Origin of the sequence: Vibrio sp. 10N.261.55.F4 (genome assembly GCF_041470465.1) — a bacterium.
Taxonomy (GTDB): Bacteria; Pseudomonadota; Gammaproteobacteria; order Enterobacterales; family Vibrionaceae; genus Vibrio; species Vibrio crassostreae_C.
On record NZ_JBFRMM010000001.1, the window covers coordinates 104,366 to 151,658 of the forward strand.

At 46.0% G+C, this 47,293-nt stretch carries 43 protein-coding genes and 1 pseudogene; 23 read left to right on the forward strand and 21 right to left on the reverse strand.

All coding sequences use genetic code 11. The features are described 5' to 3' along the window. Positions 1-45: 45 nt before the first annotated feature. Positions 46-1,374 (reverse strand): anaerobic C4-dicarboxylate transporter, encoded by a 1,329-nt coding sequence (locus AB4249_RS00490; RefSeq protein WP_010432780.1) that lies wholly within the window; start codon positions 1,372-1,374, stop codon positions 46-48. Between the two features lie 411 nt (positions 1,375-1,785). Between AB4249_RS00490 and AB4249_RS00495 the strand changes: the two genes are divergently transcribed. The 10 genes from AB4249_RS00495 (at position 1,786) to AB4249_RS00540 (ending at position 13,292) form a co-directional block, all read left to right on the forward strand. Continuing rightward, positions 1,786-2,445, forward strand: a complete 660-nt coding sequence (locus tag AB4249_RS00495) for an HAD family phosphatase (RefSeq protein ID WP_010432777.1) — start codon at positions 1,786-1,788, stop codon at positions 2,443-2,445. Between the two features lie 196 nt (positions 2,446-2,641). Beyond that, complete coding sequence (locus AB4249_RS00500) at positions 2,642-3,268, forward strand: HD domain-containing protein (RefSeq protein ID WP_372102140.1); 627 nt, start codon at positions 2,642-2,644, stop codon at positions 3,266-3,268. Positions 3,269-3,310: 42 nt separating this feature from the next. Continuing rightward, positions 3,311-3,826, forward strand: a complete 516-nt coding sequence (locus AB4249_RS00505) for an N-acetyltransferase (RefSeq protein ID WP_102320853.1) — start codon at positions 3,311-3,313, stop codon at positions 3,824-3,826. A gap of 83 nt (positions 3,827-3,909) precedes the next feature. Next, on the forward strand, positions 3,910-4,596 hold the full coding sequence (locus AB4249_RS00510) for a DNA-3-methyladenine glycosylase I (protein WP_102464223.1): 687 nt from the start codon (positions 3,910-3,912) through the stop codon (positions 4,594-4,596). Between the two features lie 194 nt (positions 4,597-4,790). Next, positions 4,791-5,525, forward strand: coding sequence for a GntR family transcriptional regulator (locus AB4249_RS00515; RefSeq protein WP_065106896.1), 735 nt, complete (start codon positions 4,791-4,793; stop codon positions 5,523-5,525). Positions 5,526-5,949: 424 nt separating this feature from the next. Next, entirely contained in the window at positions 5,950-7,395 is a 1,446-nt protein-coding gene (xdhA, locus tag AB4249_RS00520; RefSeq protein WP_032544988.1) for a xanthine dehydrogenase small subunit, read from the forward strand. Beyond that, a complete protein-coding gene (gene xdhB / locus AB4249_RS00525) occupies positions 7,388-9,793 on the forward strand; it encodes a xanthine dehydrogenase molybdopterin binding subunit (protein WP_372102141.1) in 2,406 nt (801 codons plus the stop codon). The genes xdhA and xdhB overlap by 8 nt, the downstream gene beginning before the upstream one ends. 54 nt (positions 9,794-9,847) lie before the next feature. Then, the gene (gene xdhC, locus AB4249_RS00530) at positions 9,848-10,729 is read left to right on the forward strand and encodes a xanthine dehydrogenase accessory protein XdhC (RefSeq protein ID WP_372102142.1); all 882 of its coding nucleotides are present in this window, start codon (positions 9,848-9,850) and stop codon (positions 10,727-10,729) included. 59 nt (positions 10,730-10,788) lie between these two features. Beyond that, the gene (guaD, locus tag AB4249_RS00535) at positions 10,789-12,123 is read left to right on the forward strand and encodes a guanine deaminase (protein WP_004732870.1); all 1,335 of its coding nucleotides are present in this window, start codon (positions 10,789-10,791) and stop codon (positions 12,121-12,123) included. A 287-nt stretch (positions 12,124-12,410) separates the two neighbouring features. After that, the gene (locus tag AB4249_RS00540) at positions 12,411-13,292 is read left to right on the forward strand and encodes an AEC family transporter (RefSeq protein WP_004732869.1); all 882 of its coding nucleotides are present in this window, start codon (positions 12,411-12,413) and stop codon (positions 13,290-13,292) included. Here AB4249_RS00540 and AB4249_RS00545 read toward each other — a convergent pair. After that, entirely contained in the window at positions 13,289-13,813 is a 525-nt protein-coding gene (locus AB4249_RS00545; RefSeq protein ID WP_017069072.1) for a hypothetical protein, read from the reverse strand. The two genes, AB4249_RS00540 and AB4249_RS00545, sit on opposite strands and share 4 nt — an antisense overlap. Positions 13,814-14,251: 438 nt before the next feature. Between AB4249_RS00545 and AB4249_RS00550 the strand changes: the two genes are divergently transcribed. Next, positions 14,252-14,530 carry a hypothetical protein gene (locus AB4249_RS00550; protein WP_102351827.1) on the forward strand — a complete coding sequence of 93 codons (279 nt, stop codon included), beginning with the start codon at positions 14,252-14,254 and terminating at the stop codon, positions 14,528-14,530. A 109-nt stretch (positions 14,531-14,639) separates the two neighbouring features. Here the strand turns inward: AB4249_RS00550 and AB4249_RS00555 are convergent. The 9 genes and pseudogenes from AB4249_RS00555 to puuE all read right to left on the reverse strand — a co-directional run. Next, positions 14,640-14,822 (reverse strand): annotated as a pseudogene (locus tag AB4249_RS00555) (GrpB family protein); the annotation flags it as partial. 16 nt (positions 14,823-14,838) lie between these two features. Continuing rightward, the gene (locus tag AB4249_RS00560; protein WP_372052116.1) at positions 14,839-15,078 is read right to left on the reverse strand and encodes a hypothetical protein; all 240 of its coding nucleotides are present in this window, start codon (positions 15,076-15,078) and stop codon (positions 14,839-14,841) included. 96 nt (positions 15,079-15,174) lie between these two features. Then, positions 15,175-15,771, reverse strand: coding sequence for a DJ-1/PfpI family protein (locus AB4249_RS00565; RefSeq protein WP_372102143.1), 597 nt, complete (start codon positions 15,769-15,771; stop codon positions 15,175-15,177). A gap of 47 nt (positions 15,772-15,818) precedes the next feature. Then, the gene (locus AB4249_RS00570) at positions 15,819-16,199 is read right to left on the reverse strand and encodes a hypothetical protein (protein WP_102431652.1); all 381 of its coding nucleotides are present in this window, start codon (positions 16,197-16,199) and stop codon (positions 15,819-15,821) included. Between the two features lie 227 nt (positions 16,200-16,426). Further along, positions 16,427-17,743 carry a urate hydroxylase PuuD gene (locus AB4249_RS00575; protein ID WP_372102144.1) on the reverse strand — a complete coding sequence of 439 codons (1,317 nt, stop codon included), beginning with the start codon at positions 17,741-17,743 and terminating at the stop codon, positions 16,427-16,429. A 14-nt stretch (positions 17,744-17,757) separates the two neighbouring features. After that, the gene (locus AB4249_RS00580; protein WP_372102145.1) at positions 17,758-18,318 is read right to left on the reverse strand and encodes an ureidoglycolate lyase; all 561 of its coding nucleotides are present in this window, start codon (positions 18,316-18,318) and stop codon (positions 17,758-17,760) included. Between the two features lie 14 nt (positions 18,319-18,332). Further along, positions 18,333-19,319: an allantoicase gene (gene alc / locus AB4249_RS00585; RefSeq protein WP_017069066.1), complete on the reverse strand. Its 987-nt coding sequence runs from the start codon at positions 19,317-19,319 to the stop codon at positions 18,333-18,335. 123 nt (positions 19,320-19,442) lie between these two features. Continuing rightward, positions 19,443-19,958, reverse strand: a complete 516-nt coding sequence (gene uraD, locus AB4249_RS00590; protein WP_372102146.1) for a 2-oxo-4-hydroxy-4-carboxy-5-ureidoimidazoline decarboxylase — start codon at positions 19,956-19,958, stop codon at positions 19,443-19,445. A 23-nt stretch (positions 19,959-19,981) separates the two neighbouring features. Then, positions 19,982-20,902: an allantoinase PuuE gene (gene puuE / locus AB4249_RS00595; RefSeq protein WP_136974058.1), complete on the reverse strand. Its 921-nt coding sequence runs from the start codon at positions 20,900-20,902 to the stop codon at positions 19,982-19,984. A 426-nt stretch (positions 20,903-21,328) separates the two neighbouring features. Here puuE and uraH point away from each other — a divergent pair, with 426 nt between their 5' ends. The 4 genes from uraH (at position 21,329) to AB4249_RS00615 (ending at position 26,737) form a co-directional block, all read left to right on the forward strand. Beyond that, on the forward strand, positions 21,329-21,682 hold the full coding sequence (uraH, locus tag AB4249_RS00600) for a hydroxyisourate hydrolase (protein WP_017071967.1): 354 nt from the start codon (positions 21,329-21,331) through the stop codon (positions 21,680-21,682). A gap of 512 nt (positions 21,683-22,194) precedes the next feature. Continuing rightward, positions 22,195-23,538 (forward strand): NCS2 family permease, encoded by a 1,344-nt coding sequence (locus tag AB4249_RS00605; protein ID WP_372102147.1) that lies wholly within the window; start codon positions 22,195-22,197, stop codon positions 23,536-23,538. A 224-nt stretch (positions 23,539-23,762) separates the two neighbouring features. After that, positions 23,763-25,214, forward strand: a complete 1,452-nt coding sequence (locus AB4249_RS00610; RefSeq protein ID WP_065584815.1) for a nucleobase:cation symporter-2 family protein — start codon at positions 23,763-23,765, stop codon at positions 25,212-25,214. A 161-nt stretch (positions 25,215-25,375) separates the two neighbouring features. Further along, positions 25,376-26,737: an 8-oxoguanine deaminase gene (locus tag AB4249_RS00615; protein ID WP_372098098.1), complete on the forward strand. Its 1,362-nt coding sequence runs from the start codon at positions 25,376-25,378 to the stop codon at positions 26,735-26,737. 86 nt (positions 26,738-26,823) lie between these two features. On the opposite strand, the gene AB4249_RS00620 is transcribed toward AB4249_RS00615, so the two are convergent. The 6 genes from AB4249_RS00620 to gcl form a co-directional block, all read right to left on the reverse strand. After that, a complete protein-coding gene (locus AB4249_RS00620) occupies positions 26,824-28,260 on the reverse strand; it encodes an amidohydrolase (protein ID WP_372102148.1) in 1,437 nt (478 codons plus the stop codon). Between the two features lie 303 nt (positions 28,261-28,563). Next, complete coding sequence (locus AB4249_RS00625) at positions 28,564-29,172, reverse strand: TetR/AcrR family transcriptional regulator (protein WP_372102149.1); 609 nt, start codon at positions 29,170-29,172, stop codon at positions 28,564-28,566. 163 nt (positions 29,173-29,335) lie between these two features. Beyond that, a complete protein-coding gene (locus tag AB4249_RS00630; RefSeq protein ID WP_102452583.1) occupies positions 29,336-30,646 on the reverse strand; it encodes a glycerate kinase in 1,311 nt (436 codons plus the stop codon). Positions 30,647-30,833: 187 nt separating this feature from the next. Continuing rightward, positions 30,834-31,730 carry a 2-hydroxy-3-oxopropionate reductase gene (locus tag AB4249_RS00635; RefSeq protein ID WP_372102150.1) on the reverse strand — a complete coding sequence of 299 codons (897 nt, stop codon included), beginning with the start codon at positions 31,728-31,730 and terminating at the stop codon, positions 30,834-30,836. A gap of 37 nt (positions 31,731-31,767) precedes the next feature. After that, a complete protein-coding gene (gene hyi / locus AB4249_RS00640; protein ID WP_372102151.1) occupies positions 31,768-32,544 on the reverse strand; it encodes a hydroxypyruvate isomerase in 777 nt (258 codons plus the stop codon). A gap of 117 nt (positions 32,545-32,661) precedes the next feature. Further along, positions 32,662-34,434, reverse strand: coding sequence for a glyoxylate carboligase (gene gcl, locus AB4249_RS00645; protein ID WP_372102152.1), 1,773 nt, complete (start codon positions 34,432-34,434; stop codon positions 32,662-32,664). 313 nt (positions 34,435-34,747) lie between these two features. On the opposite strand from gcl, the gene aceB reads away from it, so the two are divergent. Beyond that, positions 34,748-36,373, forward strand: a complete 1,626-nt coding sequence (aceB, locus tag AB4249_RS00650) for a malate synthase A (RefSeq protein ID WP_017067102.1) — start codon at positions 34,748-34,750, stop codon at positions 36,371-36,373. A 104-nt stretch (positions 36,374-36,477) separates the two neighbouring features. Next, a complete protein-coding gene (locus AB4249_RS00655) occupies positions 36,478-36,918 on the forward strand; it encodes a heme-binding protein (RefSeq protein WP_008220964.1) in 441 nt (146 codons plus the stop codon). Between the two features lie 99 nt (positions 36,919-37,017). Here the strand turns inward: AB4249_RS00655 and AB4249_RS00660 are convergent, their stop codons facing one another. After that, positions 37,018-37,500, reverse strand: coding sequence for a MarR family winged helix-turn-helix transcriptional regulator (locus tag AB4249_RS00660; RefSeq protein WP_010432677.1), 483 nt, complete (start codon positions 37,498-37,500; stop codon positions 37,018-37,020). 123 nt (positions 37,501-37,623) lie between these two features. On the opposite strand from AB4249_RS00660, the gene AB4249_RS00665 reads away from it, so the two are divergent. The 5 genes from AB4249_RS00665 to AB4249_RS00685 all read left to right on the forward strand — a co-directional run bounded on the left by AB4249_RS00665 (position 37,624) and on the right by AB4249_RS00685 (position 43,447). Beyond that, on the forward strand, positions 37,624-38,517 hold the full coding sequence (locus AB4249_RS00665; RefSeq protein ID WP_372102153.1) for a DMT family transporter: 894 nt from the start codon (positions 37,624-37,626) through the stop codon (positions 38,515-38,517). A 143-nt stretch (positions 38,518-38,660) separates the two neighbouring features. Continuing rightward, a complete protein-coding gene (locus AB4249_RS00670) occupies positions 38,661-39,584 on the forward strand; it encodes a LysR family transcriptional regulator (RefSeq protein WP_372102154.1) in 924 nt (307 codons plus the stop codon). A gap of 171 nt (positions 39,585-39,755) precedes the next feature. Beyond that, the gene (locus AB4249_RS00675) at positions 39,756-41,438 is read left to right on the forward strand and encodes a hypothetical protein (protein WP_372102155.1); all 1,683 of its coding nucleotides are present in this window, start codon (positions 39,756-39,758) and stop codon (positions 41,436-41,438) included. Between the two features lie 73 nt (positions 41,439-41,511). After that, the gene (locus AB4249_RS00680; protein ID WP_372056015.1) at positions 41,512-42,165 is read left to right on the forward strand and encodes a hypothetical protein; all 654 of its coding nucleotides are present in this window, start codon (positions 41,512-41,514) and stop codon (positions 42,163-42,165) included. Between the two features lie 367 nt (positions 42,166-42,532). Beyond that, positions 42,533-43,447, forward strand: a complete 915-nt coding sequence (locus tag AB4249_RS00685; protein WP_017061581.1) for a DMT family transporter — start codon at positions 42,533-42,535, stop codon at positions 43,445-43,447. A gap of 108 nt (positions 43,448-43,555) precedes the next feature. Here AB4249_RS00685 and AB4249_RS00690 read toward each other — a convergent pair whose 3' ends face one another. Genes AB4249_RS00690 through AB4249_RS00700 form a run of 3 tightly spaced genes read right to left on the reverse strand, consistent with a single transcriptional unit; the run spans position 43,556 to position 46,171 of the window. Further along, a complete protein-coding gene (locus tag AB4249_RS00690) occupies positions 43,556-44,737 on the reverse strand; it encodes an MFS transporter (protein ID WP_050620146.1) in 1,182 nt (393 codons plus the stop codon). Continuing rightward, positions 44,727-45,875, reverse strand: a complete 1,149-nt coding sequence (locus tag AB4249_RS00695; protein WP_372102156.1) for a phosphotransferase — start codon at positions 45,873-45,875, stop codon at positions 44,727-44,729. The genes AB4249_RS00690 and AB4249_RS00695 overlap by 11 nt, the downstream gene beginning before the upstream one ends. An 11-nt stretch (positions 45,876-45,886) precedes the next feature. Continuing rightward, on the reverse strand, positions 45,887-46,171 hold the full coding sequence (locus AB4249_RS00700; protein ID WP_265119679.1) for a GNAT family N-acetyltransferase: 285 nt from the start codon (positions 46,169-46,171) through the stop codon (positions 45,887-45,889). 272 nt (positions 46,172-46,443) lie between these two features. On the opposite strand from AB4249_RS00700, the gene AB4249_RS00705 reads away from it, so the two are divergent. After that, the gene (locus tag AB4249_RS00705; RefSeq protein WP_017067648.1) at positions 46,444-47,190 is read left to right on the forward strand and encodes a flagellar brake protein; all 747 of its coding nucleotides are present in this window, start codon (positions 46,444-46,446) and stop codon (positions 47,188-47,190) included. The last annotated feature ends 103 nt before the right edge of the window (positions 47,191-47,293 follow it).

Sequence of the window (47,293 nt, forward strand, 5' to 3'; positions counted from 1 at the left end):
GTTTTTGTTTAATCTGTCTTAGCTATCTCAAAGAAAGCTAATACATTAAGCGATAAAAATCTGTGCCAGAGCGTAGCCTAAACAACATGCGCCCACGACACCGATTAAACCCACCGACATGAATGAGTGGTTGAAGTACCACTTACCAATCTTGGTGGTGCCAGAAACATCGAAGTTTACTGTTGCGATATCTGATGGGTAGTTCGGGATGAAGAAGTAGCCGTAAACCGCTGGCATCAAGCCGATAAGCAGGGCTGGGTCTAGTCCTAATCCAAGCCCAACAGGCAGCATCATACGTGCAGTTGCTGCTTGAGAGTTCACCACAACCGATACGATGAATAGCGCTAGTGCGAACGTCCATGGGTAGTTAGTCACCATTTCCACGATGCCAGACTTGAACTGAGGCATTGCGTATTGGAAGTAGGTATCCGACATCCAAGCGATACCGAAGATCGCAATCGCCGCCACCATTCCCGATTTGAATACCACACCGTTTGGCACATCTCGCGGGTCAGTTTTAGTCGCCAGCAAAATGATACCGCCGAAGCAGAGCATCATCATTTGGATGATCACCGACATCTTGATTGGCTTGTCGCCGTCAACGATGGTTCTGATCTCAGGCACCATCGCCACGATAACAATCACCACAATCGACAATAGGAAAATCAAAACCGCATTACGAGCCGAGGTTGGCAGCACTTCATCCAAAGACGTCGCAGTAGTGCTTTCGATACGCTTTTTCCACTCAGGATCTTTTAGACGAGCTTGGTATTCAGGATCGTCGTTCAGTTCTTTGCCGCGTTTCAGGCTGTACAAAGAAAGCAAAAACGTACCAAACAGCGTTGCAGGCACCGTCACCATCAAAATGGAAAGCAGTGTAATAGAGTGTTGAATATCAGAAAGCTGCGCGAGGTAGTACACCACAGCGGCTGAAATTGGTGATGCCGTAATCGCCAACTGAGATGCCACCGACGCAGCTGCCATTGGACGCTCAGGACGAATACCGTTCTTCAATGCCACATCGCCGATGATTGGCATGATTGAGTAAACCGCGTGGCCAGTACCCAATAAGAAAGTCATCGAGTAAGTCACGAACGGTGCTATCAAGGTGACGCGTTTCGGGTTCTTTCTCAGTACCCTTTCCGCAACTTGCAGCATGTATTTCAAGCCTCCCGCCGCTTCTAAAATCGAAGCACAAGTCACAACAGCGAGGATGATCAACATGACAGTGACAGGTGGAGACGTTGGTGGCATCTTGAAGACAAACACCTCGATAACCAAACCAATACCAGAAACAACACCTAAGCCAATACCACCATACCGAGACCCGATATAAAGTACGACTAATAAAAATAGAAACTCAAAATACAACATAAGCAACCCTGCTAAAAATATGGACTAATGATATTTTGTCTCTAAGCTCAGCCATTTACTTATTGCTTGGTCACACTATCATTAAAGGCTACCGCAAATTGTTTTTTATAAGATTATGGTCACGCTAACAAGCCTGTAAGTTTATGAAATGTAATAGTAAAACAAACACCCGACCTCGATTTGTTATGTATAACAGTCATAATTGTATCTGTTAGATCTCGATGACCTATAAAAGATTAGGCTCATAACTGAACGATATTATTTCAGCTTGAATTAATGAGATTTCAAGTCATTCAGAAGCATATTGCACACCCAATACTTCCGATTCTAACTCAACGCTGACTCGCCTATCCTTAGACACTATGTCAAAATACTCATTCTCACGACGACAATAGATAAAGAACCACGGATATGAATTTTCAAGCTGCTATTTTTGATATGGATGGACTGCTGCTCGACACCGAGCGACTTTGTATGCAGGTATTTGAAGAAGCATGTCACGCGCAAGGTGTTCCGTTTTTGCAGGATGTTTACCTAGGCATCATTGGCTGTAACGCAAAAACCATCGAACAGATTTTTCGAAATGGTTACGGTGAAGGGTTAGATTACCCAGCGCTGAATAATGAATGGCGCACGCGCTACAGTGCAATTGTTAAAAACCAAGCAATCCCAGTAAAAGATGGCGTGATTGAGCTGCTTGAATGGCTAAAATCGAATGACATTCCAATCGCGGTGGCGACCTCCACTCAGCTTGATATCGCAAAGAAGAAGCTTGAGCTGGCTGGCCTAGATTCGTACTTCACCTCATTAAGCACAGGCTGCGAAGTGACTCACGGCAAGCCTCACCCAGAGATCTACTTACTCGCGGCAGAACGCTTAGGTGTTGCACCTGAAACCTGCCTAGCGTTTGAAGACTCAAACAACGGTATTCGTGCATCAATGGCAGCGAACATGATCAGCTTCCAAATTCCAGATTTGGTTGAGCCTTGCGAAGAAGTTAAAGCGCTTGGACACACCATCAGCCCGTCACTGCATCATGTATTGGCGCAGCTGCAACAAGCTGCAGCTTAAGCTCTGACTGCCGTTGATAATGCTTTTATCAACGTAGACAAGCCCCTCTATTAAGCCGACTCATAGAGTCGGTTTTTTTGTTGATATACTTTTTATAAAAGATAAAAACTCGCGCTTGAAACTGTTAAAGTCGATTTGGGATAAATGCTAAGTAATCAGCAAGATTGCTAACGTCTAAATATGGAGACAGAGACGCGTGAAGGAAAAGTTTGAAGACCAACTGCTTGAGTTTGCACAGCAAGAAATGACACAAGATGCAGCACACGACATCAGCCATATTAAGCGTGTCGTCAAAACCGCAAAAGCTTTGTGCGATCAAGAACAAGCTAAGCTTGAAGTCGTGTTACCCGCCGCGTATCTTCATGATTGCTTCACCTTTCCTAAGAACCACCCAGACAGAGCCCAAAGCTCGCAAATGGCAGCAGATAAGGCGATCTCTTTCCTCAAATCTATCGACTACCCCGCGTCCTATCTTGATGAGATCCATCATGCCATTGTCACGCACAGCTACAGTGCCAACATCACACCTGAAACCTTAGAAGCTCAGATAGTCCAAGATGCCGATCGCCTTGATTCGCTCGGAGCAATTGGCATCGCTCGCTGCTTGTATGTGGGTCAGAGCTTTAATGCCGAGCTGTATAACCACGAAGACCCGTTCGCTGAACATCGTGACTTAGATGACAAGCATTACAGCGTCGACCACTTCTACGTGAAGCTGTTTAAGCTAGCAGAAACCATGAATACAGAATCAGCCAAGTTAGAAGCCAACAAGCGCACCGATTACATGCGTGGCTTTCTTGAGCAGTTGGGCACGGAAGTTTAGCGGTTTAGAAAAAGAGACACGCGATAAGGAAGAGACAAGGATATGGAAATAAACCGCTTTAAAGCCTCCGATGCCAATGAGATCGTCACTTGGTTCACATCACTCGAAGACTATGTACTGTGGGGCGGACGAACCTTTGGTTGGCCGTTAGAAGCCGCCTCCATCATCGAACGCTCTCAAGAGCCTCAAGTTGAGCTATATACCTTCTCTGAGTCTAGTGCTCTCTCTGAACTGAATTCGAACGGCAATAACTCAGAACTGATCGGGTTTATGGAGTTTCAACGTATGTCAGACAGTGAACTTCGATTCTGCCGAGTGGCCATTCACCCAAACCAACGAGGCAAAGGGTTTGGGCAATCCATGATAGAAAGTGCATTAGACGCTGCGAAACAAATCCCTGATGTCACCACCATCAGCTTGGCGGTCTTTCAACAGAATATCGGAGCAAAACGTTGCTACGACAAAGCTGGCTTTCAGGTGGTCGACAAAGAACCCAAGTTCAAAGAATTCAATGGCAAAACCTGGCCTCTATATCAAATGGAATTAAAGCTTAGCTAGTTCGTTTTAATTACTAGATTTGACCCCATATCATTAAGCATTGGCTACATACTCAAGATACACAGATGTAATTTGGAACCTTCATGACCCAAGAAAAATTCGATACTATTTACCAACGTGCCGCTCACCGTAAAGGTGGCGCAGCAGAGCTCGAAAAGATTGTTCGTGCGCCTCTTTCACAGACCGAGTTATCACAAATTACCGACGACCGTTGGCTAGCCGCTTTTACCGAGAAGGTATTCCAGTGTGGTATTTCGTGGAATGTGGTGAGAAAGAAATGGCCGCAATTTGAAGAAGTGTTCTTTGAATTCAATATCGAAAAAATGCTGATGCTGCCGAATGAGATGTGGGAACAAAAAGCGCAAGACCCGCGCATTATTCGCCACCTCACTAAGGTGATGACCATCCCTGCCAATGCCACCATGATCCACAATGCTAAGCGTGAAGCGGATTCCTTCTCACAAATGGTTGCCGACTGGCCATCAGAACGAATTACAGAACTTTGGGATTATCTGAAGAAACACGGTAAGCGATTAGGTGGTAACACAGGTGCTTACACCTTGCGCCAAATGGGTAAAGATACCTTCATCTTGTCATCAGATGTTGAAGCACACCTACGCAGCACAGACGTGGTTGATAGCGGTCGTAACACCAAGCGAGCACAACTGGCAGCGGGTAAAGCCTTCAACGAATGGCAGCAACAGTCAGGTCGTAGCCTGAGCGAAATCAGCCAGATCGTGGCGTACAGCTGCGGCGATAATCGCGTCTAGTTTTAGGGCGAATGACTTAAAGCTCAAGATTGCACACAGTTCCCTGCAAACTAAATGTTATAAGTCATTAACAAATAAGCGTACATCGCACTTTCAGCCAGTGGCATTGTATAGATAAGTGTATACAATGTAAGGTAACACTCACGAATCATGCTCAACCCACCCTACTCGACTAAACAAGGGCCCTTATCTCTATGACAGCTCTCAAAAACTCTGTCTCCAAAGGTATAAATACAAAAGTATCAGGCCAGACTCAAGACGATGTTGTTTACTGCCATATCTTCGACGCGATACTAGAACAAAGGCTGCCACCAGCCACCAAATTAAGCGAAGAAGCCCTCGCAGAAATCTTTGGCGTTAGCCGTACTATTATCCGTCGTGCCTTACTACGACTCTCTTTGGAGCAAGTTGTGGTGATCCGCCCTAACCGAGGAGCTGTGATTGCGGCTCCAACAGTAGACGAAGCCAAACAGATATTTAAAGCACGTGAAGTAATGGAAATTGCTATCACCGAGCTAGCCGTTAAAAACGCGACCAAAGCTCAAATCGAAGAGTGCAGAAAATTGGTCGCGAAAGAGAACAGTGCTTTCGACCAAGGTGATTACGGCTCTGGCTTACGTTTGTCTGGAGAGTTCCACATCAAACTGGCTGAAATGGCCGAAAACGCTCCACTGCTGGCTTTCCAACGCAGTTTAGTATCGCAAACCTCACTGCTGATCGCTCAATACGAAACGGGCAACCACTCAAACTGTTCTTTAGACGAACACTCCGGCTTACTGGATGCAATAGAGTCAGGCAACGAACAACAAGCCGTCGAGTTGATGCAAGAACATCTAAGCCATATTCGTTCTAAACTCAACCTAGACAGCAGCACAGCTTCTAGTGATCTACATGTGGTATTCTCCGATCTGCTTAAGAAGAAATCATAGTCCTTTAAACAACAATTTTTATAAATCGACAGAAGTGAACCAATTGTGTTCACTTCTCTTCTTTATACCTGAATCCCTCTTTTTACCTTATAAAATCAACGCAGCTTTGCCCGGAAATTTTGCTCTCTATTACCTCAACACTTGAGAAAAGTTGAATAGTAACGATACTTCACATCACAAAAACTCCTCTTAATTTGTATACATAGTCAAAATTCAACCTTCACCAAAAAACTTCTAAATAACCAGTCAAGTCCATATAAAACAAGTCACTACAATAGAAACTAAATTGTACACAATCCACCAAAGCGCCATATTGTTGCGTTTTTGTAAATAAATAGTTGACCCTTAGGTCAGGATGGATAATTATTGACCTAGAAGTCAAAAAGAATACACATGGAAATATGTCGATTTACAAGGAGGTCTCTTGATTACTTTTTTGCTCAATCAGGAAATAAGACGTGAAGATAATCTGTCGCCAAATATGACAGTGCTCAACTACCTTCGTACCAAAGTTAATAAAACGGGTACAAAAGAAGGTTGTGGGTCGGGTGACTGTGGTGCATGTACGGTAGTTCTGGGTGAAGTGGTTAATGGACAGCTGCAATACCGCTCGGTGAACTCTTGCCTAACTTTCGTTTCAGCGCTGCATGGCAAGCAACTGATCACAGTAGAAGATCTACAAAACCGAGATCGCTCTTTGCACCCAGTACAGAAGGCGGTGGTAGATTTTCACGGTTCACAGTGTGGTTACTGCACACCGGGCTTCATCATGTCGATGTTTGCACTAGGCAAGAACAAACCCGATGCAAGTAAAGAAGACGTCATGGAATCACTGGCGGGTAACTTATGTCGCTGTACTGGCTACCGACCAATTGTTGATGCTGCGATGTCACTTTCAACAGACCAGCCTTTGATCGACCAATTTGCTGAGCTTGAACGCAACACCATCAAGAAGCTAGAAAGTATTCAAGACACCGAAGCCAACTTACGCCTTGGTCACCTCACCGCTTTTTCCCCGAAAAGCACCGATGAACTGGCCAAGCTTTTTCAAGCGCATCCGAACGCTAAGCTGGTTGCTGGCGGTACGGATTTAGCACTGGAAGTGACGCAATTCCATCGCGAGATTGAAACACTGATCAGCGTGAACCTTGTTGAAGACATGAAGGTATGTGAAGAGACCGACACCGATTTAATCATTGGTGCCAACCTGCCTATCAGTGATTCTTACTCACTACTGAAAAAGCACTACCCAGATTTTGGTGAACTGTTGCATCGCTTTGCTTCACTGCAAGTACGCAACCAAGGCACCATCGGCGGCAATGTAGCCAATGCTTCACCTATCGGTGACACCCCTCCTCTGCTGATTGCCCTGAACGCGAAGATCAAACTTCGTTGCGGTGACGAGTCTCGCACAATGCCGATTGAAGATTACTTCATCAGCTACAAAGTGACAGCGCAGAAAGAGAGTGAGTTCATTGAACAGATCATCATTCCTAAAACAAGCAACGACAGCTTTCGAGCTTACAAACTGTCTAAACGTTTAGACGATGACATCTCTGCGGTGTGTGGTGCGTTTGATATTCAAATCGAAGATGGCAAGGTTTCTTACGCTCGTATCGCCTTCGGTGGTATGGCTGCAACACCTAAGCGCGCGGCGCGTTGTGAAAATACGTTATTAGGTAAACCGTGGACAGACGCTAATATTAAGTTAGCGATGCAGGAACTGTATAACGACTTTGAGCCGCTATCTGATTTCCGTGCCAGCCAAGAATACCGTTCATTGTCGGCGGCCAATATGTTGCGCCGTTACTTCATTGAACGACAGAACAAAAACAACCAAATCGAAACAAGGGTAACGTCTTATGTCTAAATCAAATTCCTCTGGTCACAAGAGCAATGCGATGACCCACGAAGAGATGGTTACCATTGCAAAACAAGACCTAAAAACTGGCGTAGGTAAAAGCGTTAAACACGACAGTGCAGCCAAGCAAGTCACAGGCGAAGCGGTGTACATTGATGATCGCCTAGAGTTCCCGAATCAGCTGCACGTATACGCACGCCTAAGCACGCAAGCGCACGCCAACATCACCAAAATAGACCTATCTCCGTGTTACGAATTCGAAGGCGTGGCGATTGCCATTCAAGCCAAGGACGTACCGGGTGAACTGGATATCGGTGCCATCCTACCGGGTGACCCACTGCTCGCTGATGGCAAAGTAGAATACTACGGCCAACCTGTGATTGCCGTGGCAGCCAACGATTTAGAGACGGCACGCAAAGCCGCACATGCAGCCATTATTGAATACGAAGAGCTACCCGCCATTCTTGATGTAAAAGAAGCGCTAGAGAAAGAGCACTTCGTAACAGAAAGCCACACTCAACAACGTGGTGACTCGAAAGCCGCGCTGGCAAAAGCGAAACATGTGATCTCAGGTGATCTAGAGATCGGCGGCCAAGAGCACTTCTACCTAGAAACTCAAATCAGTAGCGTGATGCCAACCGAAGATGGCGGCATGATCGTCTACACCTCGACCCAAAACCCGACAGAAGTTCAAAAACTGGTTGCGGAAGTGATTGGTGTACCAATGCACAAAGTCGTGATTGATATGCGTCGTATGGGTGGTGGTTTCGGTGGTAAAGAGACTCAAGCAGCCTCTCCAGCGTGTATGGCTGCGGTTATTGCTCACCTTACAGGCCGACCTACAAAAATGCGTTTGCTGCGCAGTGAAGACATGCAGCAAACCGGTAAACGCCACCCGTTCTACAATCAATATACGGTCGGTTTTGACGACAACGGTGTGATTCAAGGTGCCGACATTACCGTTGCAGGTAACTGTGGTTACTCACCAGACTTATCAAGTTCTATTGTCGACCGCGCGATGTTCCACTCAGACAACGCTTATTATCTAGGCGATGCAACTGTGGTCGGTCATCGATGCAAAACCAATACCGCATCGAACACCGCTTACCGTGGCTTTGGTGGCCCGCAAGGCATGATGACGATTGAACACATCATGGACGAGATTGCGCGTTACCTGAAAAAAGATCCTTTGGAAGTACGTAAAGCGAACTACTACGGCGAAGAAGGCCGTAATGTGACCCATTACTACCAAACCGTTGAAGACAACTTTTTACCTGAGATAACCGAACAGCTTGAACGCAGCAGTGACTATCACGCACGTCGTAAAGAAATCGCTGAGTTCAACAGGCAAAGCCCTATCTTGAAGAAAGGCCTTGCTATCACACCAGTGAAATTCGGCATCTCGTTTACTGCGACTTTCTTGAACCAAGCAGGTGCGCTCATCCATATCTACACCGATGGCAGTATTCATTTGAATCACGGTGGTACGGAAATGGGGCAAGGCTTGAACATCAAAGTGGCGCAAATCGTTGCACAGGAGTTCCAAGTCGATGTCGAACGTATCCAGATCACCGCTACAAACACAGACAAAGTTCCGAACACATCACCAACCGCAGCCTCATCGGGCGCCGACCTCAACGGTAAGGCCGCGCAAAACGCCGCAATAACCATTAAGCAGCGCCTGATCGACTTCGCTTCTTCGCACTTCAAAGTGTGGCCTGAAGAAGTGGTGTTTAAAAACGGCATGGTGCAGATCCGCGATGAGATCATCACCTTCAACTCATTTGTTGAACTGGCTTGGTTCAACCAAATCTCGCTATCAAGCACTGGCTTCTATCGCACTCCGAAGATCTATTACGATCACGAGAAGGCGCGTGGTCGTCCGTTCTACTACTACGCCTATGGTGCTTCTTGTTCAGAAGTCATCATCGATACCCTGACTGGCGAGAACAAGATTCTGCGTGTCGATATTCTGCATGACGTAGGCGCTTCATTGAACCCGGCGATTGATATCGGCCAAGTCGAAGGTGGCTTTGTACAAGGTGTCGGTTGGTTAACAACGGAAGAGTTGGTGTGGAACCAGCAAGGCCGCTTGATGACCAACGGCCCTGCAAGTTACAAGATCCCTGCGATTGCTGATATGCCAATTGATTTCAGAACGCACCTTTTAGAAAACCGTAACAACCCAGAAGACACCGTCTTCAACTCGAAAGCCGTGGGTGAACCGCCTTTCATGTTGGGTATGTCGGTATGGAGCGCACTGAAAGACGCCATCAGCTATGTCGCCGTCGATGGCGCGATTCCTAAGCTCAACACACCTGCAACGCCAGAACGTATTCTGATGGCGATTCAGGAAGTCACTGAAACGGCTCCGACTTCGGTCGATGCTCAATCAGAAACGGCTTAGGGCTCATATCGATCGTTTAGCTTAAGAAGCATAAAAAGGGATTTAGGAGGACATATGTTTAAGGATAGTTGGATTCACGAACTGGCAAAACTGGAAGAGAACTACGAACCGTGTGTGATGGTGACGGTTCTTGAAGACAGAGGCTCCGTTCCACGCGATGCGGGCACAAAAATGCTTGTCACTCGTGACCGAATCATCGCTACGATTGGTGGTGGTCACCTTGAACATGTGGCCACTAAAATGGCTCGAGAGATGCTGATTGCCAGTGAAAAGTCGCTCAAAGTGGAACGTTTTAACCTAGGCGCTCGTTTGGGCCAGTGTTGTGGCGGAATGGCAACATTAAGCTTTGAACCGATTGGCACTCAGCAGAATCACCTTGTGCTGTTTGGCGCTGGGCACGTTGCCAAAGCGCTGCTGCACATTGTCGCGACTCTGCCCTTCCGTGTGACCTGGATTGATGAACGTGAAGAAGTGTTCCCTGAAACGCTGCCACACGGTGTTAAAAAGCTTGTCTCAGACGATCCGGTTGGCGAAGTGAAACACATGCCACCGAACAGCTACTACCTAGTGATGACGCACAACCACCAGCTCGATTTCGATTTAACCAAAGCGATTATCGACCGTGAAGACAGCCGTTACTTCGGCATGATTGGCTCGCTTACTAAGCGCAAGAAGTTCGACTTCCGCTTAGAGCAACGCGGCTATAGCCAAGAACAAATTGAAACCATGCTTTGCCCGATTGGTATAAGTGCGGTGAATGGCAAACACCCTGCCGAAATTGCGGTGTCGGTTGCTGGTGAACTGATCGCACACTATCAAGGCCAAGCACTTGAACAAAAGCGCCCAACCAAACAATATCGAAATCAGGATTTGACCGATCAACACAGTCAACCAAGCGACGTAGGCGAACCACCATTGGAAGAGAAGATCGCCTAACACAAGTCGCAAAGCTTCAGTGGCCATAACGTCGCTGAAGTCATTAAAAGGAAGTAAACATGACAACGCAACGCAAAGCTTATCGCGCCAGCATTTTACACAGCGTCGCCGACCCAAAAGATGTCGGTATCGATGAGTCTTACGACTATTTTGAAGACGGTGTTTTAGTGGTTGAGAACGGCCATGTCGTCGACTTAGGCCATGCCGATGAGGTATTGGCTCGCCAACCAAAAACACTCGAAGTAAAAGAATACAAAGATAAGCTGATTACCTCTGGCTTTATTGATACGCACATCCACTACCCTCAAACAGGGATGATCGCGTCTTACGGTGAGCAGCTACTTGATTGGTTAGAGAACTACACCTTCCCAGAAGAAAAACGCTTCAAAAACCCAGTTTATGCACACAAAGTCGCGAAGCTATTCCTAGATGAATTAGCAAGCAACGGCACCACTACGGCACTGGTATTTGGCACAGTACACAAAGAGTCCGTCAACGTATTCTTTGAAGAAGCTGAGAAGCGTAATCTACGCATGATCGCCGGTAAGGTCTTGATGGATCGCAACGCGCCTGATTACCTCACAGACACACCGGAATCTGGCTATGCAGACTCCAAGGAACTGATTGAAAAATGGCATAACCGTAGCCGTTTGCTTTACGCCGTGACACCTCGTTTTGCGCCAACCAGCACACCAGAGCAACTTGCTACTGTAGGTAAACTGCTAGAAGAATATCCAGACGTGTACATGCACACGCACCTTTCTGAAAACGAGAAAGAGATCGAGTGGGTGAAATCGCTGTTCCCAGAGCGTGACAGTTACCTAGATGTCTATGACCATTACGGACTCCTTCACAAGCGTTCGGTATTCGCCCATGGTATTCACTTGTCTGACTGCGAATGTAAGCGCCTTGCCGATACTGAATCTGCCATCGCCTTTTGCCCTACTTCGAACTTGTTCTTAGGCTCCGGTTTGTTCCGATTACCAGAGATGGAAGATCACGGTATTCGTGTCGGCGTGGGTACTGATGTAGGCGCAGGCACCAGTTTCTCAATCCTGCAAACAATGAGTGAAGCGTACAAGATCATGCAGTTACAGCATAAGAAGCTGCACCCAGCTAAGTCGCTGTTCTTGGCAACACTAGGCGGCGCACGTTCGCTGCATTTAGAAGACAAGATTGGTAACTTGGAAGTCGGCAAAGAAGCGGATTTCGTGGTGTTGGACTTACACGCAACTCAGCTGATGCGCTTTAGAATGGAACAAACCACCAAGCTTGAAGAGAAGTTGTTTGTGCTAATGAGTTTGGGTGACGACAGAACCGTTAGCGAGACTTACATCTACGGCGAAAAGGCCTACGATGTGAACTTCAAAGATTACAAGAAGCTCGTTAGTTAGGCTTAAAACCGAGTAACAATCGCTAGACAGCGGCAGCCGTCGTTAATTAAAAATCCGTCCAGATTTATCTAGCCTTTAAAGACCAGTAGCTGATGCCACTGGTCTTTTTTGTGCTTCATTCAAAGAAATATAAATTAACCGCTTTCAGACGACGATCTTCGGTGACGCCAAGTCATTATATTGATAGGTTAATGTTTATACATCTCGACTTCATACTTCACTTTAGCGTCTCTCTCGAACATTCGTTTCTCAGCTAAATGGAAGCACTCAATCTAGAAAGGAATTCTATGTTCGAACAGGTCGTCAGCATTCTGTTTCCCGTTTTTGCTTTAGCCAGTGCTGGCTTTGCGGTAGGTCGTTGGCTCAAGCCCGATTTCAAACCGATCAATCGCATCAACATGGATGTGTGCATTCCTGCGCTAGTGTTTGCATCGCTGACCACCATGCCTCTCGACACCGAACAACTGCCACTCATCACCGCTTCTTTGGTCGCGGTGTTGGTGCCCGCTTTATTGATGATACCAATCTGTAAGATCTTTAAGCTCAACTTCAAAGCTTGGGCTCCGCCACACATGTTCCGCAACAGTGGCAACCTCGCGATTCCTCTGTTCACGTATACCTTTGGTGAGAGCGCATTAGCCCCTGCAGTACTGCTGTTTGTGGTGTCGGCTTGCGTGCACATTAGTGTTGGCTTGGCGCTGTTGAGTGAAGGTAATCCGATCAAACAGATCCTCAAGATGCCGATATTCTTAGCCGCAGCATTAGCGATGACGCTCAACCTGTCTGGAATTGCAGTATGGAATCCAATCTACGAAGCCACCTCACTACTCGGCCAAGCAGCCGTGCCTATCATGCTGTTGTCGTTGGGTTCGCAAATGGTGAACTTGAAGCTAAGTGGATTAAAAGTTGGCTTGCTGTGTACGGCTCAATCGCTGTTTACTGGTGCCATCGCCTTTGCCATCATCTACTTCTTTATTCCGCTGCCTACGTTGCACCTACAGATGATGGTGCTGTTCACCATGCTGCCACCCGCCGTGATGAACTACCTGTTCGCAGAAAGGTTCAATGTCGAGCCTCCCAAGGTCGCGTCTATGGTGTTGTTCGGTAACTTCCTGAGTGTGGTGACTTTACCTATCTTGCTGTCATTCGCGCTGTCTATGTCGAGTTAATTGTTTACGCACTTATCCAGTTTAAGCTCTGCCGTCACTTTAGTAAGGCGCAGAGCAATAGCGAAACAGACTAAGTAAGGACTCACATACCAGAAGAGGCTTTCTAATGGCTGCTTCACCTGCGCTTCTCTGGTTTTAATGTATTGGTTTTTCTGCTTCTCATACTGGCTCAACATACCATCCACCCACACGGCATCGCTTTCAACCAGCGACACGCTCGGCGCAGGAACCGTAAAATCCGATGCGTTGGGTAACAAGGTGAAATCGACATCTTTGAACGTGATTGCCGTATTCAAATACCACAAACACGCTTCGTGGTGCTGAGCGTGACTATCTAAAGATGGCTGACCGGTGCAGGTATCACTTCGCAGCTTATCCAAAGAAAACTGCTGAACCGACTCTAAAATCGCCACCGCTCTGGTTTGTTCTGTTTCAACCCAATCACCCGCTACTTTCGCACGAATCTCAGACACTGCGCCCAGCATCCCGATACCCGCCAAGAACGGCCATAAATAATCCATAAGCTTCCATTTGCGTCGGCTCAAGTTGAACCCACACCAAATCGGAAGATGAAAAAGGAGCGTTAGCCCAAGCGATAGCAAAACGAAATTCAAAGAGCTAGAGAGCATGAGTTCGCTATCAAAGAAGTTCTTCATAATGAGAGACTTGCCTGTATAACAAAGAGAAATTTGATACTAGGTTCGATATTTGAAAAGAGTGTAAGGGGAAAGTAAAAACAGCACAAAAAGTAGTGTAATAAACAATAGAGCGATATTCCTCCCTATATATCTCAGATCAAACCATAAACCAAACACAATAAAACCGGAAGACTCATTAACCCAGCAAATATCAGATCACAAAACAATCAATCAAATCAAATATTTAACTAAATTCTTGACTAAAAATAAGATAGATGTAGAGTGCGCGAATAACAACTAAATGCATAAGGAAGCATAATTATGAATGACGCAATTCAACAAGCTCGCATACAAAACAAAATGAAAAACCCTATGATAGCGCTACTGTTAGGTTTTGTAATACCAGGAGGCGCTCAGATGTATGCAGGGAGCGTCATGTGGGGAGTTGTTAACTTAATTCTCATCGTAGTTTGCGCGATCACCGTTATTGCTTCTCCAGTATCATTTATTTTATGGATAGTTTCGCTTTTCCTAGGTTACAAGGGCACCAAAGCTTATAACGATTCAGTTCTTGATAAAGCAGAATCTGCAGAATCATAATCAATAAATGTTGATAGTCTAACTTCACTAGGCTATCAACATTTAAGTTCCACTCATAGTCAATAACACTGACCACTTGCAAGGCCACATCATCAGCAGATGTGGATTACAACATACCAAGTTCAATACCTACGAAAATATCTAGATCGCCCTTAGACACGGCAAAAGGAATAGAAGATGCGCCTACGTGCTCAACTCTCGCGTTAGGGATTAGCTTTTTGATGTCACGTTCGTATCGGATAAACAGCTCGTTGCAAGCCGCTTGGTATTGTTCCGCGGGGTAAAATTTCATATATCCTCACTCCGAATCACAAACTATTGAACACACCAATTGCTAACAGAAGCAACACGATGCTAATAGCTCCGATATAAGAGATTCTGGTTCGCTCTTTTTCAGTTGGAATCAATGGGGGGAAGCGCCCTAGTGTGAATGCTTTACAGACTATCCAGCCAGCTCCGTAACCAATGAACTCAATCAAGATCGACTGAAACAGATACCTAAAGAATGAGCTCAATGCCCTAAAATACGCGACTATCAAGTCTTCCATTTTTTGTCCTAACTAAAGTCAATTTGGACTAAAAATGCCATGTGTAGAGATTCATATCAAGAACCTTATACAGGACTGCGCACGCAATGAATCAGTTTAAACGTAAGTACTTACTATCGACATGCAATGATTCACAGAGTCTTCTTTCTCACCAACAGGCGCAACATAGTGAATTGCAGCTTCGGCATGTTCTTGGTCTGCGAGTTTACTGATAACCCATGCAGCTAAGTATTTAGACGACAAACAGCCACCCGCTGTAGCAATGTTACCTTCCGCATAAAACGGCTGGTCCAACACGTTCACACCGGATTCAATTACCCATGGCTTCGTTGTTAAATCAGTACAGGCTGGGACTTGATTCAGTAGCCCCAATACCGACATTAACAAAGTCCCAGAGCATTGACCGCCAATTAATTGTACTTGTGGGTTAAGGCTTAACCTTGAAAGTAATTTAGCGTCTTGGGCGATATCGCGGGTCAACATGCCACTACCAAACAACACCGCATCAGCAGTATTCGCGAACTCTAAAGGCTGTTGAGATTTAATTGTGACTCCATTCATTGAAGTCACAAATTCTGTAGGGCTAGTAATTTGCACATTCCAGCCAAACTCTTTCATTCGGTTCAAAATACCCGATGCGATGAAAGAGTCCAGCTCGTTAAATCCATCAAATGTTAGTACAGCAATATCCATATTTATCCTTTCCTAAATCACTACACTTACGACTATTTTTCAAATAGTTAGTCGCAACGCCCTTTGATATTACCAACAAACATGTTTGCGCCGTTAAAGCCACCAAAACCATTTATCGATTTAGTGTAAACCACTTTTTCTTTCTCAGGGTAAACAGCCCAAGTCTCAACAGTTGATTTGCCGTCAGTACCAACATCTGCGCAAATTAGAGTGGATGAACCAACCTGAAAGCAATTCATATTATTTGGAGATACGCTACTTTCCTCACCTTTAAACTCAACGATGAACTTTTGAGATGAAATACCATCTTTATCAATTTCAAAGCTTTCAAATTGACGAGTAGAAAAACCTTTGAGATCACCTACAACAAAGCAACTAGCTTGTACTGTAAATGACAATAGGGCCCAAACAACAACGATATATTTCATCTCTTCTCCAGAGCGCTAACAGAAGTTAATTCGGCTCACTTTAATCCACATATGCACCTAGAGTCACCAACTGAATGATAAATCTGCATTCCCTTTGTCCAAAAAAAAAAAGCCCCGGTTATAGGAACCGGGGAAACAGGGTGGGATGAGTTTGGCGCGTGCCCGTAAACCAAACTCTCCCCAAGCCTCACCTAAGACTCATGCTCTTAGGTAAAGGATTTACATCATTATTGAAGCGTAGCGCCTTGCTCTACCCAAGTACCGATGAGTGCGCGCTCTGCGTCGGTCATTTGAGTCATGTTACCAAGCGGCATCACCTTGGTTGTTACCGTTTGAGCAACAATCCTTGGGACGTTGGCTTTAATCTCTTCTGGGGTATCAAACATCACGCCGGCTGGCGCAGCAGCAAAAGCGGCGTGGCTCGGGGTTGATGAGTGACACACAGAACAGCGCTCTTGAATGACTTTGTTGATGGTTTCAAAGCTTACACCTGCGCTAGCAGGTTGCGTTGCATGCGCTGGAGTCTCTTGAGCGTCAAGCACTGCCGAAGCCGTGCTGTTCGCAGCAAGATCTTCTGGAGTCGATTCTGTCGCACTAACTTGCACTTCTTGAACCACTGGCACTTGCACAACCGGAGTCATCTGCTTTTTCGCGTAAGGTGAGGTAACAAACGCAAGCGTGATCATACCCAATGCTGCTACTGGTATTGTCCATGCAAACTTCTGGCTACCATGACGGGTGTTGAAGTAGTGACGCACCAAGATACTGAAGATCGCTAAACCAGCAAGGATCAACCAGTTGTATTCCGAGCCGTAAGTGCTTGGGAAGTGGTTACTGATCATGATGAACAGCACTGGCAGTGTCATGTAGTTGTTGTGACGAGAACGCAGTAAACCCTTTGCTGGCAATGCCGGATCCGGTTCGCGTTTCTCTTCAATCGCTTTCACCAAATTGCGCTGCGCAGGCATGATGACGCGGAATACGTTACCCACCATGATGGTACCGATAATGGCACCCACGTGGATGTAAGCACCACGACCACTGAACACTTGGGTTAGACCATAGGTCGCAGCGACGAGCAGCACGAACAGCACAACGCCAAGCAACACGGGTGTTTTGCCTAATGGTGAGTCACACAATAAGTCGTAGATAAACCAACCTGCAACGAACGAACCAATACCAATCGCGATTGCGGTTGTTGAATCAAGGCCAGAGCCCGGTGCAATCAGGTAGATTTCAGCGTTGAGGTAGTAGACCACACCCAGTAGACACACACCTGTGATCCACGTGAAGTAAGCTTCCCATTTAAACCAGTGCAGGTGCTCTGGCATCTCTGGTGGCGCAAGTTTGTACTTTTCTAGGTGATAAATACCACCGCCGTGAATTGCCCATAAGTCGCCTGAAAGGCCCGTTTTTGGGTTTACTCGGTTAAGGTTGTTCTCTAACCAAACAAAGTAAAATGATGCGCCTATCCACGCAACACCAACAATCATGTGAGCCCAGCGTATTGCTAGATTCAACCATTCTGTAATATGCGGATCCATAATAAACTCCTGTATCACAACGCTTTAGCTAAGCGTTGATCTTCCTTATTGTCGTCCGTTGGCAGATCGTCCAAATGCAACGCCACTCGGTCGCTGTCGAAATAAACTTCGTCACAGTTGTGTCCTTCGCCGCCTCTATCGACGATCAAGAACTGGTCTTGCTCGGTGAGGGCGAGAACTGGGTGATGCCACACCCCTTTGTGATAGTTCACTCCTTGACGACCGTTGCTCAAGAAAGCTCGGCTATTGGCTAATATAGGATCGTCGCCTTTTGGCGCAACAACAATTAAATAGGGTTGACCAAGTAATGGAATGAATGCCTGAGAGCCAAGTGGATGACGCTCTAACATTTTGATGGTCAGTGGGTAGCTCAACGGTGTGGCTTGGAAGATGCTGATGATGGCTTCTCCATCTTGGTCTTGCACATCCGTTGTCGCTAGCTTGTGGTAGCGACGTGTTGATCCACTATTGATCATGAAGAAATCACTATTATCGGACTCGATAACATCGCCAAACTCTGCAAAAGCCTGCTTGGTTAACGGTTCGATAGATAAACGACGTATTCCATTACTCATACTCATTTCCTTACCTATTTCGCTTTCGTACCAAACAGACGCAAACGGCTGATACCACCATCTGGGAATATGTTTGCACGTACGTGGGTAATCGCACCAAGGTCGTTTACCTCAGAAATGAATTCGTGAATCTCATGCGCTTGCAGCTTTTGTGCTGGCAAGAGTTCACGCCAAAATAGGCTTTGTGTTTCCACTTGGTCGTCGGTGCCACCTTTCACGTAAGCCGCTTGGATTGAGCAGCTGTCTGGGTAGTTACCTTTGAAGTGTGCCGTATCCACAACGATACGTTCGATATTACCTGGGTGGCCTAATGCCACGATTACCCAATCGTTACCCGGTGTGCGACGACGTGCTGTTTCCCAGCCATCACCCATGTTTTCACCACGGCCTGGGCCTAAGATGTTGGCTTTGTTACCGTAGTGCTCATCGCTACATGCGAGTGCTCGGCCACCGTGTTCAACGGCTGCTAGGTCAACTTGTTGCTGAGAATCTATTGCGTCCCAATCCACGCTTGGTCGGCCATAAACACGTAGACGTGCGACACCGCCGTCTGGGTAGATGTTCAAACGTAGGTGCGTAAATACTTGGTCACTTTCGATGTCTTCAAGATGATGATGATCACCCTGTAGTGCCATTGAAGGCAGAATTTCTTGCCACTCTGTTGAATCTGTTGGCTCACCTTGTGGTGAATAACACGCGTCGATTGATGCCGAAGGTGGGAAGTTACCTGTGAAGAATGAGGTATCAATATCAACGCCAGCAATGGTGCCAGCTAGGCCAAGGCGAACGACACAGTAGTCGTAACCTTCGCCGCGTTTGCGTCTGCTTTCCCAGCCGTCCATCCACTTGCCGTTGTCGTCATATAAGTCGTCTTTCCACTCTGGCGCTGCGTGGCTGAGTAGACGGCTTTTATCTGCGAAAAAATCGTCGGTTGCGAAGATAGCTTCTGCGCCGAGTTTTTCGTCTGCAAGGTTTATGTACTGTTCAAATTTATGGGTCATGTCCGTGTAATCCTATGAAATTAATCAAGTAATAATAAAATGAGAACTTAGTGGCTTATGTTTTTACAAATCAAACCTTTAACGCACTAAGACTGGGCTGAGATAGCTGTTAACTCCGTTAACTTACATATCCCAGAGACGAAACATCGCGATCTTGTTGATCTCTTGAATCGCCGTAGCAAACTCAGTTTCACTATCATTTCCTAATCGCATCTCGAACGACTCAAGAATTTGGTAACGATTGGCTCCCTTCACCGCCATGATAAAAGGGAAATTGAAGCGACTTTTGTAGCTGTTGTTGTAAGAAGTGAATTTTTCAAATTCTTCGGCGCTGCACTGGTCGATGCCCGCCCCCGCTTGTTCTTTGGTCGACGACTCGGTGAGTTCGCCGTTTACTGCTGCTCTGCCCGCTAAATCTGGGTGAGCATTGATCAAAGCCAACTGTTTGCCTTGGTCGGCATTTAACAAGGTTGATGCCATTTTTAGATGAAGATTCTCGATATGATCATCTTCGGCACTCAAACCTTGGTCATAAACCGCTTCAGCAACCCATGGGCTGTGTTCGTACACATCAGCAAAGTGCGCGACAAAGGTATCGCGGTTCATGGTTGTTGGTTGGCAAGATCGAAATTCAGTCACGTTAAGCCTCCTTGCTGTTCGTTCTAATTTTGTTGTTCGTTGTATGGGTGATGTTGGTGCCAGTGGTTGGCGATATCGATTCGACGACATAGCCACACGCTGTCATGCTGTTTTACGTAATCTAAGAAACGTCTTAATGCAGCAATACGACCGGGACGACCAATAAGACGACAATGCAGTCCTACCGACATCATTTTCGGTGCGGTTTCGCCTTCCATATAAAGGGTGTCAAAAGTGTCTTTTAAATACTGGAAGAACTGCTCACCAGAGTTGAAGCCTTGCGCTGTTGAAAAGCGCATATCGTTTACATCGAGTGTGTAAGGGATCACCAGTTGTGGATCACCGGTTTCGGTGTGCCAATAAGGCAGGTCATCATCGTAGGCATCGGAGTCGTAAAGGAAGCCGCCCTCTTCTGCTACCAAGCGACGCGTATTTGGCCCCGTTCGACCGGTATACCAACCTTGTGGTCGTTGACCCGTCACTTGTTGGATAATCTCAATCGCCTTGGTCATATGATCACGCTCTTCTGACTCATCAATGTATTGATAGTCTATCCAGCGATAACCGTGGCTACAGATTTCGTGACCTGCTTCTACCATGGCTTTCGCTACGTCTGGGTGACGCTCAATGGCCATGGCAACCGCAAACACAGTCAGTGGGATTTCATATTCATCGAACAAGCGAAGAACACGCCACACACCTACACGGCTACCATACTCATAGATGGATTCCATGCTGATGTGACGTTCGCCTTTGATCGGCTGTGCTGACGGGATCTCTGAAAGAAAAGCTTCAGACTCGTCGTCTCCATGTAACAAACAACGCTCACCGCCCTCTTCATAGTTCAATACAAAAGAAACCGCGACGCGCGCATTACCTGGCCATTGAGGGTTGGGAGGGTTAGCTCCGTAACCGATCAAATTTCTTGAATAATCCTTATTCATCCAAGTACTCCTAACATAAGTGGTTGGCTTAGCCGCTCTTTAGCTGGTTCATCAATATGATTCTTCTATTGGTGATTCCGCTATTGGTTATTTCAAAACCGAGTAACCTTACCCCTGTACATTTATTGTATACAATTATTTATCTCAATGTAAAGATTTTGTTATTCAAGTTAAATTTTGTTACTTTTGTGATTTAAAAACAATAACTTAACAAATAACAACCTCACCAAAAAACGATAATCAGGATCTATAAAGCCAGAAAAAAAGACACAATAGTTTACATTTTTCCAACAATTCGCTTTACTAATTGTGTACAGTTCGTACATAGTTAGTGATAACAAAGTGACCAGTTGCACTCTTTTGCAAGGTCGAAACAGACAGATAAACCACGGAACAGAGGAGCGCCAAAAGCGCTATTAAAGGACTATGGGAAGATTAACAACACACGTATTAGACACCACACACGGCTTGCCGGGTGCAGAGATCAAGGTAGAGCTTTATAAGGTAAACGAAGACTCAACAGAAAAGCTGGCGACCGTGCTCACCAACTCCGATGGCCGAACCGATGCGCCGATTCTGGCTGGGAATGAATTCCGACCGGGAAAATATCAATTGGTATTCTATGTAGCCGACTACTACAAAAACAAAGGTGTGGAATTGGATGGCGTGCCTTTCCTAGACGATGTGGTTATTCGCTTCGGCTTGGATGATCCCGATGCGCACTACCACGTTCCGCTTTTAGTCTCACCATACAGTTTCTCGACTTATCGGGGCAGTTAGTCCCGATGCTTAGAATCCCGATCTAGGCTCTATCACCCAATAATAAACAGATTCATGCGTGCATCTAAAAAGATGCGCGCTCAGTAGGGTCTGTTGACCTTTCGAGCTGATTTTTGCAGCGCTTTGTGGAAAATTTCTACAAGGCAGAGGCTTTGATGTGTAGCTAGCCTACATGAGAAGCCGATAACGCAGTAGAAATGAACCACAAAGGCTGCCCGAAGGGTTCGGCTAGAATCGTTTTATGCTTTGTTAAGAAGTATTTACTTAGAGTGGCTAGGCTACATACTCCTTGCCGCGCCTAAAACGATTCTATCTCGAACAAAATTTAACCGCGAAAGGTCAACAGACCCTCAACACGCTCATATAAAAATACTAATAACGTTATTAGTTAGAGAGTTGATGACTAATCTACTGATAGCTTAAGAAATAGCGGCTAGGAAAAACCTTAAAACTTAATATTGAAATCTCGCTGTATTCAATAAATGGATCACAACATAAAAGGACTTGCTGACATGAGTGAGAGTAAAACAGAAATACTCAACCAAGATGCGAACAACGGAATTTTAGAGAAACTCTTTAAGATTAAGGCACACGGAAGCAGCGTAAAAAATGAGTTAGTCGGCGGTGTCACCACCTTCGCAACCATGGCTTATATCATCTTCGTTAACCCACAAATCATGGCCGCTTCAGGTATGGATGCAGGGGCTGTATTTGTCGCTACCTGTATTGGTGCCGCGATTGGTTGTTTGTTAATGGGCTTATTCGCGAACTGGCCTGTCGGCCTTGCACCGGGCATGGGCTTGAACGCCTTCTTCTCTTTCACGGTTGTGAGCGAAATGGGTTACAGCTGGGAGGTGGCACTGGGTGCGGTGTTTATCTCCGGTATCTTGTTTGTCGGGATGAGCTTTTACAAAGTCCGCCAATGGATCATCGAGAGTATTCCAGAGAGCTTGCGCTATTCAATGACTGCAGGTGTTGGTTTGTTCTTAGGTCTAATTGGCTTAAAAACAGCGGGTATCGTCGTCGAAAACCCAGCAACTTTGGTTTCATTGGGTGACTTCACGAAACCAGAAGCTCTGCTTGCTGCGATTGCATTCTTGATCATTGCGGTTCTGAGTGAGCGTAAAGTGTTTGGCGCGGTGCTTATCGGTATTTTGAGTGTAACGCTAGTCGGCATGATGCTTGGCCTAGTTCACTACGATGGCTTCTTCGCTGCACCACCAAGCTTAGCGCCTACCTTTATGGCAATGGATATCGCCGGTGCACTAAACGTATCGATGATCAGCGTTATCTTGGCTTTCCTTTTTGTAAACATGTTTGATACAGCTGGTACCTTGATGGGCGTAGCTGAGCGTGCAAACCTGACCAACCCTGAAACGGGCAAGATTGAAGGCCTAAGCAAAGCACTGAAAGCCGACAGTATTTCAAGCGTGGCAGGTGCGTGTGTAGGCTGTCCGCCAGTAACCAGTTATGTAGAGAGTGCAGCCGGTGTTGCAGCAGGCGCACGTACAGGTCTTTCAGCAATCGTGGTTGGTGTGTTGTTCTTAGCGGCAATTTTCCTATCACCGCTTGCAGGCATGATCCCCGCTTACGCAACGTCTGGTGCTCTTATTTACGTCGCATTCGTGATGATGAGCAGCATGCAGCACGTCGATTGGAAAGACTTCACTAACTGTGCTCCAGCCGCGATTACCGCACTAATGATGCCACTGACCTTCTCTATCGCGAACGGTATCGCATTGGGTTTCATTACCTACACAGTGCTTAAGTTGGCGACAGGTAAAACCAAAGATGTGTCTATCTCGATGTACTTCCTAGCGGCTATCTTCATCGCCAAGCTAGTGTTCATCGGTTAACCCTAAAGCTCCTGAGCAGTCATTTCTTGATTGCTCACAACGTTGCTTGGCTGGTTCGCAAGCCAAGCAACAACATGATTTTTAAGAAAGCTAATTGCATTGATGACGAGAGAGCAGAAACCCTACCGATTCAGTGCACTTTTTTATGACCCTACGCAGTTTGTAGAAGTCATTATTTGACCGCCAATCGCCTGTAAACGGAAACGCAGGCAGAGGAATATCAAATGAAACTTCTGTACACCCTTAATGAAAGACCGCCCCATGGGCTAACCCTTCTACTTGCTTTACAACACATGCTCGCCTCGATTGGTGGCATCGTCGCTGTCCCGCTTATTGTCGGTGCTTCTATCGGCCTACCTAACACAGAGATCGTTTCACTGATCAATGCGGCGCTATTGGCTTCTGGTATTGTGACTGTCGCGCAATGTCTCGGTTTTGGCCCTGTTGGTATTCGACTGCCTGTTGTAATGGGCTCAAGCTTTGCCTTTTTAGGTGTGGCTATTTCCATCGGTAACGAAGGTGGTGTCGCCGCTATCATGGGCTCAGCACTTATCGGCTCATTCGTGGTAATTGGTGCCAGCTTCTACATGGACAAGGTTCGCAAGCTGTTCCCGACCGTGGTAAGTGGTGTGGTGGTTACCCTAATCGGCTTAACCATTTTACCGGTTGCCATGAACTGGGTTGGCGATTCTCCTGCCAACACGGAACAATTCGCCACTCTACCTAAACTGTTTCTCGCACTGGTCTCTTTGGGGATAGTGATTGGCGTATCGGTTTACTGTAAAGGCGCGGTTGCGGCCTCCGCTATCGTGATTGGCCTAGCAGGCGGTTACATTGTGGCGCTGTCACTCGGCATGGTCGACCTTGAACAAATTAGCTCTGCAGCTTGGGTCGGTGGTCCAGAACCTTTCAAATACGGCTTTACCTTTTCTGCCAGTGCCATCATCAGCATGAGCTTGGTGTACATCGTAGTTATCGCCGAAGCAACCGGTGACTTCATGGCGCTTGGCAATAACTGTCAAACCCAAGTCAGCGGTAAAGATCTAAAACGTGGACTGCTAGGCGATGGCCTTGGCAGCACGCTTTCTTCCATACTCACAGCGATGCCACTAGCATCATTTAGCCAAAACGTTGGTATTGTTGGCATCACTGGTGTAGCAAGTCGCTATGTAGTGGCTGCAACAGGTGGCTTGCTGATTTTAGGTGGATTATTCCCGAAATTGGCCGCTATTGCCGTCACGATTCCGAAACCCGTATTAGGCGGCGTCGGCTTTGTGATGTTCGGAATGATTGCTTACGCGGGTATCCGCATGTTGATCAAGGCCGCAGACACCAAGCGAAATGCCTTGGTAATCTGTGTGGGTTTGGCATCTGGTTTGGCCGTTACCTTCGAACCAAGACTGCTACAACACTTGCCACATGATTTGGCGAACTTCCTTCACTCGGGCATTACCACAGGCACCATCATGACGGTTGTTCTTAACCTTGTATTGCCTAAATCTTCACGCGCAGAAGAACAAGAAGCCTTAGCCGAAAGCCAAGCGCAAGTAGAGCTAGAAATGAAAGAACAAGCAGAAGAAGAGCTACACTCAAACGAACAGCTAGAGATTCAACAAGCAACAACAGAAACTGACGTTCAAACGGCATCAGATAACCCTGAGCCAAAAACGAACTAACTGATTCTCAAACTAGCGTAAAACCGATTTCCGTAGAATCACGGGCGTAATGAGAACACTGAATGTTTCATCGCCCTTGATTCGAATTTATCTTTTAACAACAAATACCAAATAAAGACCCTCTTCCCTGAAAAGGCTGAGATGGCTAAGGACTACTATGAATGGAAACCATCTGGATTAAGAATCCTCTCGCAATCTACACTGGCTCACTGGCTGATGCAGAAGGCGGCATTGTCATTAAAGGTAATAAAATCATTGAACTGGTTGGCAAACACAAAGAGCCGACCTCCCCCGTAGATTACAGCGTCGACGCCTCTCGTCATGTTGTGACTCCTGGGCTTATCAATGCGCACCACCACTTCTATCAAACCCTAACGCGAGCCTACCCTGGCGCACTCAATAAAGAACTCTTCCATTGGCTGCAAAGCCTCTACCCGGTTTGGGCCAACCTCGATTCTGAGATGATGAGCCTTGCTACAGAGCTGGCGCTGGTCGAGTTAATGATGTCGGGCTGTACTACAGCGTCGGACCATCATTACTTGCTGCCAAACGGGCTTGAACACGCCATTGATTTACAAGTCGAGGCGGCAGAGAAGTTGGGCGTAAGGGCGATATTCACTCGCGGTTCCATGAGCCTTGGGGAAGATGAAGGTGGACTACCTCCACGACACACCATTCAAACCGAACAAACCATCATTGATGACAGCCAACGCTTGATTCGTGATTACCACCAGCGTGATGAAGGGGCGATGATTCAAATCGCACTCGCGCCTTGTTCGCCATTCTCGGTCACCACAGATCTGATGAAAGAGACCGCCAAGATCAGTGAGCGTGAGAACGTAATGATGCACACCCACCTGTGCGAAACCTTAGACGAAGAAGACTTCTGTATTGAGAAGTTTGGCCTGCGCCCTGTCGATTACCTAGAAGATGTCGGCTGGCTCAATGAACGCACTTGGCTTGCTCATGGTATTCACTTCAACCCAGAAGAGATTAAGCGTTTGGGTAAAGCAGGAATAGGTATCAGCCACTGCCCAACTTCCAACATGATGTTGGCTTCCGGTATTTGTAAGAATAATGACCTCGAGGCCGCGGGTGTAAAGGTCGGGCTGGGTGTGGACGGTTCTGCTTCAAACGACGGCTCCAATATGATTGCCGAAGTTCGCATGGCGATGTATCTACAGCGCCTGCAATATGGCTCTGCAAATGTTTCACACTTTGATGCATTGCGCTGGGCAACATCCGGTTCTGCCGCGGCAATGGGCAGAACCGACATTGGTACACTAGAGGTTGGCAAACAAGCCGATATCGCGATGTTCAAGCTCGATGATATTCGTTTTTCTGGCAGCCACGACCCACTGGCCGCATTACTACTTTGTGGTGCTCAACAAGCGGATAAAGTGATGGTTGCAGGTAAGTGGCGAGTGAACGATGGCGCTGTGATTGGCGTAGACATGGAACAACTAATGCACCGCCACCATGCAGCTGCAATGAAGCTAGGTAAACTGGCGATGAATAATTAAATACTCTCTAACTAGAAAAGCGAAAAAAGGCCGACGTGATGTCGGCCTTGTTCATTCAGTTCGATTTTTAGAAACCGATTTACATCTTAATCCATCAAGCTCTTAGACTTAATCGCCTTCTTAGAAAGCTCTTCGGCAAACGCTTTGATATCTGTTTCAAACTCATCGACGCTTTGGCGGATTTCATCCAATTGAACCGTCTGCACCACTCGGTTTTCCATCACGATTTGGCCGTTAACGATAGTGGTGTCGATGTTGCTTGGGTTCGCTTGGTAAACCAAAGTCGCATATGGGTCGTAACTTGGCATCATGTTTGCCGATTGTGTTTCTACAATCACGATGTCTGCTTTCTTACCCACTTCAAGAGAACCGATTTTATCTTCCATGTGCAGGGCTTTTGCGCCTCCTAAGGTTGCCATCTCAATAACCTGTTCAGGAATCATGATCGTGCGATCTGAATGCTTTAAGCGCTGCATATTAGCTGCGTAGCTTAGGGTGCGCATGATATCAACTTGGTTTGAGCTCATCGGGCCGTCGGTTCCTAAGCCAATGCGCATATCGGCACGATACATCTCCCAAGCAGGCGCAATGCCTGTCGCCCCTTTGGCGTTCGCCATTGGGTTGTATGAGATACCCGCGTCAGCTTGCTTGAGAAGCTTTTGGTCATTTTCTGAAAGGTGGATGCCGTGAGCAATCACTACACGCTCATCAAGCACACCGATTTCATCCATGTATTCAACTGGCGATGTCGCTTTGGTTTCGTCTTTGATGCGCTTTTCTTCATTCGGGAATTCAGCAACGTGAATCAGCACGGGCACATCGTATTGAGCCGACAGCTTATTGATTTCTTGCAGCTTATCTTTACTCACGGTGTACACCGCGTGTGGCGCATACGCAGGCGTGATTAGCTCATCGTTTTTGTACTGCTCAATAAAGCCTTTGGCATACTCAATCCCACCGTAAGGTTCTTTAGCATCGACCACTGGAAACTTAATCACGGTTTCGCCCAACACGGCACGTAAGCCAACTTCTTTGGTCGCTTTTGCCATTTCATCCATGTGGTAATACATATCGGCATAAGTGGTCACACCGCTTTGTGCCAATTCGATAGAGCCAAGCTTGGTTGCGTTGTAAATCAGTTCACGGCTTAGCTTTTCAGCTTCTAGAGGGAAAAAGTAAGCGAACAAGCGGTTCGAGATGCCCTCTTCGCCTAAGCCACGAAACGCAATCATAGGTAAATGGTTGTGCGCGTTGACCATGCCTGGCATGACGATTCCATCTTGAGCATCAATCACCTTTTCAGCGCGATATTGAGTGATCAAATCCTCGTTACCAACTGCGATAATCTGGTCGTTTTTCACTACCACAACACCATCTTCAATCACATCCATTTCTGAATTGATGGTGAGAACCTGTCCGTTGGTGATGATCAAGTCGGCGTTGTATGTTTGCGTCGTGACTGTTGAACCGCAACCTGCAAGCAGAACTGCGCTGATGGTGCATGCCAAGCTTTTAAGCGTCATTGCTAAACCTTAATGTTGTGCGTGTAATATTGTTAGCGGCTTCATCTATAAGTTTCCAGCTTTTCGCTTTTCGCTTTTCGCTTTTCGCTTTTCGCTTTTCGCTTTTCAGAAGAGTATGTGCCGCCAATTTTCGCGATACTATAACCTGTCATTTAAATAAAATGGCATACCTAATCGAACCAAATTCAAGATAAATGAGTTATTGCACAACGGGTCACAAAAGTAGCTTTGCACATATGCTCACTCACATGCACAAACAAAAAAGGCCTGCAATCGCAGACCCAAAAAAACATTCAAATAACGTTAGCTTTTCACACCACACCCTTTAATCACCAACTGCGTGATGAATTCAGCGGCATCTTCATAGTCTTTATCATCGAGCTGATCTTTCTGCATCACGCTGCAAATCTGCCAGCCAAAATCGGCGTAGGTTTGGGTTGCCGCCCAGATGGTGAACATTAAATGATGTGCAGGAACATCGTCCATTAGACCTTGTGCCGACCATGTTGAGAACTTATCGAGGATCATCTGTGATTGCTTATACAGCTCGTCACCAATCTCTTTCGGCAGCACTTTCGCGCCAGACATCACTTCATTGGCAAACACTTTAGAGGCATGTGGATGGTCGCGAGAAATGAGCAGTTTGGTTTGAATATATTGGGACAAGGCTTCAACAGGATCGCTGAGCTCTTCAATCGGACGAGACGCTTCCAGTAATGGCTGAGTAACGGTTTCTAAAACGGCATTATAGAGCTTATCTTTAGAACTGAAGTAATAAAACACGTTGGGCTTGGGAATGTCGGCCGCTTTTGCGATATCAGCCATTTTTGTTGCGGCATAACCATGAGTGGCGAATTGTTCACACGCGACCTCGATGATTAAATCTTGATTCTTTTGTCTGATCCTAGACATATTGCATCCTTTACAGCTCGTTACTAAAATCATAGTAATCAACGTGCTTCATTAGTCCAGAAGATAATCTCAGAACTCAAGGTCACCGCATTGATAACAATAAAATGGCCGCTCTATTTGTTAAGAAGCGACCATTCCATACCGTGTTTTTGAACTGTTCAAGTTAAAGAATCAATATTGCGCGAAAGTCATTCACATTGGTCAGCGTCGGCCCCGTGGTAAGAAGCACATCGACTTGCTTGAAGAAATCGTAGCTGTTGTTGGCATCGAGATAGTCTTGCGCTTTAAGCGACAGGCTCGAACCTTGTTGCCATGTTTGAGGCGTGATCCATGCGCCCGCATTGTCTTCCACGCCATCAATCCCGTCGGTATCGGCAGCTAATGCAAATATGTTGTCTTGTCCCTTAAGCTCGTTATACAAGCTCAACAAGAACTCACAGTTACGCCCACCGCGACCATTGCCTTTAACGGTTACTGTGGTTTCCCCGCCGGAAAGTATCACGCAAGGCGTCTCGAATGGGTGCTTGTTATTAGCCACTTGCTTAGCCAGCGCTGCATGAACCTTCGCCACTTCTCGCGCTTCTCCCTCTATGCAATCACTCAACACATAAGCCGGAATACCTAAGCCTTCAGCTTCTGCTGCAGCGGATTCCAATGCCGACATCGGGGTGGCGATAATATGGTGCTCCGCGTTCTTCCAACAGGCATCATCTGGCTTAATGGTCTCTGACTCTGGATTATTTAGCCATTCAAATGCCGAGCGTGGTGTTTCTATTTGATAACGTTCTAAAATGGCCATCGCATCAAAACGCGTGGTGGTGTCGGGTACGGTTGGGCCCGATGCAATCACACTGATGTCATCACCCGGCACGTCCGAAATCGCCAGTGACACAACTCTTGCTGGATACGCAGCTTTGGCGAGTCGACCACCTTTTATCGAAGATAGATGTTTGCGCACACAGTTCATCTCATCAATGGCGGCGCCTGATTTAAGCAGCGCCTTATTGATTTGTTGCTTCTCTGCTAGGCTGATGTCACCACCGGGTAAGCTTAATAGTGCAGAGCCGCCACCCGACAATAGACAAATAACCGTGTCGTCAGCGCTCAAGCCACTCACCAATTGCAGCATACGTTGGCTCACTTCTAAGCCCATCGCATCTGGCACGGGGTGCGCAGCTTCAATCACTTCGATATGTTCGCAAGGGGCGGTGTGTTCGTAGCGGGTCACGACTAAGCCTTCAAGATCACGCAGTGCGAGATCTTGCTGTTGTTTAACTTGCCAGACGGCTTCGAGCTCAGCGGCCATCGACGCGGCTGCTTTACCTGCTCCTATAACGACAGTTCGCCCAGCTTGGTTAGCAGAGCGATAAAAAATGTCTTTAGGAAGAAAAGGTTCGATGTGATTTTTAGGTAGCGCCTGATTAACAGCACTTGAGAAAAGGGTTTGCAGAAACTGCTTAGCATCAATGTCCATCAGCCACTCCTTAGTTGACGGAGAAAAAAAGAACCCCGATACAAGGCCAAAGGGTGCCTGCTAAGATCAAGTTGGAAAGGAACAACTTCAACCTCTGCCTCGTATCAGGAACGCGTATAAAAGGAGACGAAACTACGCGATTTATAAACAAACTGTTGGGCTACGCATCGATAGCAGCCCTAATTAATTAACGAATCGAGTGGTCAGAACGTTTCTCAATCGCTTGGATAAGCGCAGAGTGGTCCCAACCTTCACCGCCCATTTCGGCACACTCGCCAAACAACTCTTGAGCGTTAGCCGTATTCGGTAGTGCAACCCCTAGCTCTTGTGCGCCCGTTAGCGCTAAGTTGAGGTCTTTTTGGTGAAGTGAGATTCTAAAGCCAGGGTCGAATGTGCCTTCGACCATACGCTCACCGTGCACTTCCAATATCTTAGAGTTAGCAAAGCCACCTAGTAGCGCCTGACGCACGCGTGCTGGATCAGCGCCTGCTTTCGAAGCAAAGACTAACGCCTCAGACACGGCTTCGATATTCAGAGCAACAATGATTTGGTTTGCGACCTTACAGGTTTGACCCGCACCGTTGTCGCCTACTAGCGTGATGTTCTTACCCATGATTTCGAACAGAGGACGAGCTTTATCAAACGCGTCTTGCTCACCGCCCACCATGATAGTCAGCGCTGCATTAATCGCGCCTACTTCACCGCCCGAAACCGGAGCATCAAGGTATGACGCGCCGCCTTCGTTGATTCGCGCTGCAATCGCTTTGGTTGCGATTGGTGAGATTGAACTCATATCGATAACCAGTTTTCCAGCAGCGCCACCGGCGGTAAGGCCTTGCTCGACGCCGTTGTCACCAAACAGGACATCTTCAACTTGTGGTGTATTCGGCACCATTAAGATAACGATATCTGCTGCTTCAGCCGCTTCCGCTGGTGAATGACAGACCGTTGCGCCCGCTGCCACAAGGTCGGCAGGTGCTGCATTAAAGTGATCCGACAGAATCAAATCGTGACCTGCTTTTTGAAGGTTACTCGCCATAGGTTTACCCATGATGCCAGTTCCGATAAATGCAATTTTAGACATGTTGTTCTCCTTAACGTTTGAGGGTTACCAGACTCAATTAACGGTACTGGTGCAGCCAACCAAGGCCTTCTGTCGTTGTTGTTTTTGGCTTGTATTCGCAGCCAACCCAGCCTTGATAGCCAAGCTCATCAAGATAATTGAGCACGAATGGGTAGTTGATTTCGCCAGTACCCGGTTCGTGTCGGCCTGGATTATCCGCCAGTTGCACGTGTGCGATTTGGCCAATATTTTGTTGCATGGTCGGCGTAAGATCGCCTTCCATAATTTGCATGTGATAAATATCGTATTGGATAGAAAGGTTATCGCTCCCTACCTCTTTGATGATCGCTTTAGCTTGCTCTGTGGTGTTTAAGAAGAAGCCCGGAATATCGCGTGTATTGATCGCTTCTATCACTAAGCTGATGCCTTCTGCTGCTAGCGCGTTCGCCGCGTAATGCAGGTTAATCACAAACGCCGATTGCGCGTCTTGTTGGGTCACACCTTGCGGAACAATCCCCGCCAAGCAATTCACTTGAGTACAACCGAGCGCTTTTGCGTAAGCGATGGCTTTAGGTACACCCGCTTGAAATTCTTCAACTCGTGCTGGGTCGACCGCGATACCACGATCGCCAGCATCCCAATCACCCGCAGGCAGGTTGAATAGCACTTGCTCTAAGTTGTTAGCATCGAGCTTTGCTTTGATTGCCTGAGCATCAAAGGCGTAAGGGAAAAGGTATTCCACACCTTGAAAGCTCGCTTCTGCGGCAGCTTCAAAGCGGTCCATAAAATCAACTTCCGTGAATAACATTGACAAGTTTGCTGCAAATTTTGCCATGACTCTGTCCTTATTCTTTATTTTTGAAAATCTGGTTATTTGTAGTAGAGCCTCGCTCTATTGGAGGCTTTTCCGTAGATCTAAGCCTCAGCTCTACGGATACACATGACTTAATGATTACTTGTACGCCAGCGCCGTTGGGGCATCGCCGCGGCTTTCGGCAAGTGGCTCAAATTCATTAATAGCATTGATCTCAACGCCCATCGCAATGTTGGTTACTCGCTCAAGAATTAGCTCAACAACAACCGGTACTTTATGCTTATTCATCAACTCTTTGGCTTGTTCAAACGCAGCGGCAATTTGCTCTGGTTCACGAACTCGAATTGCCTTACAGCCTAGGCCTTCAACAACGGCAACATGGTCAACACCGTAGCCTTCAAGCTCTGGCGCATTCTGGTTATCAAACGCCAGTTGTACACAATAGTCGATATCAAATTGGCGCTGTGCTTGGCGAATCAATCCTAAGTACGAGTTGTTCACTAACACATGAATGTATGGCAGATTGAATTGCGCGCCGACGGCCAGTTCTTCAATCATGAATTGGAAATCATAGTCACCAGAGATAGCGACAATGTCGCGATTTGGATCGGCCGCTCGTACACCCAATGCGGCTGGTGTTGTCCAACCCAATGGGCCAGCTTGACCACAGTTGATCCAATTACGCGGCTTATAAACATGTAGGAACTGAGCGGCAGCAATTTGCGACAAACCAATGGTGCTCACATAACAAGTGTCACGACCAAATGCCTTGTTCATCTCTTCATAAACACGCATCGGTTTCATTGGCGCTTCATCGAAATTGGTTTTACGCAGCATGGTCGACTTGCGTTCCTGACACTCACTTGCCCATGCATTTCGGTTCAGCAGTTTGCCAGCGTCACGCCACTCTTGTGCCACTTCAACCATTAGCTCTAGCGCTGCCTTGGCATCAGAGACTATGCCTAAATCTGGGCAGAACACGCGGCCGATTTGGGTTGGTTCAATATCAACGTGAACAAACTTTCGGCCTTCAGTGTAAACATCGACAGAGCCGGTATGACGGTTTGCCCATCGGTTACCAACACCAAACACAAAATCAGAGTTCAGCATGGTTTCGTTACCGTAACGGTGAGAAGTTTGTAGCCCCACCATACCCGCCATTAACTCATGATCATCCGGGATCGATCCCCAACCCATTAAGGTTGGAATAACAGGAACACCAGTGATCTCGGCAAACCGTTGCAACAATTCAGACGCGCCAGCGTTAATCACGCCACCACCCGATACGATCAGCGGTTTTTCCGATTGAGACATCATGGTTAATGCTTTCTCAACCTGAGCGCGTGTTGCTTGTGGCTTATAAGGCTCTAGCGGTTCATAGGTATCGATATCAAATTCAATCTCAGCCAACTGCACGTCTAAAGGCAAGTCGATCAAAACAGGGCCAGGGCGTCCAGAACGCATCAAATGAAAGGCTTTTTGAAATGCGCGTGGTACTTGAGCAGGTTCCAGCACCGTAGTCGCCCACTTAGTCACTGGTTTAGCGATAGATTCAATATCGACCGCTTGAAAATCTTCTTTGTGAAGACGAGCACGTGGCGCTTGGCCGGTGATGCATAGAATTGGAATCGAATCTGCAGTCGCAGAATAAAGACCCGTGATCATGTCCGTTCCCGCAGGACCAGAAGTACCAATACACACACCTATATTGCCTTGATTAGTACGCGTGTACCCTTCAGCCATATGGGATGCACCCTCTACGTGACGAGCTAAGACGTGGTCGATTCCTCCGAGCTTTTTCATAGCCGCATACATAGGGTTAATTGCTGCGCCGGGAACACCAAATGCGATGTCTACACCTTCACGTTTAAGCACCTCTACCGCTGCTTCAATCGCTTTCATAATTGCCATTCGAACCTCCAGTTCAGATTGTATACAATTAAACTAACTTTTGTGTACTATGAACCATCCTCGCTATTTATCAACCCCAGAATGAAACAATTTTGTTACATCAACCCATCACATTAAGTACGCACTCATCCTGAAAAGCTTACAATTCATTGCTTTACATAAAATATCTTTACGTAAAAATAAATTACAAAAAGACCAAATGATAAATAAATGTTAAATACCGTTTGCTTGTTTACAATTTCTACAATATAAATATCCTTAAAAAGAGCATTTTGTATACAAAGTTACATCGTATTGTTCAAAGGAGACAACAATGATGAATGACGTAAAAGAGAGAGAAGAAGTACAGTGTATGCAGGTACTCGGGAATATGGACAACTCCGAGTACAAAGAGATCTTGTCTAAAGATGCATTAAAGTTCTTAGAAGCCCTTGTTAATAAGTTTGGAGATCGCCGTCATACCCTGCTAAATGACCGCGACATAAAACAAGCTCAATATGACAACGGCGAGTTACCCAATTTCAGAAAGGACACCATCTCCATTCGTCAGAATAAAGAGTGGAAGGTAGCAACACCGCCACCAGAGCTACTGGATCGCCGCGTAGAGATCACCGGCCCTATCGAAAGAAAAATGGTGATCAACGCACTAAACTCAGGCGCGAAAGTCTTCATGTGTTGTTTTGAAGATGCGTCTTCCCCGACTTGGGCCAATATGGTCGAAGGGCAAATCAACCTAAGAGACGCCAACCTTGGCACCATTAGCTACTTCGATGAGAAGAAGCAGAAGCGTTACCAATTAAACGACGATCCTGCACTGCTGATCGCACGCCCACGAGGGATCCACCTTCCTGAGCAATCCATCCAATTCAACAATCAGCCTATCGGCGGTTGCTTGATGGACTTCGCCTTGTACTTTTTCCATAACTATCAATCACGAGCACAACAAGGTTTAGGGGTTTACTACTACATTCCCAAGCTTGAGAGCATGGAAGAAGCACAGTGGTGGGACGATATTTTCAGCTTCACCGAAAACTATTTCCACGTACCCAAAGGCACCATTCGTGCGACGGTTTTGATTGAGACGCTTCCAGCCGTATTCCAAATGGAAGAGATCTTGTACGCAATGCGTGATCATATCGTGGCAATGAACTGTGGCCGTTGGGATTACATCTTCAGCTACATCAAAACGCTGAAAAACCATAAAGACCGCATCCTGCCTGACCGCCACGGGATCGGCATGGATCAAGAGTTTCTAAATGCCTATAGCCAACTGTTGGTGCGTACTTGTCATGCTCGCGGCGCACTGGCGATGGGTGGTATGTCGGCCTTTATTCCAGCGAAAGATCCGCAAGAAATGGCGCGTGTAACCGCCAAGGTTATCGAAGATAAGCAAAGAGAATCTCAGAACGGACACGACGGCACATGGGTCGCGCACCCTGCACTGGTTGATTTGGCAATGTCGATCTTTGATAAGCACTTAGATGGCAAAGTAAACCAAATGGATTTTCAAAGCCCGGAGCATGTGATCAATGCAGACTCGTTGCTAAAGCCTTGTGAGGGCAGTCGCGACGAAGTAGGAGTACGTAAGAATATACGCATCGCGCTGTATTACATCGAAGCTTGGATTCAAGGCTACGGTTGTGTGCCTATCTACGGGCTAATGGAAGATGCCGCCACCGCAGAGATCTCAAGAGCCAATATTTGGCAATGGATCCACCACGGCGTCACGCTTGATGACGGCCAAACCTTTACCAAGCAACTATTCCACTCTTGGCTTTACCAGGAGTTAGACACGATAAAACATGAAGTCGGAGACTCGCGCTATTCAGCTGGTCGATTTGAAGAGACAGCTGATCTTTTCTATCAACTTTCTACAGCCGAAGAGTTCGCCGCCTTCCTAACTTTACCCAGCTATGGGCTATTACAAGAGTCCAGTTAGGACTCTTGTACCGAGCTGAACCAGTCAATGATTATTCACAAACTAGAGTAATGATTGGCTGGCTGAGCTTGGTACGTATGCCCCTTGAAAAACTAGGAGATAACATGGGAAGTTTGACTCTACAACAAGCGTTAACCATCATCGATGGAACCTTAAAAGCAGGAAACAAAATCCACACAGAACCTTTGACGGTCGCCGTCTTAGACAGCGGTGGCAAGCTGATTTCTCTGCAACGTCAAGACGGCTCTAGCATGATGCGACCAGACATCGCGATCGCTAAAGCGTGGGGGGCACTCGCACTGGGTTGTTCCTCTAGAAAACTCGCCCAAGATGCTGACAACCGACCAGCATTTATCTCCGCCGTAAACGTGCTCGCGCACGGAAACATGGTGCCAGTTCCTGGGGGGCTACTGATTCGAGACAAGGATAAAACGGTATTGGGTGCTATCGGCGTGAGCGGTGACATTTCAGACATTGATGAAAGCTGCGCCATTAATGGTATTGGCTGCGCAGAACTGTTCAGTGATGAGATGCTGCAAGCTTAACTCGCTAACTCTCTGTACTTGAAATTCTTAGACAGGAACAAAAAAACCGAAGCGATTAGGCTTCGGTTTTTTATTGAATCTAAAGGAAGATCAGAAAAACTACTCGTACGCGCTCAACCATGTTTTCAGCAGCTGGTTAGTATTTTTCTTCTGGCTCGCAGACAGAGATTTCACAAGCTTCTTCTGCGTTTCAACATGCTCAGTCATCATTTGGTCAATAAGAATAAGACCATCTTTTGTTAACTGAACACTCACGCTGCGTCTGTCTTCTTTACTGTGCTCACGACTGATCAGCCCTTTCGCTTCTAGCTTATCAAGGCGATTGGTCATCGCGCCAGATGTCAGCATCATGGATCCAATCAGTTCAGATGGCGTCAGTCGGTAAGGCTTCCCAGAACGTCGCAACGTCGCCAGCACATCAAACTCACCCAGCTTCATGTCGTATTTTTTATGAAGCTCGGCAACTTGCGTCTCCATATACTTGGCAATACGCATAATCCGGCCCATCATTGCCATAGGCTCAGTTTCTAGCTCAGGCTTTTCCTTTGCCCATTGCTCTACTACGCGGTCGATAGCATCCATTTGCAATCTCGCTCCGTTATTAGTCTGATTACTTCAAACTAGTTTAACATAAAGATACTTTACAACCACTAGTTCTCAGTATACAGTTCACACAATAGTTATCTTAACGTAAAGATATTTCAGATGAACATATTATTAGCAATGATCCCCGCATTCTTTTGGGGAACAACCTATGCAGTGACGCAATTTACGCTACAGGAGTGGCCACCATTATTATTGGGTGCTTTGCGTGCGTTACCTGCTGGTTTGTTATTGCTAGCGGTAAAACCAACACTGCCTAAAAAAGGTGAGTGGCAGATCATTTTCACATTGGGCCTTATCAATATTGCGACCTTCTTTGGCTTGATCTTCGTAATGGCGTTAACGCTACCTTCGGCAATCTCTGGAGTGGGCATGATCTCCGTGCCGGTGTTCGCGATGATCTTCCACTGGGTAGTGAAAAAGCAACGCCCACATTTGATTCAAGCACTGTCTGGTATTGGCTTGATCACCTTAGCGTGGATATTGTTTAATCCAAGTCAGATCGCATTAAACCCGATCGGTTTAGGTGCCATGTTCGCGGCAATCATGTGTATCGTCATCGGCAGCAGCATTACCAAATCACTGGGTAATCGCATGCATTGGTGGAAGGTATTAACGTGGCAACTGATTTTGGGTGGTACGATTTTGTCTATCGCTTCTGGCGTTCATGCCTTCATCGACCCACAGCCTTATATTAATGCTGTCACTCATTTCGATACTCGCAACGCTATGGGTCTATTGTGGGTGATTGGACTGAACACAGCGCTGGGTTACGGCATGTATGTGTGGTTGCTACAACGTATGTCGGTGGTTGATTTCACCTTCGGCGGTATTGCAAACCCAGTTGCGGGCATCTTGACCGGTATGGTGTTAATGGGTGAATCATTTACTCCAGTCCAATATTCACTAATGACTGGCATGATCGTGATGTCATTGATGCCGCAGCTTATCCTTGCAGTAAGACAAACCAAACAAGTTAAGCCTGTTACGCAATAGAATTTACATATAGTAACGACCTACACAAAAACCCGCCAAGTGCGGGTTTTATTTTACCGACTTCACATCTATATAATATATCTATTTGTTCTCTAACGACGCACACCTTATTATGAATTCAATCATCAATTCAGGCGTTCGATATGGCAAAAGATCTCTTCTCCAACTTAGACTTAAATCTTCTTCGCACTTTTATCATCTTGCATCAAGAACGAAACATGCGAAAAGCAGCTGAACGTCTCTTTGTATCTCAACCAGCGGTCAGTAAAGCCCTACAAAGGCTGCGTGACCATTTTGACGATGAACTGTTTGTAAAAACACACCATGGCTTGCGCGCGACTGATCACGCGACAATGTTAGCGGAAAGCATTTCACCAATCTTGGATGATCTTTCTTCAGCACTCAATAATAGTAATGAATTCAACCCTAGTGAACTACGCGGGCCCCTCAAGTTAGCGTTATCTCCTTTCCTCCTTAGCTCACTATCAAGTAAGTTATTCAAAGCAATTCGCTCTCAAGCTCCGCATGTTCAAGTTCAGCTATTAAGCTGGTCTAAAACAACGATGGCTGACATCATTAATGATGAGGTGCTGATTGGTTTCAATTATGAAATTAACCACGCCCCCAAGGAGCTCTTACAACAACCGATAGCCCAAGACAGTTTTAAAGGTTACTTGAGAGAAGGCCATCCTTATCAGAAAGATTTTATTGAAATCAAAGATGGCGTTAAGTTTGAGCTAGCTACAGTTATTGCGATAGATTGGAACTCTCATCAAACACTTGCAGAAAAAATAATGAAAATCAAAGGACTAGAAGCAAGAATAGGCTTCCGTTCAGAGCTGCCATCAGCGGTTATTGATGTAGTACAAAACTCCGACATGATGTTCCCTGCCTCGAAATTTTTAGGCATAGAGAAGAAAACCTCCTTACGGGCCATCGACATCTTATTTGACAACAAGGATATCAACCCTATCGTGTGTGCATACTTTCACCACAAACATCGTAACAGTCCTACAACTCTATGGCTTAAGAAGATATTGGATAACCTTCTCAATAATAACCAGTAGCTATCACCCTCTTTACTCTGTTTCATTAATAACTAATCGTTAAGGCCTCTATTCTTTTAAGGAATTAGAGGCTTTTTTATTCAGTCCATATACTTCTCTCATCGGCTAGGAACGCCACATAACACTGCAAGAAGCAAACCTTGTTCCTATACAATTATTTGAGAGTAAACCATGAAACTAAAACTACTAAGCACTGCTATCGCAGCGACATTCCTTGCTGGCTGTTCTTCTTCTGGTAGCAGCGATAACGGTACAAGTCCTGAACCACAGGTTGGCGTTGCTGATGTTATTTACAACGAAGAACTACGAACAGCATATATCATCGGCGATGAAGGTAACAATGCTGTAGTGATTGGAGATGGTGAAGGTAACGCTGTAGTAGCTGTAAATGGTGAAGTATTCACTATCCAAGGTGATGTTGTTGTCGACGCGAATGGCGATATCGTTGGCACAGTGGTTACAGACAATAGTGTTGCGACCGTTTATATCAACGATAAATCATATACATTAGCTGTTGAAAATGGCCGATTGATCATCGAAGGTTCAGTGTTAGACCCAGAATTTGGTGATGACGAATGGGGACCTTCTGCTGGCAATGAATTCTTTGCTAATTACATGATTGTAGACGACCTTGGAATGCCTGTAGCGCTTATCGAAGGTGACAACGGTAACTACATGTGGGTCATCCAAGGAGAGGATGCTTATTACCTTAACATCAACGGTTCAGATGCTAAACCAACTCACAAAATCGTAGATGGTGAAGTGCTAACGATGTCTGGTGAAAGCACTGGGATCACGGTAGAAACTCATCGTACTGATGGTCAAATTACACATTTAACATTCAATACTCCTCGCGGTGAAGAAATTATTATTCGCCATGAAGACGGCCGTTTAATCGCTACTGTTTTTGGCCACGGTCATGAACACGAAGGCCCTGATTCCGCGCCTACTTACGGTGATATAGATGACGTTTTAGGCACAACTATCATTACTCTAGACAACGGTGAGACACTGATTTTAAAAGATGGTGTTTTATACCACCCAAGTTCAGATAGCGGAGCTGTGCTCAATGCTGATGGAACAATCACTAATATGGATGGCGAAGTTATCGCTCACGCTGAAATGCAAGAGCTCGGTTTTGTTGTAAGCTTAGAAAATGGCGCAGAAATTACGTTCCGTAATGACGATGGACGCCTTTTCGCTGCAATAACTGGCAAACCAAATATTGAGAACCCAATTGAACGTCCAGCTCCAATAAACCCTATTGAAGGTGAAGCGTCTAACGAATTACCAACTATTGGTTATGACCTCGATGGCAATACTCTTACTGTCACTCTTCTAGATGGTACTGAAGTCGAGATCAAAGATAATGGCGTAACTGGTGGTGTAATTGTTGGGCCAGAAGGAACAAAAACAGTTTCAAAAGCAACTATGGACGCTTATAAACAAGCAGCTGAATTACTATCCATTGATGAGCAAAAAGCTCTTGTTACTGTGTTCTTAGTAAACCAAAGTGGTGACGTTATTAATGACGACGCTCGCAGGGCTCTATGGCAAACTCAAAAAGACTCTACGTTAGCTTGGGCTAAGCAGTCACCAGAAAATACAGCTAAGATGCTACACATCATTGCTATTGAAGTCGATGAATTAGGGAAAGCTCCATACTCTCTAGGTTACTACCTGTTGACCGGCAAGAAACAAAGTATTGATGATATTAAAAACACGGCACAGGATAAAGTAAGAGGCCTTTCAGATATCCAGAAGCAAGAGTTAAAAGGTAAGATTCAATCTCTTTCTCAAGAGCAACGTCAGCAAATTAAACAAGCAGTAAAAGACCGCGCTAACCGCAGCTAATAAAAAATAATAAATATAAAAGCAAAGGAGCCGCTTATTAGCGGCTCCTTTTTATTTGAGAGTTGAGAACACGATGAAACGACTATTGATCACTTTATTGATGCCCTTCGCCATATATGCAAACGACCATCAATTACAAACATTAAGCTACCACGAGCCGAGTTTAAGTTTTCAAACAGCTAAAGCTGGAGACAACTGGATAGGTACAGTATCCGGCGTAATTCAAGCAACTGAAGAAGTGAACATCAGTGCAGAAATAGATTCTGAAGGATATTTAGAACTAGGTACAGGCTATGGCGTAATGCTAGGTGATTACTACACAGAAGCTTTCATCAGCTATGGTCGTGCCGATTTTTTTGATATTTATGATATTGGCTTATTCAGCGGAACAGCTCTAACCAACAACATAATGGTATTTGGTAACACATCCCATGAATGGCGAAAATTCCCTTTATTCGATTTAAGTGATGCGAGCCGAGAATGGAAAAGTACCATTGGGACCAGTTACTCTCCCACACAGTTTATGAACTTTGCTTATTCATTCAGTCATGACCGCCAATTAACGGGGTCAAAAGGTTATTACAACAGCCAAGACGTCACTTTTACGCTGAAACCCAAATGGGTGGAACCGTATGTGAAATATACATTCGGTCAAAAGCGCGTTAGTCCAAGTGACCGTACCCGTTCTGATGGCATCGTTGAGCTAGGCTTCAACCTTCGTTTTTAGTTTACCGTTTCGTGTGGTAGCTCTCACCCCTTTATAGTCTGATTAAATAAAGGGGCTTTTTGCCTCGTACTAAGTCTTTAGTACCAATCAAGAATAAAACAATCACCTTAAATAATGTTCTCACTTCGGCCTCAATTTCAACCTTCTATCTCCCACCAACCCCTCAAAAAGAACAATAACTTTAACTCACCCTGCCTTTGTGAAAATAAATTATTAAAAAAGATTACATTAGAGATTTAATTTCTATATTTCATTTCAATTAGAGATAAAAAGACAAAAACTTTCTCCGACGACCTACTTATACTGTGCCACGTCGTTAAGGCGCCACAAGCTTATGATTTAAAATAATTATTAATGAGTAGTCACCATGAATTCGAAGTCGCTAACTATCTTGCTTTTTGTCTCTGTTTGCTTAATTTGGGGAACCACTTGGTTCGCTATGGAAGTAGCATTGCATTCTATCCCACCTATTTTTGCTACTGCGTTACGCTTTTTACTTGCAGCACCTCTGCTTGCGGTATTAGCGAAAGTCTTCAACCAACCACTGCTGTTCCCTAAAGGTAAGCGCCAATGGCTGCTTATTGTTGCGCTGATGTATTTCGCGATTCCGTTTACGTTGATGATCTATGGCGAGCAATACATCTCTTCAGGTTTAGCGTCGATCATCTTCGCCAACATGCCTGTGGCTGTGATGTTGATGTCTGGCTTATTCTTAGGTCTACGACTAGCGAAGCACCAGATATTCGGGTTGATCGCTGCTGTTGTGAGCCTATGTCTAATCCTTGGTAATGAAATGCAGATGGGTGGCGATGACTACCTAATTGGCACGGTTTGCTTAGGCCTTGCTGTTGCGATTCACGCAGTGATGTATGTGCTGGTTCAAAAGCACTGCAAAGGCATTGAAGTACTAACCTACAACGCCGTACCGAGCCTAATTGCAGCTCTATTCTTGTTCGCTGTTTCAGCTATAGGTGAAAACGTGAATATTGAATCTTTCACTTGGGATTCAATCTCTGCTGTGGTTTACCTAGGCTTTGTGGCGAGTGTTGGCGGCATTGTTGCTTACTTTAAATTAGGTCAGGTTTCGACACCTTTCCAAGCATCTATCTGCTTCCTAATTTTCCCTGTGGTTGCACTACTGATCTCTTGTTACATCAATGGTGAGGTTCTATCTGAACAGTCACTTGTAATGATGATTCCTCTACTTTGCGGCATCCTGCTAACCAAAGCACCAAAGGGAATCTTCAAGCTGCGTACCGAATTAAAAACCGTAAGAAACTGATCCGCGTGAAACCTATTTTGCGGATTAGATATACATATCCCACATAAACAAAAAGCTCCAATATCACTATTGGAGCTTTTTGCTTATTTCATAATATCGAGACCAACATTAGCGCCAGCTAAACATTCGCACTTCATTGCCTTCTTCAGGTGTCTTAGGAATGTTTAAAGACAACGCCAAAGAAACCGCCGCCATCGCAGCACCGATGTAGAAAACCGTTGCAGGGGACGACAACCAAATCACACCAAACACCACTGGAATAACAACCGCGGCAATATGGTTGATGGTGAAAGAGACACCAGCAGTTGATGCCATGTCTGCCGGGTCTGCGATTTTCTGGAAGTAAGTTTTGATCGCCAGCGCCAATGCAAAGAACAGGTGATCGATCACGTAAAGTGCCGCCGCCCATTCCGCGCTTTGCACCAAACCATAACCGACAAACACACCAATCAAGCCAACATACTCGAAGATCAACGCTTTACGCTCGCCAACCACACCGATAAATCGACCAATGCGCTTCGCAAACAAGAAGTTAAATAGGTAATTAACCAAGAACAACAATGTGACGTCAGCAGCCGAGTAACCAAACTTCTCTACCATCAAGAAGCCTGCAAACACAGTGAAGATTTGTCTTCTCGCACCGCTCATAAACGTTAGCGCGTAGTAGAGCCAGTAACGCTTTCGCAGCACCAACTTCTTATTCTGTGGCGTTTTGGTTTGAAACTCAGGGAAGCCAAAGGTCATCACCAAAACCAGAATAAAACCAATACCGCCAGTAATACCGTACACCCAAGCAAAGTCGAGCTTCAGCTGTTCTAGCATCACCCAGATAGATCCGTAAGTGATTAAGGATGCCAGTGCGCCGACTGAGATCATCTTACCTAACATCTCTGGTGCTTCTTCTTTACTCAACCATTGTAGTGACAAAGACTGCTTCAGCGTTTCAAAATAGTGAAAGCCCGTCGACATTAAAATGGTAGTCAGCAACAGACCAGTGAGTGAAGGGAACAGACCCGTAATCGCGGTGCCTACAGTGAGCATCGCTAGCGATATCAACATAAAGCGTTGTTCACGTATGAAGGCCAGCACAAACACTACGGTAAACGCTAAGAAACCAGGTATTTCACGAACACTTTGCAGTAAACCAATATCCGCACCATCAAAGTTCGCTTTTTCAATCACGAAGTTATTAAGCAGTGCCATCCAGCTCGAAAACGCGATAGGGACAACAATCGAAATCAGTAATAAAAAGTTTTGCGGCGTTTTCCAGCTCGCAGTTCTATCGAACATTGACGGACTCCTGTTCGTCTAATTGAGTAAGCACTCGTAAGGTCAACTGCTCAGTATACGGGTTAATCTTCCAATGCTCTGGGCTCCAGCCTTTTACGAAACGTTGGAAGTCGGCCCATGCGACATAGAACATTGGTCGCCAAGCGGATTCGACTTCATAGAACGAAAGCTGTGGCTGATAGTACGCCAATGCCTCTTTCAAGTGTCGGAAGTAAATATCCAGTACCTGTGGCTCAAGTTCAGCGCAGTCTTGCGGCCTCACCGCACTACTCATGAACAAGGCGACATCTTTCATCGCACAACCATGGCCCACATATTGGAAATCGACCGCAGCCGCGCGCTCGCTTTCAGAATCAAAACAAAAATTGGCGAGCTTGGCATCGCCATGGACTAAGGTTTGATATGGACATTCTTTTAATAAACGGTCGATGTGCTTGGCTTGGTTCTTCAATGGTAAATCAGCCAAGGCATTGAGTTCATCAGGGCGTGTATCTAGATGCCAATAAGTACCGACTTGCCACAATGATGACAACTGCTCTTGATTGATATTGATGTGCTTTGCGTGAAAGTTAGCAAGCCATTTAAGGCAAGCATTACGTTGTTTTTGCTCTTCTCTTGTGTAACTAGATGCCTGATAGTCAGAAGCAGCAAGCACATCAAACTGAGAGATCAACGGGAAGCCAATATCCGCTAAGTCTTGCATCACTATCAGCCACTCATTCTCTTCTAGTTCACATTGCAGCCCAACAGGTACAGGGCAGCGCTCGTCCCATTGTTGGGTGAATGACTGATACCAAGCTGTTTCCACTTGGTAAGAGTGTACCTTTCGTTGGTGAGAGAGTTTGGTATTCCAACCCTTTGGGTGTTCAGCTTTATCTGGCAACGCGACATGTTTAACAATCACACTCTTGAGTTCCGCACTGCTTTCTTGAGAAAAGACTAAGCGAACTAACTCGCCATATCCACCCCATAGGCGTTGAATCACTTGGACATCAAACCCTTCATGACAACCCAGCGAGGTCGCTATTTTTTGATAAAGCTCATTTTGATAAAACTCTTGTTGATAAAGCTCTGGCTGATTTTGACTTGAACCCGCTTCAGGTTGAGCTCGATTATTCGACGATATTGATTGAGACATATTACTCGTTGTTATGCTTTATCGGATAGAAGGTGTGACCACTGTGGCTGCCTATTCATGTAGTGAGCCACATAGCTACAAACCGGCACAATTTTGAAGCCCGCTTGTTCAATTTCAGGCAATACCGACTCCATCATCACCTTCCCAAAGCCCTTGCCTTGCAGTTCATCAGGAATGCGTGTCGACGTGATATGTAGTACATCTCCGTCCTTTTGATACTTAACGACCGCGAACTGGTTGGGTTCTAACTCTACCGTGATCTGGTTCACTTCTTGATCCCATTTTACTGCCTGCATTCTCAACTCCTGCAAATAATTGATACGACAAACAATAAAAGTTTGAAGTATGAGTTCCTTGTAATAGACTAGCGCAAGTGCATATAAATAAAACTAAGTACTTACAAACACAGCAAATAATTCAGTGCAATCGGCTTAATATAAAATCAGCAATGATAAAAGGCACTCTATAAATCTATGTGAGTACGTCCACTAAATCTAGCACGTAACAACCCCTTGTTAGCAAGTTATCAATATCTAACAGACGCATGTTGGCGCATGGAGAACATATAATGAACGCACCCCTGAAGAAGCCTTTGGAGCATAATCAGGCACTTCAAGACCCTCGTAATCGCACCGTTTCCACTATCAATAGCACTGATGCACTGGCCATGATTGAGCACGGCAGTGAGCTGACATTAAATGTCTCGACTCCCGTTGGCACGAAGTTTCTCGCCACCACCAGGTTTATCGGAACGCACAGTGATAACTGTATTGTGGTTGAGGTTCCCGAGGTATCCAATGAAGATCTGAACTTTTTCTTTCAAGAAGGTTTTTGGATGACCGCTCGTGCGTATTCTCTACGAGGTGAAGGCGCGCTTATCCACTTTAGAAGCCAAATTCACCATAAGATTGGTGAACCCTTCCCTATTCTTGTACTTTCAACACCAAGCACGATGCAAGTGACTCAGCTGCGTAAAGAAACACGCTATGAAGTGAATCTGGCTTCAAGAATCATCTTCAACGACCAGCGAGCAAACTGTGAGATAAGAGACTTATCGAAAAGTGGTTGTCGTTTCGTTACCTCACCAACCTCTCGTGCGATTCAGATTGCCGATCGCGTGTCTATTGAGATAACCCCTGAGAACTACAACGGCCCACTGATTCCGCCATTGCGAGGCATCGTCTGCAATCTACAGAAATCGACACACTACGCTCGATACGGTGTCGAATTTGATGATATTGGCCGAGCTAACGCCAAACACTTGTTGGCAAAACTGAAGTTCGATGGCACCAAGCTTTGCTTACGAAATGGGTAACGCCTTTTAACACGCGACTTTCACCGAATACAGCAAGCTGACCAAATACAAATAGCTCACAGGTAAACCAAATCGTAACCAACAAAAAAGGTTCATCGCGGCT

Bases quoted from the DNA above. Each gene is read 5' to 3' on its own strand.
- AB4249_RS00655 (WP_008220964.1), top strand. From the start codon at position 36,478: ATGGGAAGTTTGACTCTACAACAAGCGTTAACCATCATCGATGGAACC.
- AB4249_RS00665 (WP_372102153.1), top strand. From the start codon at position 37,624: ATGAACATATTATTAGCAATGATCCCCGCATTCTTTTGGGGAACAACC.
- alc (WP_017069066.1), bottom strand. From the start codon at position 19,319: ATGACCCATAAATTTGAACAGTACATAAACCTTGCAGACGAAAAACTC.
- AB4249_RS00550 (WP_102351827.1), top strand. From the start codon at position 14,252: ATGAATGACGCAATTCAACAAGCTCGCATACAAAACAAAATGAAAAAC.
- AB4249_RS00660 (WP_010432677.1), bottom strand. From the start codon at position 37,500: ATGGATGCTATCGACCGCGTAGTAGAGCAATGGGCAAAGGAAAAGCCT.
- AB4249_RS00605 (WP_372102147.1), top strand. From the start codon at position 22,195: ATGAGTGAGAGTAAAACAGAAATACTCAACCAAGATGCGAACAACGGA.
- AB4249_RS00675 (WP_372102155.1), top strand. From the start codon at position 39,756: ATGAAACTAAAACTACTAAGCACTGCTATCGCAGCGACATTCCTTGCT.
- aceB (WP_017067102.1), top strand. From the start codon at position 34,748: ATGATGAATGACGTAAAAGAGAGAGAAGAAGTACAGTGTATGCAGGTA.
- AB4249_RS00615 (WP_372098098.1), top strand. From the start codon at position 25,376: ATGGAAACCATCTGGATTAAGAATCCTCTCGCAATCTACACTGGCTCA.
- AB4249_RS00635 (WP_372102150.1), bottom strand. From the start codon at position 31,730: ATGTCTAAAATTGCATTTATCGGAACTGGCATCATGGGTAAACCTATG.
- AB4249_RS00560 (WP_372052116.1), bottom strand. From the start codon at position 15,078: ATGGAAGACTTGATAGTCGCGTATTTTAGGGCATTGAGCTCATTCTTT.
- AB4249_RS00515 (WP_065106896.1), top strand. From the start codon at position 4,791: ATGACAGCTCTCAAAAACTCTGTCTCCAAAGGTATAAATACAAAAGTA.
- gcl (WP_372102152.1), bottom strand. From the start codon at position 34,434: ATGGCAATTATGAAAGCGATTGAAGCAGCGGTAGAGGTGCTTAAACGT.
- AB4249_RS00510 (WP_102464223.1), top strand. From the start codon at position 3,910: ATGACCCAAGAAAAATTCGATACTATTTACCAACGTGCCGCTCACCGT.
- AB4249_RS00505 (WP_102320853.1), top strand. From the start codon at position 3,311: ATGGAAATAAACCGCTTTAAAGCCTCCGATGCCAATGAGATCGTCACT.
- xdhC (WP_372102142.1), top strand. From the start codon at position 9,848: ATGTTTAAGGATAGTTGGATTCACGAACTGGCAAAACTGGAAGAGAAC.
- uraH (WP_017071967.1), top strand. From the start codon at position 21,329: ATGGGAAGATTAACAACACACGTATTAGACACCACACACGGCTTGCCG.
- AB4249_RS00625 (WP_372102149.1), bottom strand. From the start codon at position 29,172: ATGTCTAGGATCAGACAAAAGAATCAAGATTTAATCATCGAGGTCGCG.
- AB4249_RS00565 (WP_372102143.1), bottom strand. From the start codon at position 15,771: ATGGATATTGCTGTACTAACATTTGATGGATTTAACGAGCTGGACTCT.
- AB4249_RS00705 (WP_017067648.1), top strand. From the start codon at position 46,444: ATGAACGCACCCCTGAAGAAGCCTTTGGAGCATAATCAGGCACTTCAA.
- AB4249_RS00580 (WP_372102145.1), bottom strand. From the start codon at position 18,318: ATGAGTAATGGAATACGTCGTTTATCTATCGAACCGTTAACCAAGCAG.
- AB4249_RS00495 (WP_010432777.1), top strand. From the start codon at position 1,786: ATGAATTTTCAAGCTGCTATTTTTGATATGGATGGACTGCTGCTCGAC.
- AB4249_RS00540 (WP_004732869.1), top strand. From the start codon at position 12,411: ATGTTCGAACAGGTCGTCAGCATTCTGTTTCCCGTTTTTGCTTTAGCC.
- puuE (WP_136974058.1), bottom strand. From the start codon at position 20,902: ATGAATAAGGATTATTCAAGAAATTTGATCGGTTACGGAGCTAACCCT.
- hyi (WP_372102151.1), bottom strand. From the start codon at position 32,544: ATGGCAAAATTTGCAGCAAACTTGTCAATGTTATTCACGGAAGTTGAT.
- AB4249_RS00620 (WP_372102148.1), bottom strand. From the start codon at position 28,260: ATGACGCTTAAAAGCTTGGCATGCACCATCAGCGCAGTTCTGCTTGCA.
- AB4249_RS00545 (WP_017069072.1), bottom strand. From the start codon at position 13,813: ATGGATTATTTATGGCCGTTCTTGGCGGGTATCGGGATGCTGGGCGCA.
- AB4249_RS00630 (WP_102452583.1), bottom strand. From the start codon at position 30,646: ATGGACATTGATGCTAAGCAGTTTCTGCAAACCCTTTTCTCAAGTGCT.
- AB4249_RS00700 (WP_265119679.1), bottom strand. From the start codon at position 46,171: ATGCAGGCAGTAAAATGGGATCAAGAAGTGAACCAGATCACGGTAGAG.
- guaD (WP_004732870.1), top strand. From the start codon at position 10,789: ATGACAACGCAACGCAAAGCTTATCGCGCCAGCATTTTACACAGCGTC.
- AB4249_RS00575 (WP_372102144.1), bottom strand. From the start codon at position 17,743: ATGGATCCGCATATTACAGAATGGTTGAATCTAGCAATACGCTGGGCT.
- AB4249_RS00570 (WP_102431652.1), bottom strand. From the start codon at position 16,199: ATGAAATATATCGTTGTTGTTTGGGCCCTATTGTCATTTACAGTACAA.
- AB4249_RS00690 (WP_050620146.1), bottom strand. From the start codon at position 44,737: ATGTTCGATAGAACTGCGAGCTGGAAAACGCCGCAAAACTTTTTATTA.
- AB4249_RS00680 (WP_372056015.1), top strand. From the start codon at position 41,512: ATGAAACGACTATTGATCACTTTATTGATGCCCTTCGCCATATATGCA.
- AB4249_RS00670 (WP_372102154.1), top strand. From the start codon at position 38,661: ATGGCAAAAGATCTCTTCTCCAACTTAGACTTAAATCTTCTTCGCACT.
- AB4249_RS00610 (WP_065584815.1), top strand. From the start codon at position 23,763: ATGAAACTTCTGTACACCCTTAATGAAAGACCGCCCCATGGGCTAACC.
- AB4249_RS00695 (WP_372102156.1), bottom strand. From the start codon at position 45,875: ATGTCTCAATCAATATCGTCGAATAATCGAGCTCAACCTGAAGCGGGT.
- AB4249_RS00490 (WP_010432780.1), bottom strand. From the start codon at position 1,374: ATGTTGTATTTTGAGTTTCTATTTTTATTAGTCGTACTTTATATCGGG.
- xdhB (WP_372102141.1), top strand. From the start codon at position 7,388: ATGTCTAAATCAAATTCCTCTGGTCACAAGAGCAATGCGATGACCCAC.
- AB4249_RS00685 (WP_017061581.1), top strand. From the start codon at position 42,533: ATGAATTCGAAGTCGCTAACTATCTTGCTTTTTGTCTCTGTTTGCTTA.